Raw genomic sequence first — 55676 nt, 5'->3', positions numbered from 1 at the left:
CTGACATAGGCGCTCGACATCTGGGTCACCGCATCCGCCGGCGCTGCCGCCATCCCGGCTTCGTTCGCGTAGATCAAAAGCATATATCGCATGGTCTTCTCCATTTTCGACGGCCGCATCGTTGCGAGCCGACCGTATGTCGCGCGGCCTCGCGCGATTTCGACAAGCTCTGTGAGAATCTTTCGGCTCCGATCGCATATCGCGCAAGCGGCCATGCGTTGCGGCATCGCTCAGCCGTTCGTCTAATGGATATTATTGCGGGTTGGCATTTCCCGCCCGCTGTCTAAACTCGCCTCGGGTCGTGCGGTGGCAAATATTTCAGGGAGGAGATCACATGCTCAATTTCAGGACGAAGTTTATTGCCGCCGGCGCGCTGGCGCTGTCGTTGGGGCTTGGCGCGGTGTCGGCCAAGGCGCAGGAATTTATCAACGTGCTGACCGGCGGCACCTCGGGCGTCTATTATCCGCTCGGCGTCGCGCTGTCGGAAATCTACGGCAAGGGCATTGAGGGGGCCCGCACCCAGGTGCAGGCGACGAAAGCTTCGGTCGAGAACCTCAATTTGTTGCAGCAGGGCAAGGGCGAGATCGCCTTCGCGCTCGGCGACGCCGTCAAACTGGCCGCCGAGGGCAACACTGAAGCCGGCTTCCCGGGCAAGCTCGACAAGCTGCGCGGCATCGCCGCCATCTATCCCAACTACATCCAGATCGTTGCCAGCAAGGAGTCCGGCATCAAGACACTTGCCGATCTTAAGGGCAAGAGCCTGTCGGTCGGCGCGCCGGCCTCCGGCACCGAGCTCAACGCCCGCGCCATCTTTGCCGCCGCCGGGCTGAAATACGAGGATCTCGGACGGGTCGAGTATCTGCCCTTCGCCGAATCGGTCGAACTGATCAAGAACCGCCAACTCGACGCCACGCTGCAATCGGCCGGCCTCGGCGTCGCCTCGATCCGCGATCTCGCCACGTCGGTGCCGATCAACGTCGTCGCCGTACCGGCGCAGGACGTCGCCAAGATCGGCTCGCCCTATCTTGCGGTGACCATTCCCAAGGGCACCTATGAGGGCCAGACCGAGGACGTCGCGACCGCCGCCGTCGGCAATTTCCTCATCACCCATTCCGACGTCTCCGACGAGACCGGCTATCAGATGACCAAGCTGCTGTTCGAAAATCTCGACCAGCTCACTGCCGCCCACGCCGCCGCCAAGGCGATCGACATGGCCAAGGCGCTCGACGGCATGCCGGTTCCGCTGCATCCTGGCGCCGAGCGGTACTACAAGGAAAAGGGATTGGTGAAGTAGGTGCTCCCTCCCCCTCGAGGGGAGGGTGGCCCGTAGGGCCGGGAGGGGTCCTCGGCGACGCGCTCCATCATTCAGGCAAAGGTCGAGGCAGTTGAGATTACCCCACCCGTCCATCCGCCTTCGGCGGCTGTCCACCCTCCCCTCGAGGGGGAGGGATTGCGCCCCGCCAGGAACCCGCCAATGACCGACGCCCATCCCGAAACGCCGACCGTTCTTTCCCCCACCGCCGAAGCCCCGCTCGAAGGCCTGCCGCCGGGTTTCGGCGACGGCATCGCCGGCAAGGCCGCCTTTCTCATCGCCATCGCCTTCTCCGTCTTCCAGATCTACATCGCCGCCTATGGCAGCCTGCCGAGCCAGGTGGTGCGCGCCATGCATGTCGGCTTCTTGCTGCTGCTCGGCTTTGGCCTGATCGCCAACCTGCGCGCCACAAGTACACCGGCAAAAGCAGCATTCTGGACGCTGGGCCTGCTCGGCTTTGTCACCGGCGTCTACAATTGGGTGTTCTATGCCGATCTCATCCGGCGCTCCGGCTTCCTTACCACGCCGGACCTGATCGTCGGCACGGTGCTGGTCGTGCTGGTCTTCGAGGCCGCGCGGCGGCTGATGGGGCTGCCGCTTGCCCTGATCGCCTTGATCTTTCTCGCCTACGCTTTCTTCGGCAATCACCTGCCGCCGCCCTTCATCCATCGCGGCTATGATTTCGCACAGCTCATCGACACCTTCGCCTTTGGCACCGAAGGCATCTACGGCACGCCGGTCTACGTCTCGGCCGCCTATATCTTCATTTTCGTCGTCTTCGCCGCCTTTCTCGAACGCGCCGGCATGATCGCGCTGTTCAACGATTTCGCGCTTGGCCTGGTCGGCACGTGGCGCGGCGGGCCGGCCCAGGTCTGCGTTCTGTCCTCGGCGCTGATGGGTACGATTTCCGGCTCCGGTGTCGCCAATGTGGTGGCCAGCGGCCAGTTCACCATCCCGCTGATGAAGCGCTTCGGCTTCCGTTCGGCTTTCGCCGGCGCGGTCGAGGCGACCTCGTCGATGGGCGGCCAGATCATGCCGCCGGTGATGGGCGCGGTCGCCTTCATCATGGCCGAGACGCTGAACATCCCCTATGCCGAGGTGGTCAAGGCAGCGATCATCCCGGCGCTGCTCTATTTCGGTGCCTGCTTCTGGCAGGTGTACCTCGAAGCCGGCAAGGCCGGCCTGCAGGGCATGGCCAAGGCGGACCTGCCCAATCCGTGGCACGCGGTGAGAAGACATTGGCCGCTGGTGCTGCCGCTGGCCGCGCTCATCTATCTGCTGTTTGCCGGCTATACGCCGATCTTCGCCGGCACCATGGGGCTGGCGCTGACCATCGTGCTCATCCTCGGCACGCCGCTGGCGGCTTTGATCGGGCCGCTTGCCTTCCGCATCGTCTTTTGGCTGGCGCTAGGGCTTGCCGCCGCCTCTTTCATGAGGTTCGGCGTCAACATCCTGAGTTTTGTCATCGCCGGGCTGGTAATCGCCTGCGTCACCTTCAGGGGCGGACGCGAGACGCTGCAGATATGCATAGACTCGCTTGCCGAGGGAGCAAAGAACGCGTTGCCGGTCGGCATCGCCTGCGCCATCGTCGGCGTCGTCATCGGCACCTTGACGCTCACCGGCATCGCCTCGACCTTCATCGGCTGGATCATCTCCATCGGCGAGAACAATCTGTTCCTGTCGCTGCTGCTGACGATGCTCACCTGCCTGGTGCTCGGCATGGGCATACCGACGATCCCCAACTACATCATCACCTCGTCGCTCGCCGGGCCGGCGCTGCTGTCACTCGGCGTGCCGCTGGTGGTCAGCCATATGTTCGTCTTCTATTTCGGCATCATGGCCGACCTCACTCCGCCGGTGGCGCTGGCCGCCTTCGCCGCCGCGCCGATGGCCAAGGAGAGCGGCCTCAAGATCGGCATCCAGGCGACCAAGCTTGCCGTCGCCGGCTTCGTCGTGCCGTTCATGGCGGTCTATACCCCGGCGCTGATGCTGCAGGACCCGGGTCCGATCGCCGCCCAGTTCGGCTATCCCGTCGAGGTCGCCTATATCGTCGCCAAAGCGTGCATGGGTATTGCCCTGTGGGGCGCAGCCGCCGTCGGGTTCCTTTTCAGGCGCATGGCTTGGTGGGAACGCCTCGTCGCCTTCGCCGCCGGCGTGTTGCTGGTTGCCGCACTGCCTGTCACCGACGAAGCCGGCTGGGCACTCTCTGTCGCTTTGATCGGCTGGCACTGCTGGCGTGCGCGGCAGGCCACCGGCACCGCATGAGCCTCTGTATCCTCGCCGCCGGCAAGACTGTGACACTCACGGTGGCCGCCTTCACGCTCGCCTGGACGCATTCGATGGAAAAAACGCATTGGCAGGAGGACTGGAAGGTGACGCCTTCCGGCTTAGAGATCGCCGAGGCAGGGATCGAGGGCTCGGGCGCCGGCATGGAACCGCCGGATGGCTCGGTGCTGCGCGACGGTTGGTGGGTCTATAAACTCAATTTGGCCCCGCAGCGGCGCCTGGTGCTCGCGGCCTCCGGCGCGACGGGTGAAGGCTGGACGCTGTGCACGGTTCAGGGCTGCCGCGAACTGGGCAAGGCGGCAGGCGACACGACCGTACTGAAGCCATGCGAAGGTTAGAGCCAGCCGCGGTAGTGGACGATCGGCAAGGCGGGTGCGGCACCTCATCCTGCCGAGTTTGTCGGATGTCGAGTGCAGGGCACAGCCGCTGGCCGAAGATGCTTCATCGTTAGCCGCCAAATCCAGGCTCCGACTGAGCAAGCCGACGTTCTTCCTTGTGGAAAAATGCTTTGAAAAACAGAATATCGGAAGCCGAACTGATTGCCCGGGCGATCAACGCGGTTGCGAGCACGGCAAAGATCAGGCGAACGAAAAACACACTGGTGAAGTCTGCACCCAGAGCGACGACAACCAGCGTGTCCTCTATGAGGCTGTGGGCAAAGCCCATGAACACGCAAGCGAGGAAGATCTGGCGCGGCTCTACGCTGGTCGTGCGCGCCTCGCGGATCAGCAGTCCCGCGCCATAGGAAATTCCAAGAAGCAGACCGACCGCAGTGAACGGCACCGCTTGTGGCTGGATGCCGGCAAGGCGAAAGAGCGGCGCAAGCCCCTTGTTCAGCCAACCCAGGATGCCCGACATCTTGAGTAGCTCGATCAGCCAGCTCAGTGCGAGGAGAATGACGAGCATTGTTGCCAGGGTTTTGAGCATGCTTAGAAGAAAACTGCTCCAATCAGTGCCTTCGCTCATTGGTATCCACGCGGGCTTCAGCGGCTCAGACAGCCATCCGGTTGCTGCGAATATCCGGTGCAGGAGCATGGCGAGGATCAGTCCGCCGCCAATACGAAGTGCTGCAGTGGCCACGAAGCCTGGCCCAACCTTCTGAATGATGCGTTGTTCAATCGGAATGGCATGCGCAAACAGCAAAAGGGTTGAAAGAACGGTCATGTCGGCGGTGCTCAACGTCGAAACCGGCGCCAGCGTGAACACGGTCACCACCGCGCCCCAAATTCCCACCAGCAATCCCGTCAGCCAAGCAAGAGCGAGCTCGGGAGGCAGTCCAACCAGCGTCATGAGAGGCGCGAAGAATGGAGAGATCGTCCGGATGACACCAAGATCCTGCAGGATCTGTGTGACTATCGTGACCGGAACGATGATGCGGACCAATTCCCAATAGATTTCAAGTGTTTCCAGCGTCCTTCGACAGAGGGCGGCCTGCACTGCCATGGCGATATCTCCGTGACTGACGCCAAATGACTAGCGTGAGACGGTTCGCATTTGTGGTCAGAATTTGCGGACTTGTGCAATAGAATTGCAGACCGGAGGACGACGACGGAGGACCGGAATGGACCGGATCGACAGGAAGCTTCTCAAACTTTTGCAAAAAGACGCTTCGCGAACCAATGCCGACCTGGCGGCGGAGGTTGGGCTTTCGCCCTCCAGCTGCTTGCGCCGCATACGGCGGCTCAAGTCAGCCGGTGTCATCGACCGTGTTGTCGCGCTTCTTAATCCGGCCAAGGCCGGCAGGGGAATGAAGGCTATCGTCACGGTCGAGCTGGAGCGCCACGGCGAGCAACACATGCGCCGCTTCCTCGAGCTTGCCGCCTTGGAACCAGCGGTGATCCAGGCCTACAGCGTCAGCGGCTCGACCGACGCTGTCCTTATGCTGCGCCTGACAGATATGGAAGAGTTCGACGCCCTGTGCGAGCGGCTGTTTCGGGATCGGACCAATGTCGCGCGGTATTACACCATGTTTGTGATTCGAACCGCCAAGGAGACGACCGCAATCTCGCTCTAGATTTTCGGAGGCCAACTCGGCGGAAGGGATCTCGCAGTTGCTGGGCGGTGACGCGAGTCCCGGCTGCCTGGTGTAAAACGGCACTTAGCTTGCCGGCGGCGAGATCAAAGCCCCAGAATCCCGAAGCCCCGGAATTCAAAACCCTGGAATCTCAAAATTCTGGAATCTCAGACCCTTGGCGATGTCGCACGCCGCCTGTCGGCGAGCCCAGGACGCTCCGTGCGATAGGTGGTCGCACGGTGATCGGCGGCCGGCCTGCATATCCGGCTGTCGTGACGGCTTTCCATGGTCGTCATCAGTGCGTGCTGATGCCGAGCGTGTTGCCGCGGCGTGCGCAAGCGGGGCCTGGGCCGCGCATGTAATAGCGCTCCGGCCGATAGGTCGGCGCGACGAATTCGCGGATGGCGGCAGCGTAGCCGATGAGGTGCGTCAAGAAGTTCATTTCCCTGTCCCTGTCCCGAGTTCGGATGTCCCTTCCGAATTGCGTGGGATCATAGCGTCGAGGCGTGAATACTCGGTGAACACGATGTTAATCTTTGCTCAAAAAGGCCTTGGTTCGTGGCTGGAATGCGGCTGATTCGGGGTCTTTCCATGCAGTTCGTCGGCATTCTCGCTAGTGTGACTTTTGCATCACATATGTTTCGTTTGGATGTCGCTCCGACGCGCTTGTGTTTCAACTTGGCCGGTGCCGCGAATTTTCCCTGCTTACTCGGAAAGCCAGGAACCCGTCCGATAGAAGCACGTTGATGCTGAGAGCCGGACCAACCCGGCCCAGCGGCTTCCGAGCGGAACCGCCGCCGGAACCCCCAACACAGCAAGAACAATGGAAAGGCAAAGCCATGGGTTTCTTTTCGAAAGACATCAAGACGCTGGACGACCTCTTCGTCCACACGCTGCGCGACATCTATTACGCCGAGAAACAGATCGAGAAGTCACTGCCGAAGATGATCGACAAGGCGACCGACCCGCAGCTGAAAGCCGGCTTTGAAAAGCATCTCGGCCAGACCAAAGGCCATATCGATCGGGTCGAGAAGGTGTTCGAACTGCATGGCGTGAAGGCCAAGACGGTCAACTGCCCGGCCATCGACGGCATTCTCGAGGAAGCCGATGAAATCAGCGGCGACATCGACGACAAGGACGTTCTCGACGCTGCCCTGATCGCATCTGCGCAAGCGGTCGAGCATTATGAGATAACCCGTTACGGCACGCTGATCGCCTGGGCCAAGCAGCTTGGCCGCACCGACTGTGCCAATGTGCTGGCCAACAACATCAAGGAAGAGCAGGCGACCGACCGCAAGCTTACCGAGATCGCCGAAGCCAAGGTCAACCTTCAGGCCGCCGAGTAGCACTTTTGATCGAGGCAATGTCGGGCAACCCGGCCTTGCCTCACTTTCCGTACCTGGACGTCGACCGTATAGTGCGCCACGCCCCGCTCCAGGGATTGCGCGCGCGAGGACAAACCGGCGGAGGAAGTCGTGCAGGAAAGGCCGAAAGTATCCTCAGGCAAGGCCGACACCAAGGCAAAGCCTGCCGGGGGCAAGGGCGAGCAAACCACCTCTGTCAAATCCGCAGCGGCGGCGGACACCGTCGTAAAGCTTTCTCATCCTGACAAGCTTCTGTGGCCGCAGGAGAAAGTATCGAAGCAGGGCCTGCTCGACCATTACGCATCGGTCTGGCCGCGCATGCAGCAATTCGTCGTCAATCGGCCGCTCAGCCTGGTGCGCGCGCCGGACGGCGTCGACGGCCAACGCTTTTTCCAGAAGCATGCGTCGGCCGGCATGCACAAAAAAATCGCCAGGATGAAGGATCCGACCGACGGCGAGGAGATATTGTTCATCCGCGATTTCGACGGTGTCGCTGCCTTGGTCCAGTTCGGCGTGGTCGAGATCCATATCTGGGGCTGCACCATCGATGAACTGGACAAGCCGGACCAGATCATCTTCGATCTCGATCCCGACGAAGGCGTCGACGTAAAAGCGGTGCGCGCGGCGGCGCTTGAAATTCACGGCCGGCTCGATGCGCTGTCATTGCCGAATTTCGTCAAGACGTCGGGCGGCAAGGGCTACCATGTCGTCGTGCCGCTGAAACCGTCGGCGGATTGGGATGAGGCGAAGGACTTCGCCCATGATTTCGCCCGTGCCCTCGAGCAGGCCGCCCCTGATCGATATACGGCGACGCTGTCGAAGAAGGCGCGCACCGGCAAGATCTTCGTCGACTATCTGCGCAACGGACGCGGCTCGACCACGGTGGCGCCCTATTCGTCGCGTGCCAAGAAAGGCGCTACGGTATCGATGCCGGCGACCTGGGCGGAAATTGAAGCGGGGCTCGCGCCGAACGCATTTCCGATCGGCGACAAGACGACGCTGAAACAGTTGGCGAAAGCCGATCCCTGGGTGGATTTTTTCAAGCAGGGCAAGCCACTCAAGCGCGGGTAATTCACTGGCTTCGTCCCAGGCTGAGCGAACGCGAGAACAAGCGCCGGCGATCCTTCGCGCCCCCCTCTGTCCTGCCGGACATCTCCCCCACGAGTGGGGAGATTGGCCGTCATCCCCGCTTTCGCCAACCACTAACGCTGAAAAAAGCTGGACGGCGAAGCTGCCGATCTCCCCCTAGTGGGGAAGATGCCCGGTAGGCAGAGGCGCCGTCTCGCCGACGTCTTGCTCGCCAAGGGCGTCGCGAAACCAGCGCCGGCAACCATCAGGCCAGAAACACCTTCTCGAAGGCCTGCCTCCCCATCGGCGAGAAGATCACCGCGCGGCTGTCTTTCTCGTGCCGCGCCCATTTTTCCAAAAGGATCTTGTCGAGAATGGCCGCACCCAGCGTGCCGGCCAGATGCGAGCGCCGCACGCTCCAGTCGAGGCAAGCCCGGCACACCGGTCGCCGCGCCTTGCTCTCGACATCGATGCCGATCGCGGCGAAATGCGAGGCGGCCGACGGCCCGAGCCGGATCTCCTTGTCGTGGCGCAGGAGGACTTGTCGAGCGACAAGACGGTCGAGCATTGCCACGGCCTGCTCGCCGGCAAGGTGGTCGTAGCAGACCCGCGCCACGCGCATGGCGGCGTCGCGCGGGCCCGGCCGCACCCGCTGCGGTCCGACCGCAGCGGCCACGCCGGTGATCGCCTCGATCATGCCAGCCACCTGCGGCCCGGCGAGCCCGTAGTAGCGATGCCGCCCCTGGCTTGCCAGCGTCAGCAGCCCACCCTCCATCAGCTTCGACAGATGCGAGCTTGCGGTCGGCAGCGACACGCCGGCCTCGAGCGCCAGTTCGCTCGCCGTCAATGCCGTGCCACCCATCAGCGCGGTCAGCATGTTTGCCCGCGCCGGATCGCCGACCAGGCTGGCGATGCGGGCTATGTCGGGTCCTTCACGCATAGTTCGTTCCTCATCGAAGCATTAAAGTCAGATAACCACTATCCTCCGCTGAGATCAAGGAGACGACGATGACCGCAAGAACCGTTCCCTACACCGTGCTTGTCAGCCGCTTCGGCCGTCGGCCGTCTCCGTTCATGATATTGCGCCGGGTTCGTCTGCGGCTGCTGGCGCGGTGGTACGATCGCCATCTGCAACGCCTCGACCTCGCCGAGATTGACGAGCACCTTCTGCGCGATCTTGGCATGACGCCGGAAGACGTTCGCCGCGAATGCGCGAAGTACTTCTGGCAAGCGTGACCAGCGTGGAAATTGCCTAGCACACTAGAACCACAGAATGTTTCGACACCGCTCGAACTGTCGGCGCAAGAATGCATCCACCCGTCTAGGAGACAAAAGATGACCATCACCTGCTTCATCCGCTACGAGATCGACCCGTTCGGCAAGGCGGCGTTCGAGGAGTATGCCCGCAACTGGGGCCAGGCGATTCCGCGCTGCGGCGCCGATCTGATCGGCTATTTCGCGCCGCATGAGGGCTCGGCCACGACAGCCTACGCCGCCTACAACATCGACAGCCTGGCAGCCTACGAGGCCTATCGCACCAGGCTCGCCACCGATCCAGCAGGCAAGGCCAATTACGAATTCGCGCGGCGTGAGAAATTTATCCTCAGGGAAGATCGCATGTTCCTGAAGCTCGCTTCCGGGCCGCATGCCTCGTTGGTGAAATCATGATCGCTGTCATCTTCGAGGTCGAGCCGGCAGCGGGCAAGCGCGACGCCTACCTCGGACTAGCCGCCGACCTGCGTCCGTTGCTTGACGGCATCGACGGCTTCCTGTCGATCGAGCGCTTCCAGAGCCTTGTCGACCCGAACCGCATCCTGTCGCTGTCGTTCTGGCGTGACGAGGAAGCGGTGAAGGCCTGGCGCAACACGGAGGAACATAGGCGGGCGCAGAAGGCCGGCCGCGGCGGCATCTTTGCCGACTATCGTCTGCGCATCGCCCATGTCGTGCGCGACTATGGCCTGACCGAACGGGCCGAGGCGCCTGAGGACAGCCGGGCGGCGAACGGGTGAGTGGGGCGGCTCTTCCTTCTCCCCTTGTGGGAGAAGGTGTCGCCGAAGGCGACGGATGAGGGGTGTTCCAGCTTGGCAAGGACGGCACTCCAGGCAGCACCCCTCTTCCGTCTCGGCGCTGCGCGCCGATCCACCTTCTCCCACAAGGGGAGAAGGCAAGAGGGCTGCGAGCTAGGCATTCCCGATCAGCACGCCCGCCGCGAACACCAATCCGCCGCCTAGCACCACCTGAAAGGCGGCGCGCCAGAACGGCGTCTGCATATAACGGTTCTGCACAAAGGCGATCGCCCATAGTTCGAAGAACACCACCACCACCGCGAGAATTGTCGCGGTCCAGAAATACGGAATGAGGTAGGGCAAGGCGTGACCGAGACCGCCCAGCGCGGTCATGACGCCCGTGGTGATGCCGCGTTTGACCGGCGAGCCGCGGCCCGACAGCTTGCCGTCGTCGGAGGCGACCTCGGTGAAGCCCATCGAGATGCCGGCGCCGATCGAGGCGGCAAGCCCGACCAGGAAGGTCTGGAACGTGTCGTGCGTGGCGAAGGCGGCGGCGAAGATCGGCGCCAGCGTCGACACTGATCCGTCCATCAGCCCGGCCAGTCCCGGCTGCACATAGGTCAGGATGAACTGGCGCTGCTCGGCGGCTGCTTCCTCGGCCTTCGCCGCGCCCGGCACATGCTTTTGCTCCAGCCGCTGCGCCAGCGTCTCGTGGCCCTGTTCGGCCACCGCCAGATTATCGAGCAGCTTTCGTGTCGAGGCATCGCTGGTGCGTTTCGCCGCCTCGACGTAGAACAGGTAGGCCTGACGCTCCATCGACTCGGCTTGGCTGCGCACATGCTCGATGCCGAGCGGCCGGACCAGCCAGTCGGGCTTGCGCTCGTAATAGCCCTTTACATGCTCGCGCCGGATCAGCGGAATGCGCTCGCCGAAACGCTCGCGGTGAAGCTCGATCAGCGAGTCGCGATGGCCGTCCTCCTCCTCCGCCATTTCCTCGAACACTTTGGCCGAATGCGGAAACCTATCCGCCAGCCCGTCGGCATAGGCGCGATAGATACGCCCGTCATCCTCTTCGGAAGAGATGGCGAGCGCCAGGATCTCTTGCTCCGAGAGCGACTCGAAGGGACGGCGACCAATACCGAAAACACGGGAAAGCATGAGAGATCCGCCCTAGTTTAGAATAGTTCTAAACTAGGGTTTGGCGCAGCGTTGGTCAATCGCGCTCGTAGCCGGAGGTTCAAATTCATGGCTGCGGGCATCCTCCGCCAGCCCTTCATTATTGGCGAATGTTCACCTATATAGCTGGGGCTTAAGCCAAGAGAAAGGAATCCGGATGCCGGCAAAACAGCCCACCCATGCATTTGACCCAAAACCCGTTCTCGACCTGATCGCCAACATCGAGGCCGATCTGCAGCGCCTGAAGGGGCTGGTCGAGCAGCAGGCCGAAAAATTCGACCCGGCCAATCCGCACAACAAGGCCCCCGACGGCAAGCTGACCGAGGAGGGCGTCGAATGCTGCTACCGCCTGTTCGATGAGGGCAAGTCGCGCTATTCGGTTGCCCAGCAGATGAAGATATCCTTCGCCGCCGCCACCCATCGCTTCAACACCTGGCGCAAGATGGGTGGCGCCAAACGGCAACGGACGCTTTTGGGGTGAGGAGTGGTCGGGGAAAAGATATCCTGCCTTCGTCATCCTAGGGCGGAGCGAACGCGAAGCGGAGCGCAGACCCTAGGATGACGAAGTTGGGGAGGCTTCGGCCAATCGCAAATGTCGGGGCGCTGATGAAGGCACCACGCTCTTCTCGCAATCCACGAATTGTAACGGTCACATTTTTCCAGTGGTGCGCGGCCTGGTTTTCCGTGCACCATGGGCGGTCTCATTCTGCAGGACCTCACCATGACCACCCCTCCCGGCATCGCCGATATCCACCGCGCAGCAATGCGATTGTCCGGCTTGATCGTCGAAACGCCGCTGGTCGAATCGCCGGAACTGAACAAGCGTTTCGGCGCCAGGATCCTGTTCAAGCCGGAGACGCTGCAGCGTACCGGCTCGTTCAAGTTCCGCGGCGCCTACAACAAACTGTCGAGGCTCAGCGATGAGCAGCGCAGCCGCGGCGTCGTCGCCTTCTCGTCGGGCAACCATGCGCAAGGCGTCGCCGCGTCGGCGGCGATGTTTGGCGTCAGGGCGGTTATCGCCATGCCCACCGATGCACCGGCGATTAAGGTCGGTAATGTCAGGAAAATGGGCGCCGAAGTGGTTCCGTTCGATCGGTTTCGCGACGATCGCATGGCGGTGGTTCGCCCGTACATGGAACGGGGCATGGTCCTGGTGCCGCCATTCGACGATCCGGCCATCATCGCCGGCCAGGGAACGATCGGCCTCGAACTGATGGCGCAGGCGAAAGCGCTCGGGGTGAGCCTCGACGCGGTCGTCATCCCCTGCGGCGGTGGCGGACTGAGCAGCGGCATCTCCATCGCCATCAAGGACGCCTCGCCGGGCACAGCCGTCTGGGCGGTTGAACCCGAGCATTTCGACGACACCTGTCGTTCACTGGCCAGAGGTGCCCGGGTTCCGATCGAACCCGGCCACACTTCGATCTGCGACGCGCTCCTCACCACCGAGCCGGGCGCGATCACCTTCGAGATCAACCGCAGGAATCTCGCCGGCGGCATTGCCGTGTCCGACAGAGCGGCGGCACAGGCGATGCGCGACGCCATGGCCCATCTCAAGCTGGTGGTCGAGCCCGGCGGCTGCGTCGGGCTGGCCGCGCTGTCATCGGGCGAGATCGAGCTATCAGGCAAATGCGTCGCCGTGGTGCTGTCCGGCGGCAATGTCGATTTCGGCACCTATGCGGAGATCATGGCGGCGGCCTAGGTGGCGACCGAACCGGCACCACTCAAAGGCAGACACGGAATGAAACTGCTCTTCAGCCGTAATCCCAATCCTCGCCTGGCGGTCGCCGTGGCACGTTATCTCGACGCAAAGGTCGAGTTTGAGTTCGCATCGCCCTTCGCTCCTGGGCAGGCTGAGCGATATCGCCTGCTAAATCCCAACCTTTCATTGCCGATACTCGTAGGCTCGGGAAACAGCCTCTGGGAGGCTGACGCCATAGCCTGCCGGCTATCACGCGACGCGCATTCAGATTTCTGGCGCACCGGCGACGACGAACCCGAGCTGATCCGATGGCTCAGTTGGGGTAAAGAGAATTTTGCAAGAGCTTGCGATGTCGTGCATTTCGAACGCGGCACCAAGCAGCGCTATGGGATTGGCCCGATCGATCAGCACCGGGTTGAGGAGGCGCTGAGAGACTTTCGCACGGCCGCTGCAATCCTTGAGGCCGCGCTTTCCGAGCGAGACTGGCTGGTCGAAAACTCGGTTTCCTATGCCGACTTTCGAATGGCGACGTTTCTGCCTTTCAACGATGTCGCCAGATTGCCGCTCGACGATTATCCTGCGGTCAGTCGCTGGTATCGCCAACTTGAAGAGATCGACGCCTGGCGCGATCCTTTCCAAGGGCTGGATGCGCCTGAGTTGCCGCCGGTCCGGGGAAGCCCGCATGAACCTCGATCCGAATGATCAGGCATCCAAGCTGACATCTCGGCCATTTGCGTGAGCTACTCGAGTTGGATCCTAATCCAGCGTCCGGCGGAACCGCACCAGCGCCACGCCGGCAAACAGCGCCACGAACACCACCAGCCAGCCGATTTCGGTTGCGACCGCCGGCAGGTCGGCGCCCTTCAGCATCACCGCGCGGATGATGCGCAGGAAATGCGTCAGCGGCAGGATCTCGCCGAAGATCTGCGCCCAGCCCGGCATGCCGCGATAGGGGAACATGAAGCCCGACAACAGGATCGACGGCAGGAAGAAGAAGAAGGTGAGTTGCAGTGCCTGCATCTGCGTGCGCGCCATCGTCGAGATGGTGTAGCCGAGCAGCACCAGCGCCAGCACGAAGACCAGAACCGCGGCGAGCAGCAGCGACAACGACCCGGTGAAGGGAACCCCAAACAGCAGCTTGGCCGCTGCCAGCACCACCACCACTTGCACGGCGCCGACCACCAGATAGGGCAGCACCTTGCCCAGCATGATTTCGAGCGGGCTGGACGGCATCGCCAGAAGGTTTTCCATCGTGCCGCGCTCGGTCTCGCGCGTCAGCGCGATCGAGGTCATCATCACCATCGTCATCTGCAGGATGACGCCGAGCAGGCCGGGCACGATGTTGTATTGCGAGATGCCTTCCGGATTGTAGCGTCGGTGCACCACCACTTCGAGCTGGCCTCGGGCAGCTTCGGCAGCCGTCTCCTGCATGCCGCGCGCCCTGAGCAGCGCCTGGTTGGCGACGGTGCCGAGCGTCGAAATCGCGCCGCTGGCGACGGCGGGGTCGGTCGCATCAGCCTCGATCAGGATTTGCGGCTGGTCGCCGCGCTCGACCCGCCGGGCAAAATCGGTGGGAATGGTGACGACGAAGGCGACGTCGCCACGCGCCATCAGGAATTCCGCCTCGGCGGCACTTTGCGCGACATGGTCGAAGCGGTAGTAGCCGGTGGTCTGCAGCGCCGAAACCATGGCTCGCGTATAGGGATCGCTGCTCATCGCCACCAGGGCTGCCGGCAGGCTCTTCGGATCGTTGTTGATGGCATAGCCAAACAGCACCAACTGCATCAGCGGCACGCCCAGCATCATGGCGAAGGTGATGCGGTCGCGCCGCATCTGGATGAACTCCTTGATCAGCAAGGCACCGAGCCTGGCGAAGGAAAAGACGCTGTTTATCCCGTTTTTCATCCCATATTGTCCTTCGAGCCGGACATGAACTGGATGAACACATCCTCCAGGCTGGTCTCGCCCGGCGTCACCGTGACGCCGTTGTGGTCTTTCTCGACATCGGAGAGGGCCGCCTGAAGCGCCGCCTTGTCGGAACCGACGACATGCAGCGTCGCGCCGAACGGCGCCACCTGGTCGACACCGGACCGGCCGCTGAGTGCGGCAGCGACCTGGTCAAGCCGCGGACCCTGCACCACGAAGGTCGTCAGCCCGGCATTGCTGACCACCTCGTTGACCGTGCCGGTGGCCAGCATCCTGCCGTAGGAGATGTAGCCGATGCGGTGGCAGCGCTCTGCCTCGTCCATGTAATGCGTGGAGACCAGCACGGTCAGCCCGCCGCTGGCCAGCCGATGGATCTCGTCCCAGAATTCACGCCGCGCCTTCGGATCGACGCCCGCCGTCGGCTCGTCGAGCAGCAGCAATCTGGGCTTGTGCATGATGCAGGCGGCCAGTGCCAGCCGCTGCTTCCAGCCACCGGACAGCGTGCCGGCCAACTGGTCCTTGCGCGAGGTGAGGCCAAGATCCTCCAGCGTCCTGGCGACATGCTCGTTGAGCGGCTTCAGCCCATAGAGCCGCGCGACGAATTCCAGATTTTCGGCGATGGTCAAATCCTCGTAGAACGAGAATTTCTGCGTCATATAGCCGACTTCGCGCTTGATCCTCAGACTGTCGGTGCGGATGTCGAAGCCGAGCACCGTGCCTTCGCCCTCATCCGGCGTCAGCAGGCCGCACATGATGCGGATGGTCGTCGTCTTGCCAGAGCCGTTGGGGCCGAGGAAGCCGACGATCTCGCCCTCGGCCACCGTCATCGTCACATGGTCGACGACGGTCTTGTCACCAAAACGCTTGACCAGGCCGTGGACGTCGATGACGTTCATTTGCCGATATCCGCCAGTTCGACATCGACGATCTGCCCCGGTCGCAGCGCACCGGCGTCGCCCTCCGGCCGCGCCTCGACCAGATAGACCAGCTTCTGCCGGGTCTCGAGCGAGTAGATCACCGGCGGTGTGAATTCCGGGTCCGGCGACACGTAGCTGACGCGAGCCTTCACGTCCGGCCCGCAGCCGTCGCAATGGACGTTGAGCAGCATGCCGACTTCCACCGACGAGAACGCGCTTTCCGGCACATAGACGCTGAGCTTCACTGCGCCGTCCGGCAGAATCGAAATGACCGGCGCGGTCGGCCCGGCGGTGTCGCCGGGATAGCGGATCACATCGTTGATGCGGCCGGGCGAAGGCGCCGCCAGCACACGCTTCGCCAGCCGCCAGCGCGCTTGCTCCAGCGCCGATTGCGCCTGCTTGACCTGATTGTCGGCGGCCTTGATCGTCTCGGACCGCGCCGGCAGACCGCCGACTGCAAGATTGGCTTGCGCCTGGCCGAGCTGCGCGTTGGCAATTTCCAGCGTCGCGGAAGCCGTATCGTAATCGGCCTGGGTGCCGGTGCCGCGTTTGAACAAATCGCTGGCGCGGGTGTATCTGCGTTTGGCGTCGGCGGCTTGTGCCTTGGCCATGTCGACCTGCGCCTTGAGCACCTCAATCTCTTCCGGCCGCTTGCCGACCTGCAGGTCGGCAAGTTGCGCCTGGGCCTGGGCAAGGGCCGCTTCGGCTTGCGCGACGGCTATTTTTGCGTCGGCGCTTTCCAGCGTCACCACCGGCGCGCCCGGCGTGACGCGGTCGCCGCGCTTGACCGAAATCGTCTCGACCTGCGCCACCTCGATCGGCGCGAGCAGCACATAGTCGCCCTCGACATAGCCGACGGCGAGCGGCGGCGCCGGTGCGCAGGCACTGAAAAGCAGGGCGGCGAGCGGCAGCGAGCAGAGAAAACTCATGACCTACGATCCTTCCGGTCGGTTAAATGACGCCGAGCCAAAATCGCGCTGAGATTATCCGTCACTGCTGCCGCGATCTTGGTGGCCTCGGCATCGCCGATCGCGCGCCAGCCCATGCGGCGCATAACCGCCTCGCGGCCGATGCGGAAATAGACGACCTGGCCGATCAGCGTGAACACGGTGAGTCGGGTAGCCTCGCTTTCGGCCGCCTCGCCCGTCGCCTGCTCCCAGATCAGGCAGAGCCGGCGATGCGTCGGCTCGAACACGCCGTCATAGATGCGGTCGAGTGCCGCCGTCGGATGCGACAGCTCACGCAGGACGAACTGCACGATCTCGCCGGCCTCCGGCCTTGCCACAATGAAAGCAACCATCCGCTCCAACGCGGTGAACAGTTGCGCCCGCGCCGCGTCAGGGTTGTCTGGCGCCAGCGGATTGCCGATCGCCTGGCCGGCAATGGTCTGGATGGTGTCGACGATATAATCGGCCGCTGCGTTGCGAAGCCCTTCCTTGCCGCCGAAATGATAGGCGATCGAGCCGATATTGGCCCTGGCCTCAGCCGCGATCTCGCGCGTCGAGGTGCCGTCGAAACCCTGGCGTCCGAACAGCTTCAGCGCTGCGCGAACAAGTGCCGCACGCGTCATGTCGGCGGGGGATGCCTCGCGGCGCGGAATTTTGGCGTTTGTCGGTTTGCTCATGATCCACAATTTAATCAATCGAATGATTAAAGTCAAGCTCTGCCGATCTCCACCGGCCGATCTCCACCTTGCCATCGTCAGCCGCACGCGCTTTAGTGCGGAGCCATGGTCAAGGAAATCGAGCGCAAGTTCCTGGTCTCCGGCGATGGCTGGCGGGATTTGGTCGAAGCGGACATCCGCATTCGCCAGTTCTATCTCGTTGCCGCGCCCGACCGCTCGGTCCGCGTGCGCATCAGCGACGGCGCCTCGGCAAAGCTGACGCTCAAATTCGGCAGCAAGGCCCGCGAACGCGACGAATTCGAATATCCAATCGCTCTGGCGGATGCGGAAGAGATGCTGGCCTTCGCCATCGGTCGTGTCATCGAGAAGACACGCCACCATGTTAGGCATCGCGGCCATCTCTATGAAGTCGATGTCTTCGGCGGGATGCTTAGCGGTCTGGTGGTCGCCGAGCTTGAGACGCCGCAGGACGTGCAGGGCGAAATGCTGCCAGATTGGCTCGGCCGCGAAGTCACCGGCGAGCACAGGTTCTACAACGCGTCGCTCGCCCTCGAGGGAATTCCGGAGATCGCCGCATGAGCTACCGCATCGATCCGCGCCTGCCGTTGACCGGCGAGGTCAGGCGCATCCTCGCTGAGGAGATCGGCAAGGCGCTCGTCCATCTGGACGCGGCGCGTGACAGGCCGGAGCAGGCGCTGCACAAATGCCGCAGGCGGCTGAAGAAGATACGTGCCTTGCTGCGCCTGGTCCGCCCCGGAGACGAAATATTTTGCAGTACCGAGAACCATTGCTACCGAGAGGTGGCTGCCCTGCTTGCCGAACCGCGCGAGGCGACCGCGCTGATTGAAACCATCGACCGGCTGGCAAAAAACTTTCCCGAGCAAAGCGCTGGTGGCGGTCTCGATGCCGTTCGCGACACGCTGGTGGCGCGCCAGCACGAATTGCATGATGGAGCTGGCCTCGGCGCCGCGATAGCTGCCGCGACTGCCGCTTGCGAGGACGGCATCAGCCGAATCGATAAATTAGCCTTGCCCGACCAGCCCGAACAGGCCGCCGACGTGCTTGCCGAAGGCGCCCGCGTCACTCTGCGTCGCGCCAAAAAGGCGCTGGACAAGGCAGGCTCTCGCGGTGATGCCGACGATTTCCACGATCTGCGCAAGGCGGCAAAGACTCACGGAATGCATCTGTCGCTGCTTGGAAGGCTGTGGCCGACGCCGATCAAGGCCCGGCGCAAGGCGGTCGACGAACTCGGCGAAAGACTGGGCGAACTGCATGATGTGTTCGTCTTGCGCACGCTTCTCGATGCCGGCGAGCGGCCGCTCGGCTCTCCTCAGGAAACGCGACTGCTGAGCAAGCTGCTGAGGCGCTCGGAGAAAAGCCTGAAAAAGACCTGTCTCGCGGCGGCAGCCGATCTGTTCGGCGACAGGCCCAGGCGCTCGACAAAAAAACTCGCGCGCAAGGCACGCACCGATCTTGCCGCCGCACCGCACGAAGACACCAGCGCGCCCGGCGCCGCTGCCTGACCGGTGCTTGCGTTGGTATCCGTCCGACATCGCTGACGATGAGGAGAGGTTTAGACCTCGCCCGGCGCGGCATTCTTCAACTGCGCTCGCGCGTCCCTGATCGAGGCGGCGTATGTCACCAGCGGCCGTTTGACGCCGTGGTTGATCAGCATGCGGCGGGTCTGCGGCGAAGCACCTGATATGATGAAGCGCACGCCGGCGCGCCTCGCCTTGTGGGCAGCGCTCTCGATGACGTTGGCCGCCGTTGAATCGAAGAACGGCACTGCCGAGCAGTCGAGGATGAAGTTCTTGCGCTGGTCGGCGATGCGGTCCAGCACCGTGGCGACGGTCGAGGCGGCGCCGAAGAAGAAGGCGCCGGAAATCCGGTAGACGACGGTGTCGGCATCGCTGGCTTCGCTGGAATCGTATGCGCTGGCGGCGCCGGTTCTGTCGGCGACATCGTCCTGCACCAGTCCCTGATCAGGCTCGACCGCAATGCTCTTGGCCATGCGGTCGATGAACAAGATCGAGCCCAGCGCGAAGCCGACGACGATGCCTTCGGTGAGATCGCGGAAGATGACGATCAGGAATGTCGCCATCAGCACCAGCGCGTCGCCGCGCGAGGCACGCAGCAGCGTGGCAAAGGCCTGCTTCTCGAACATGTTCCAGCACACCACCGCCAGAACGCCGGCAAGCGCTGCAAGCGGGATGTAGCTGGCCAGCGGCGCCGCCACCAGCATCAGGGCAAGCAGGAGGGCAGAGTGGATCATGCCCGAAACCGGTCCATGCGCGCCGGCCCGCACATTGGTCGCCGTGCGGGCTATGGTGCCGGTGGTGCAGATGCCGCCGAACAGGGCGGACGCGATGTTGGCAAAACCTTGCGCCACCAGTTCGCAGTTGGAGCGGTGCCGCCTTCCTGTCATGCCGTCGGCGACCACCGCTGATAGCAGCGATTCGATCGCGCCGAGCAGCGCAAAGGCTAAGGCGTCCGGCAGGACGTCGATCATCCTGTCGAAGCTGATCGGCGGAAAGGCCGGCATTTGCAGGCTGCGCGGGATGCCGCCGAAGCGCGTGCCGATCGTTTCGGCAGGCAGCGAAAACAGCGCCACGACAAGCGACGCCAGACCGATGGCGATCAGCATGGCTGGCCATTTCGGCCGCCACCGCTTCATCAGGGCAATGGCGACGATGGTCAGCAGAGCGACGAAGGTGGCGGCGAGATTGATCGTGCCGGCCGCCTCGCCGATCGCCATCAGCTTCGGCACCAACGGTCCAGGTTCTTTGCCGGCGAGTTTCAGCCCGAACAGCTCGACGATCTGGCCGGAGAAGATGATGATGGCGATGCCGGCGGTGAAGCCGACGGTCACTGGATAGGGAATGAACTTGATGTAGGTGCCAAGCCTGAGATAGCCGATGACGAGCAGCAAGACGCCGGCCATCATCGTCGCCAGCAGCAGGCCGTCGACGCCGACCCGTGCCACGGTTGCCGCCATCAGCACGATAAAGGCGCCCGCCGGCCCGCCGATCTGGAAACGGCTGCCGCCCAGCGCCGAGACGAGGAACCCGCCAATGATGGAAGTGTAGAGCCCGCGCTCCGGCGACACGCCCGATGCGATCGCGATCGCCATCGACAGCGGCAGCGCCACGATGGCCACGGTCAGTCCGGCGATGGCATCGGCCCTGAAGTGCTCTGATGTGTAGCCTTCGCGCAGCACCGTCGCCAGCTTCGGCGTGAACAGTTCGGAAAATGTCGGCTGCGCCGGTTGATGAATTGCCCGCCGGGTTCGATCCATGGACTGCCTTCCGCTCCTGATCCGTGCCGCCCAATCAGCGGTTTTGGTGCATGCGTAAAACCAAGCAGGCGGCGGGATCGTCGGCAGGACTGTCGGCGGTCCCCGTCGCGCGACTATTTCGGCTCAGGCTGGCGGGTTCTGCGGCACGACCGGCTTGAGGCGTACCCCCCTGCCGCCGCGCTCGCTGGCCTGGTTCTCGCCGATCAGCTCCACGCCGACCTCGTCGAGGGCCTGGATGACCTTCATCAGCGTATCGACCACGCCCCTGACCACGCCGTCGCTCGCTTCCATGCGCTGAATGGTTGGAAGCGAAACCCCGGCGCGCTCGGCGAGCGTCTTCTGATCGATGCCGGCCAGCGCCCTTGCGGCGCGCATCTGCGCGGCAGTGATCATCGGCTAAAAACCCCGTCTGAATGCATTCCCATGTATAATACCGTCATTGTGATGGTTCAAGCATCATGATGCACATGTCAGACATGCACACGTCCTGGTTGCATCCTGGGCGAGCCTGCGCCTGCTGGACCAGCAAGCCCCAGCCGCCGCAACATTGAGGAGATTAGGCGAATCGTCGTTCGGAACGGGGCGGTTCAGGCGCCGGCGGTCTGCCCGCGCCATCGCTGGAACGCCCATGCGGCCAGCCAGCACAGCATCGCCCAGGCGAAGCCGGCGCACCAGCCGGCCAGCACGTCCGATGGCCAATGAACGCCGAGATAGACGCGGCTGATGCCGACCAGCAGTGTTGTCAGCACGGCAAGTGCCAGCACATAGATCCTGGTCGTTCGCCCAGGCAGGAAACGCGACGCCATGCTGCCCAGCGTCAAATATGTCACCGCCGACAGCATCGCATGGCCGCTTGGAAACGAAAGCGTCGCCACGTCGGCAAGATGCGAGACCAGGTCGGGGCGCGGCCGATCGATTCCGAGCTTCAGCACGCTCGACAGGGCCTGCCCGCCAGCCACTGCGACGAAGACCAGAAACGCTGCTCCCGGCTTGTGGATCAGCAGCAGATAGACGATCACTGCCACAGTGATCAGCCCGAGCACGATGGCGCTGCCGAGGCTGGTGATATCACGCATCGTCCCTTCCAACCATGGCGGTCCGATCGGATTGTCGGGCTGTCCCGCTTCACGGAAGGCGAGCATGATTTCCGTGTCGAAGGCGTGCGGCGTGGTGTCTCGCGCCACCTCCATCAATTCCTCGAACCCCCACAGTCCGCCGGCGATGACCAGTCCGGCCAAAAGCACCGGGAACTCGATCCAGTTGAGCAGCTTGTTTGCGGTATTCTTCATCGGCCATCGTCCTACAGCGCCGCACGTCCTTTTGGACGCGCAAAGGACGCTGTAGCACTTTGATTTTTGCGCATGATCCTTTCGGAAAATCGATTCCGATTTTTCGGGATCATGCGCAGTTACAGTTTTTGCAGATAGGGTCCGAGCGTGATCAGCGCCACCGCTGCGACGGCGAGCACGATGCCGGTGGCCTGCAACGAATTGACGCGCTCGCCGAAGAACACCAGTGCCACCACGTTCACCGACACCAGTTGGATCACCGCCGACAGGCTGAACGACACCGACATGCCGAACTCACGGATCAGCCGCAGCATGATCAGATTGCCCGCTGAATAGAGCGCCAGAGTCAGAACGATCTTGCCGAGGCTCGGCGCCAGCCCCCATTGCTTGGCCGCCGTCGCCGCCAGCAGGAAGATCACCGTCGAAATGCCGAGCTGCCCCAGTCCCCAGAAACTCACGTTTTTGTTCCTCCCGAAGCAGTGCTTCCGCGCCTGTCGCAGATCTTGTTTCGGAAGCGTCGGTCGCGGTCAAGCGGCCTGATCAAAGACATGAGATCGGGGCTGGAAATTGGCCGGCAACGTCATCAAACTGTGATCTGCTGGCGATACGCGGTCAGTCAAGCAACACGCTCCAGCCATCCCAAAGAGCCAGAGGCAAGCCCCCATGACTGAACATCGCCCCGACGCCCATTTCCGCACCAGCCTGCTCGAGGAAAACGATGGGCCAGGAACCAATCCCACCGACAACCAGACGATGGGCGAAATCATCGCCGCGCGATTCTCGCGCCGTGGTTTTCTGCAGGGATCGCTCGCCGCAACCGCCATCGCCGCCACCGTCAGCCCGCTCGCGCTGATCCTCGCCGACGATGCCCGCGCCGGCGGCGGCTCGGTCTTCAGTTTCGACGAGGTTGAGGCAGGCGTCGACGACAAGCACCATGTCGCCGCCGGTTACGACGCCGACGTGCTGTTGCGCTGGGGCGATCCGCTGTTTGCCGATTCGCCGGATTTCGATCCGACAAAACAGTCGGCGGCGGCGCAGGAAAGGCAGTTTGGCTACAACAACGACTATGTCGGCTTTATCCCGATCGACGGCTCAGCCGAGCATGGCCTGCTGGTGGTCAACCACGAGTACACCAATCCGCATCTGATGTTCCCGGGCCTTGTCACCATCGTCGATGGCGAGGCCAAGCAGGCCCCGCTGAGCAAGGAACAGGTCGACATCGAGATAGCCGCGCATGGGGGCACCATCGTCGAAATTCGCAAGGTATCAGGCAAATGGCAGGTGGTGCGCGACAGCAAGCTCAATCGCCGCATCACCGCCAACACCGAAATGGCGCTGTCCGGCCCCGTCGCCGGCCATGACCGGGTCAAGACCAGTGCCGATCCGACCGGCACCAAGGTCTTCGGCAGCGTCAACAATTGTGCCGGCGGTGTCACGCCCTGGGGCACCTACATCATGGCCGAGGAAAACATACACGGGTATTTCTCGGGCGAGCTGCAGGAAGGCCACAAGGAAGCCGCCAACTACAAGCGCATGGGGATTCCCGAAGGCGCCTACGAATGGGCTGCGCATTACGACCGCTTCGACATCGGCAAGGAGCCCAACGAGCCGAATCGCTTCGGCTGGGTCGTTGAGGTCGATGTCAACGATCCGACCTCGGTGCCGCGGAAGCGCACTGCCATGGGCCGTTTCAAGCATGAGGGCGCCGAATCGGTCGTCGCCAAGGATGGCCGTGTGGTGTTCTACCAAGGTGACGACGAGCGTTTCGATTATGTCTACAAATTCGTCACGGCCGGCAAGTTCAACGCCGAGGACCGCGCCGCCAACATGGATCTTCTCGACGACGGCACGCTCTACGTCGCCAAATTCGCCGAGGACGGTACACTGGAATGGCTGCCGCTGGTTCACGGCCAGGGTCCGTTGACCGCCGAGAACGGCTTTGCCAGCCAGGCCGACGTGCTGATCGGGACAAGGCTTGCCGCCGATCTTCTCGGCGCCACCAAGATGGACCGCCCCGAGGATATTCAGCCCAACCCGACGACCGGCAAGGTCTACGTCATGCTGACCAACAATTCGAAGCGCAAGACGGAGCAGGTCGACGCCGCCAACCCGCGCGCCGAAAACGCTTTCGGCCACATCATCGAGATTGTCGAGGATGGTGGCGATTTCACTGCCACCAAGGGCAAGTGGGAAATCATGTTGAAATGCGGCGATCCCTCGGTGGCCGAAGTCGGCGCCACCTTCTCGACCGCGACGACCGCCAATGGCTGGTTCGGCATGCCGGACAATTGCGCCATCGATGCGGCCGGCCGGCTCTGGGTCTCGACCGATGGCCAGGGCCCGAAGGCGACCGGCCGCACCGATGGCCTGTGGGCGGTCGATACCGAAGGCGAGGCGCGGGCGACATCGAAGCTGTTCTTCCGCGTGCCGATCGGCGCCGAACTCTGCGGCCCGCTGTTCACGCCCGACGACCAGACCGCCTTCGTCGCGGTCCAGCATCCGGCCGATGGCGGCGAGGACTGGGAGGCTTTTGGCCGTCCCTCCTATTATGAGGACCCATCGACCCGCTGGCCCGACTTCAAGCCCGACATGCCGGTGCGTCCGTCGGTCGTCGCCATCACCAAACAGGGCGGTGGCAAGATCGCTGTCTGATTCGCCGCAAGCGCTGGCAGCGCCAAGGAAGGATTTCGTCGATACGAAATCCTTCCTTTCATTCGGCGCGCTGAACCACGGCCACGTTCATCATGCTTCTCAACCTGAAGCCAATGGACTCGTATAATCCTATGGCCGTGGTGTTGCTGGCATAGGCGTGGAGATAGGGAATTTCGCCGCGCGCCGCTATCTGGTTTGCCACGAACAGCGACAGCAGCTTGCCCAGGCCACCGCCCCGAAATTCCGGATGTGAGCACACCCCGCTAAGTTCGGTATAGCCGGGTTGCTTCATGCGTTCGCCGGCCATTGCCGCAAGTCGGCCCTCGATCTTCACGCCCCAAAAATCGCCGAGGCTCAAGGCTTCGAGCGTGAATGGGCCAGGCTTGGTGACCGATGCCAAGGCGAGCATCTCAGCTGCATCGTCTCGCGTCAGACGTTGCACGCGCTTGTCGGAGACCATCTGCAATGGCCGCTCGGCAATCATCTGAACCCCGGGCGCGGTCGAAGTCGCCGAAAGTTCCGCGGGCAGAGCAATGGCGTCCGCCTGAAGCAGGATCGCACTCTCGCCTGGCGACACAAGTTTTCCGAGCGCCTGCAGGCTTTCCGCATCGTCCGCGGCACTGGCGGCGAAGGGAGCGATCGAGGGCCGATACCGCATGGCGAGATCGTCACCCTGCGCGAAGGCCTGGTGTCGCGTCCGAAGCGCACTCCACACGGGACGGTCAAGCAGGTGTTTCATCGCGCGGCACCTTCCGGCTTCTTTACACGACGGTCGAGCGGCGCCGCGGCGAGGCCTTCCTCGATGGCGGCCAGCTGATCAAGAAGTGGCCCGGAAAGATCCGCGCACAGATCCGCGACGGCATCCTCGATGCGCGGCCAGACGTCGTGCTTTGCGACCTCGACCAGCCGCTCGCCGTGCAGGGTGAGGCAGACAATCCTGCGCCGCTGGTCATCATCCGATGGACTGACCTCGACCAGTCCCAATGCGGCCAGAAGCGACACGCTCCGCGTAACCCCTGGCTGCGCGACCCCGAGGGATTGCGCCAGTTCCCCGACTGGCAGCGGGCCCAGCCTGTCGAGCGCAGCGAGCAGCGGGTATTGACTCGACTGAACCGGCACATCGAGGCAGTCGAGCAGGCGCTGCGTATCCGCCTGCAATTGCTCGCCAATACGCTTCAGCCTGCTGCCCAGGCACAGGAAGCCAAGGGATCTTATGACGTCTTCCATAACCGGCCTCCCAGTCAATAACATGATATATAACATTATATGGAAATCAAGCGCCGCCTTCGCATGACTGCCTTTGAGGCGTCGTCACCAGATTTGGTCGTCTTAGGTCGGGAACATCGCTCGGATGCTGGCGCTACGTCGCTTGGGGCAGGCCGTTCGGTCAGGTCCGCAGCCGGTAGCCTGTTCTGAAGATCCACGCGACGATCGCTATGCAGATAAGCAGGAAAACGAAGGTCATGCCGAGGCTGATGCCGATCGAGACGTCGGACTTGCCGTAAAAACTCCAGCGAAAGCCGCTGACCAGATAGAGGACAGGGTTGAACAGCGTCACGGTGCGCCAGGTGCCGGGCAGCATGTCGATCGAATAGAAGCTGCCGCCAAGGAAGGTAAGCGGCGTGATGATCAGCAGCGGCACCAGCTGCAGCTGCTCGAAGCTTCTCGCCCAGATGCCGATGATGAAACCGAACAGGCTGAAGGTCACCGACGTCAGCACCAGGAAGGAGAGCATCCAGAACGGATGCTCGATGGTCAGCGGCACGAACAGCGACGCGGTCCCCAGGATGATCAGGCCGAGTATGATCGACTTGGTCGCCGCACCCCCGACATAGGCGATGATGATCTCCAGATAGGACACCGGCGCCGACAGCAATTCGTAGATCGAGCCGACGAATTTCGGGAAATAGATGGCGAAGGAGGCGTTGGAGATCGACTGCGTCAGCAGCGACAGCATGATCAGCCCCGGCACGATAAAGGCGCCGTAGCTGATACCGTCGATCTCGGTGATGCGCGAGCCGATGGCCGAGCCGAAGACGACGAAATACAGCGATGTCGAGATGACCGGCGAGACGATGCTCTGCAGCACGGTCCGGAAAGCGCGCGCCATCTCCATCTTGTAGATCGCCCAGACTGCTCGCAGGTTCATGCGTCCCTCCTAACCAGATTGACGAAGATCTCCTCGAGCGAGCTGTTTTGCGTGTCGATATCGCGAAACTGGATGCCGGCCGTCTCAAGCTCGCGCAGCAGCGAGGCGACGCCCGGCCGCTCGCTCTGGTTGTCATAGGTGTAGGTCAGTCGATCACCGTCCGGCGAAAGCTCCAGCGCGTAGCGCGACAAATTCTCGGGTATGGTGGCGAGCGGGCTGCGCAATTCCAGCAAAAGCCGCTTGCGGCCGAGCGTGCGCATCAGTTGCACCTTGTCCTCAACCAGCACGATCTCGCCGCGATTGATGACGCCGACGCGGTCGGCCATCGCCTCGGCCTCCTCGATGTAGTGCGTGGTCAGGATGATGGTGACGCCATCCTCGCGCAGCCGGCGCACCATCGCCCACATGTCCTGACGCAGCTCGACGTCGACGCCGGCTGTCGGCTCGTCGAGGAACAGCACCCTCGGTTCGTGCGACAGCGCCTTGGCGATCATCAGCCGCCGCTTCATGCCGCCGGACAGGGTGATCGCCTTGGCGTCCTTCTTGTCCCACAACGACAGGTCGCGCAGCACTTTCTCGATGAAGGCGTGGTTGGCCGGCTTGCCGAACAGGCCGCGGCTGTAGTTGACCGTCGCCCACACGCTCTCGAACGCGTCGATGGTCAGTTCCTGCGGCACCAGCCCGATCAGGCTGCGTGCGGCGCGATAATCCCGGCCGATGTCGTGGCCGTCCACGCTGACCGTGCCCGACGAGCGGTTGACAATGCCGCAGACGATCGAGATCAGCGTCGTCTTGCCGGCGCCGTTCGGCCCGAGCAGCGCAAAAATCTCGCCGCGCTCGATATCGAGGTTGATCTCCTTCAGCGCTTTGAAACCGGTGGCGTAAGTCTTGGTGACCCCGGAAATGGAAATGATCGATGGCATGGTTGAAAACGGCTGCTTGAAAGGAGGTCTGTTGATTTTAGTCCGCTGAATGTCGGTGCGCGCAGCCGGAAGTCAATGGCACTCCTGACAGTTCTGAACATCGGCGCATCCACCGCTGCCGCAGTCCTGCGGCGTTCCGCCTCGCGTGACGCCACGCCGCTTTGACCGCTTGGCGCATCCGGCCTATCTTCCCTGCCATAGCAGCAGCCGGAGCCCACCATGGACCCGCTCATCCTTTCGCGCATCCAGTTCGGCGCGAACATCTCGTTCCATATCCTGTTTCCGGCTATCACCATCGCGCTTGGCTGGATGCTGCTGTTCTTCAAGCTTCGCTACAATGCCACCGGCGATACCGCCTGGATGCGCGCCTATTTCACCTGGGTGAAGGTGTTCGCGCTGTCCTTTGCCATGGGCGTGGTCTCGGGCGTCACCATGAGCTTCCAGTTCGGCACCAACTGGCCGGGCTACATGGAGACCGTCGGCAACATCGCCGGGCCGCTGCTCGCCTATGAGATACTCACCGCCTTCTTCCTCGAGGCGGCGTTCCTCGGCATCATGCTGTTCGGCTTCCGCCGCGTCTCCAACCGCATCCATACGCTGGCAACCGTGCTGGTGGCCGGCGGCACCACCCTGTCCGCCTTCTGGATCATCGCGCTCAATTCATGGATGCAGACGCCGGTCGGCTTCGAGATGCGCGACGGCGTAGCCCACGCTACCGACTGGTGGGCGATCGTCTTCAACCCGTCCATGCCCTACCGGCTCGTCCACATGCTGCTGGCCTCCGGCCTGACGGTTTCGTTCCTGATCGCCGGCCTGTCGGCGCTGCGCTATCTCAATGGCGACCGTTCGGAATCGATGTGGAAGGCCTTGCGAACCGGTGTCTTTACCGCGGCGATCCTGATCCCCATCCAGATCTTCGCCGGCGACCAGCATGGCCTCAACACGCTCGAGCATCAGCCGCAGAAGATCGCCGCCATGGAGGCCAACTGGAACACCGGCCCCCACGTGCCGCTGGTCCTTTTCGCGCTTCCCGACGAGGCGGCAAGGGAGAACAGATACGAGCTCACCATCCCCGATGGCGCCAGCCTCATCCTCAGGCACAGTGCCAGCGGCGTCGTGCCGGGGCTGAACGACTATGCCGGCAACCACCCGCCGGTGTTCCCGGTGTTCTGGGCTTTTCGCATCATGGTCGGTACCGGCGTCCTGATGCTCGTCGTCTCCTGGTCGGCCGCCTTTTTCCTCAAGCGGCGCCACAGCCTGCCGAGACCGCTGGCGCTGGTGATGGTGCCGATGGCGCTGTCCGGCTGGCTGGCGACACTGGCTGGCTGGTACACCACCGAGATCGGCCGCCAACCGTGGCTGGTCACCGGCGTGCTGAAAACTGTCGATGCCGTCGGCCCGGTCGCCGGCAGCCATGTCGCGCTGTCGCTTGCGGTCTATCTCATCCTCTATGCGCTGCTTCTGATCGCCTATCTCGGCGTGCTGGTTTATCTGGCGCTGAAGGCGGCGAAGGACGGCGATGCCTCGCCGCTGCCGGGCGTTCTCGACGCGCCGCTGTCGCAGCCGGCGGCGAAATAGGAGAACGGCGATGATGCTTGACTGGCCGACATTGCTCCCCCTCATTTTCGCCGGCCTGATGGGCCTTGCCATCCTGATCTACGTCATCCTCGACGGCTTTGATCTCGGTATCGGCATCCTGTTCGCAGCCGCCGAGGACGCCGAGCAGGACACGATGATCGCCGCAATAGGCCCGTTCTGGGACGCCAACGAGACCTGGTTGGTGCTGGCCGTCGGCCTGCTGCTGGTCGCCTTCCCGCTGGCCCACGGCACCATCCTCACCGCGCTCTACATTCCGGTCTTCCTGCTGCTGGTCGGCCTGATCCTGCGCGGCGTCGCCTTCGATTTCCGGGCCAAGGTGCCGGCCGGTCGCAAGCATCGCTGGAACCGCATCTTCTTCCTGGGCTCGGTCATCGCCTCGCTGGCGCAGGGCTACATGCTGGGAATCTATGTGCTGGGCCTTGATGTCGGCCTCGGCGGCATGGCCTTCGGCGCGCTGGTGGCGCTCTGCCTTGCCGCCGCCTATGCGGCGATGGGCGCGGCCTGGGTCATCTACAAGACGGAAGGCGAATTGCAGAAGAAGGCGGTGCTATGGCTGCGCCGGGCGTTGGTGCTGACTGCGCTCGGCATGGTCGCCGTCTCGCTGGCCACGCCGCTCGCCAGTCCGCGCATCTTCGACAAATGGTTCGTTTGGCCGGCCATGCTCTATCTGTCGCCGCTGCCGGTCCTGTCGGCGGTGTTGTTCGCGTGGCTGTGGCGGCAGACCTTCCATCTGCCTAAGCCGAACGACCGCCATGCGCTGACGCCGTTCCTGACGCTGGCCGCCATCTTCACGCTGGGTTTTGCCGGGCTCGCCTGGTCATTCTATCCCTTCGTCGTGCCCGACAGGCTGACCATCTGGCAGGCGGCGTCCGCGCCGGAAAGCCTCGCCATCATCCTGGTCGGCACGGTGGTGGTGCTGCCGATCATCATTTTCTATTCGTTCTATGCCTACCGCGTCTTCGGCGGCAAGGCGACGGACCTGACCTACGACTGACAGTTAAATCGCCGAACTGCACAACATTTAGGCAGTCTGCCTGTCGATCGGTATTCGGTCGCGAAGGAAGCCTTCCAGCCGCACCGGGAAAGTCTGATTCACAGCGATTTCGATGGTTTGGCATGTCTGTTGCTTTGCCCTGGCGACCAATTGGTTTGTCAGTCAAAGGGAAAGATAATGAACCGTCGCAATGTCTGCATGCTGGCCTTCGCCGCCGCCGTTGGAATGGCCATGGCTTCGTCTCCGCAGGCGCGGGCTGACGCCTTGAGCGACATCGCGGCGCGGGGCACCGTCCGCATCGCCGTTCCACAGGATTTCCCGCCCTTCGGCAGTGTCGGCGCCGACATGACGCCGCAAGGCTACGACGTGGACATCGCCAATCTGATTGGCGAAAAGCTCGGCGCCAAGGTCGAGATCGTCCCGGTCACCAGCGCCAACCGCATTCCCTATCTCCAGACCAACAAGGTCGACCTGGTCATCTCAAGCCTCGGCAAGAATCCCGATCGCGAGAAGGTCATCGACTTTTCCGAAGCCTATGCTCCCTTCTACAATGGCGTGTTCGCTCCGGCAGATGTCGCGGTCGCCAAAGCGGCAGACCTCGCCGGCAAGACCGTTGGCGTTACCCGTGGCGCGATCGAAGATCTCGAACTGACCAAGGTCGTGCCCGCGAGCGTCGAGATCAAGCGCTACGAGGACAATAACGGCACTATTTCCGCTTTCCTTTCGGGCCAGGTCGAGGTGATCGCGACCGGGAATGTCGTCGCCGCCGCCATCCTCGAAAAGAACCCGCCCAAGCGGCCGGAACTCAAATTCCTGATCAAGAACTCGCCTTGCTACATCGGCATGAACAAGGAGCAGCCGGCGTTGATGGCCAAGATCAACGGCATCATCGCCGCCGCCAGGTCCGACGGCGCGCTCAACGCGATTTCGCAAAAATGGCTGAAGGTGGACCTGCCGGCTGACTTGTGATCGCCGCCCCGCGTGTGGTTGAGGTCGGAAGGGTGGCTGAGGTCGGATAGCAGGCCATGACCTATCAGTTCGATTTCGGCTGGCTGATCGATTCTCTGCCGGTGCTGCTCAAGGGCATCCGGATCACCGTGCAGCTTATCCTGGTCGGCGCGGTGTTCGGCGTGGCATTGGGCATTGCCTGTGCCTGGGTGCGGGCGCTGGGGCCGAAATGGCTAAAACCAGTCGTCGCGACCTATGTCGAGCTGATCCGCAACACGCCCTTCCTCATCCAGCTGTTCTTCATCTTCTTCGGCCTGCCGTCGCTTGGCATCAGGATGTCGGAACTGAGCGCCGCCAACCTCGCCATGATCGTCAATCTCGGCGCCTACAGCTGCGAGATCATCCGCGCCGGTATCCAGGCCACGCCACGCGGCCAGTTCGAAGCCGGCGCCAGCCTCGCCATGACCCCGTTCCAGACCTTCTGGTACGTGGTTCTGGTCCCGGCGCTGCAGCGCATATGGCCTGCGCTGTCGTCGCAGATCGTCATCGTCATGCTGGGTTCGGCCGTCGTTTCGCAGATCGCCGCCGAGGACCTGACCTTCGCCGCCAATTTCATCCAGTCGCGCAATTTCAGGGCGTTCGAAACCTACTTCGTTTCCACCTTGATCTACCTGGCGCTCGCAATCCTGCTGCGCCAGCTGCTGGCCGGCCTGGGCTGGATGCTGTTTCCGAGGAAGGCGTCGCGATGAGACAGGCGCCATGACCGAGTTCAGCTTCTGGGACATCCTGCGCAACCTGCTTCTGGCCGCCCGCTGGACCGTCGTCCTCTCGCTGGTCTCCTTTGTCGGCGGCGGCATGGTCGGTGCGGCCCTGCTTTTCCTGCGCATCGGCGGCCGGCACTGGCTGCGGCTTCTGTCACGCGGCTACATCCAGCTGTTCCAGGGCACGCCGCTCCTGATGCAGCTATTTCTGGCTTTCTTCGGTCTTGGCCTGTTCGGCATCGACGTTCCCGCTTGGCTTGCCGCCTGTGTCGCGCTCATTCTGTGGACCGCCGCCTTCCTTGCCGAAATCTGGCGTGGGTGCGTCGAGAGCATTGCCAAGGGCCAATGGGAGGCGTCCGCCAGCCTCGGCATGGGTTATCTCCAGCAGATGCGTTACGTCATCCTGCCGCAGGCGCTAAAAGTGGCGGTGCCGCCGACCGTCGGCTTTTCGGTGCAGGTGGTGAAGGGCACCGCGCTCACGTCGATCATCGGCTTCGTCGAGCTGTCGAAGGCCGGTTCGATCGTCACCAACGCGACGTTCCAGCCGTTCACCGTTTATGGCCTGGTTGCGCTCATCTATTTTGCCTTGTGCTGGCCGCTGTCGAAATCCAGCCAGCTCCTGGAAAGGAAGCTCAATGTCGCTCATCGCAATCACTGAGGTGAAGAAGCGCTTCGGCGACAACGAGGTGCTGAAGGGGATTTCCATCGACGTCGCGCCGGGCGAGGTCGTCGCCATCATCGGCAAGAGCGGTTCGGGCAAGTCGACGCTGCTGCGCTGCATCAACGGGCTGGAGACCATCGATGAAGGCTCGATCGTCGTCGCCGGCGCCCAGTTCCTGCCCGACGAGGTGCATCTCAAGGCGCTGCGCCTGAAGGTCGGCATGATCTTTCAGCAATTCAATCTGTTCCCGCATCTCACCGCCGGCGGCAACGTCATGTTGTCGCAGATGGTGGTGAAGAAGACGCCGAAAAAGGACGCCGAAGCGGTCGCGCGAAAAATGCTCGACCGCGTCGGTCTCGCCCACAAGTTCGATGCGCTGCCGGACGAATTGTCCGGCGGCCAGCAGCAGCGCGTGGCGATCGCCCGAGCGCTCGCCATGCAGCCGATCGCGCTGCTATGCGACGAGATCACCTCGGCGCTCGATCCCGAACTCGTCGCCGAGGTGCTGGCCGTCGTCAAGGAATTGGCGGCGGAAGGCATGACGCTGGTGATGGTCACCCACGAGATGCGCTTTGCCCGCGACGTCTGCTCGCGCGTCGTCTTCATGCATCAAGGCCGCGTCCACGAGATCGGCGCCCCCGAGGACGTTTTTTCCAATCCCAGGACGCCGGAGCTCCGGCAGTTTCTGGGCGTGCAATAGCGGGCATTGTTGCCCGCGCGCTGTCCTGGCGCGTCGCAAAAGATCAGCTCTTGTTGGCGGCCATCACCAGCACCGGCTTGTCGCTGTAGAGGTCCGGGAATAACGTTTTCAAATTCTCGATCTTGGGCAGGTCGTTGTAGACGATGTAGGGATAGGTCGGGTTCAGCGTCAAAAAGTCCTGGTGGTAGTCCTCGGCCGGATAGAATTTTTTCCCCGTCTCCAGCGTGGTCACGATCGGCTCCGGAAACAGCTTGGCCTTGTCGAGCTGCGCGATATAGCTCTCGGCGATCTTCTTCTGCGCATCGTTTTCGGCAAAGATCGTCGAACGGTATTGCGGGCCGCGGTCCGGTCCCTGGTAGTTCAGCTGCGTCGGGTTGTGCGCGACCGAGAAATACACCTGCAGCAACTGGCCGTAAGTGACTTTGGACGGCTCGTAGATGATCTCGACGGCTTCGGCATGCCCGGTCCGGCCGGTGCCGACCGTCTCGTAGTCGGCGGTGTCCTTGTCGCCGCCGGCATAGCCGGAGACGGCGCTGGTCACGCCCTTGACGTGCTGGAACACGCCTTGCACGCCCCAGAAGCAGCCGCCGGCGAAGATCGCCCTGGCGGTGCCGGCGGCCGGTTTTTCGTCCATAGCCGGTGGCGGGATCACCACCGCCTCCTCGGCCGAGATCGCCGGCGTCTGCCACAAGCCGGCGCCGGCCGCCGCGAGCATCAGCGCTGCAAGCGCGCCCCAGGCGAATTTGGTCAATCGTTTCGCGGCGGTTTTTTCAATGCCGGTCATCTCTGATCTCCCTGCATGAGTTTTCGACTATACGACAGATAGGTTCGTCGCGGTCTCACATTGCCGTGCGGGCGTCGGTCGGACCCCGTCCGGACGCGGCCTACTTGGCCGTCCCCATTGCGTCGCAGGTCTTGGTCGCCTCGTCCTTCTTCATCGCGTCGGTTTCCATGGCAGCCTTGTCCATGCAGTCCTTCAGCTTTTCGGCCGCCATCGGATCCGCGGGCTTCATCGCGTCGGTCGCCATCGCATTGGCCGGCTTCATCGCATCTTCGGCGCGCGCAATGCCGCCGGCAAAAAGCGCCGTCGAGCAAAGCGCGAAGGCAAGCGCCGGCAAGGTCAGGCGGGTGAAATTGGTCATGAATGGGACTCCCAAGGTTGGTGGCGCGCCGGAATGGCGATCACATCAGCTGTTCGCCGTTGCCTCGCCCTTCGTTACAGCCATCACCGCTTCGTGATCGCCGCCTCCGCCCGTTCTCGAATTGGCCTCCAGATAAGAACGCCGCCCGGTGGCGGGCGACGTTGAGCATGCATTTCTTCGATTAAGGTCGAGCGTTAACGCCGTTTCCCGTCCAGCGCTATTGCGTAAGCACCGTTTGCGAAGGCCGTTGATTGAAGTCGCACTTGCCGGTCACGGTGTAGAAGAAGTCGGCGTTGGATACCGGAGCCGGCACGGGATTTCCGCCGTCCTCCCAGGCCTGCTGGCTGGATTGGCCGCACGGCACCGCGGTGAAGATGTCCACCTTTTCGCCGTTCGCGACCTCGACGCCGTCGATGTACAACCGGTTCGATGTGCTCGGGTCATTCGACTTGAGCTTGGGTGGCTGAGCCGACGGCACATCCATCTGCAGGTAAAGGCTGTCCATCAGGCTGACATCAATCACCGCGCCGGCGCCGTTCGCGGGGTACATGGTGTTGGTGCAGGTGGTCAGGTATTTCTTGTTGCCGCTAACCTGTGTGATCGCCCCGGTTGGCAGGTTATTGAAATTCTGCACCGTCTTGGTCGTGCATTTTTGTTCCTGGACCTTCGTCTCCGTCGCCCCATTGACCGTATACACTGTCGACGTGCCGTAGCCTTTCGGATCACCAAAATTGTTGTAGACATAGGTGATCTTCATCAACGGGTTAGCCACCGTCGCACCGAACTTCGTCCCGTAGAGCGTCATTACCTTGCCCCAGTGGCCCGACACCTTTTGGACGTTGAACGTGGTCTGCACCAGCGCCGGCCTCTTGCGCACGGCCGACGCGACGCCGATCTGCACCGTGTCGATGCGGGCAATCTGCATGAAGTTCGTCGGCATGGCAAAGCTGGCCGAAGCATTGATGCTGGCGGTGCCGTCGGCGGCGACGACGAAGCCGTCGAGCTTGGCGGTGCCTTGCCCGCTATTGGCCGCAAACGACTCCTGCAGTTTTACCTGACGGTCCGCCAATGACGTGCTGGTCGGCAGCGTCGTGATCGCCAGGGTCGCGGCATCGAGCGCATTCTGCATCGAGCCCTTGGTCGCAATGGCCGCGTTATAGTCGACCGAAAGGCCCAGAGCGGCACACATCGGGATAAGTATGATGGCGAGTATCGGCGCCAAGGAGCCGCTCTCGGAACTGAGAAAGTGGCTTCCGGACAGTGGCATTTCGCGTTCCCCAAACGGTAACAGGTCGTGGCCTACCACGCAGGACGCGAACTATGCCCTACTCTGATGGAGCAAAGTTTAACGACGTGCGCCGCCGGCGGCTCATGCGGCGCCCGGCCGCTTGCCCGGGCAAGCTGCCCCTGCTAAAGCGCCGACATGACCACGCCGATCAAGAACATCCGCAATTTCTCCATCGTCGCCCATATCGACCATGGCAAATCCACGCTTGCCGACCGGCTGATCCAGCTGACCGGCGGGCTGGAGCTGCGCGACATGAAGGAGCAGGTGCTGGACTCGATGGATATCGAGCGTGAGCGCGGCATCACCATCAAGGCGCAGACCGTGCGGCTGAAGTACCGCGCCAACAATGGTGAGGACTATATCCTCAACCTAATCGACACGCCCGGCCATGTCGACTTCGCCTACGAAGTGTCGCGGTCGCTGGCCGCCTGCGAAGGCTCGCTGCTGGTCGTCGATGCCTCGCAAGGCGTCGAGGCGCAGACGCTGGCCAATGTCTACCAGGCCATCGACAACAATCACGAAATCGTCGTGGTGCTGAACAAGGTCGACCTGCCGGCCGCCGAGCCCGAGCGCATCCGCGAGCAGGTTGAGGAGGTGATCGGCATCGACGCCTCCAACGCCGTGCTGATCTCGGCCAAAACAGGGCTCGGCATTCCCGATGTGCTGGAGGCGATCGTCAACGATTTGCCGCCGCCGCGCGAGGGCGACATTGCTGCTCCGTTGAAGGCGATGCTGGTCGACAGCTGGTACGACGCTTATCTCGGCGTCATCGTGCTGGTCCGCGTCATCGACGGCGTGCTGAAGAAGGGCCAGACCATTCGCATGATGGGCACCGGCGCCAAATACCTGGTCGAGCGCACCGGCGTCTTCACCCCGGCCCGCATCAATGTCGACGAACTCGGCCCCGGCGAGTTCGGTTTCTTCACCGGCTCGATCAAGGAAGTCGCCGACACCCGCGTCGGCGACACCATCACCGAGGACAGGCGCCAGACAGCAAAAGCCCTGCCCGGCTTCAAGCCGGCGCAGCCGGTGGTGTTCTGCGGCCTTTTCCCGGTCGACGCCGCCGATTTCGAGGATCTGCGCGCCGCCGTCGGCAAGCTGCGCCTCAACGACGCTTCTTTCTCCTTTGAAATGGAAACCAGCGCCGCGCTCGGTTTCGGCTATCGCTGCGGGTTCCTCGGCTTGCTGCATCTGGAAATCATCCAGGAGCGGCTGGAGCGCGAGTTCAATCTCGACCTCATCGCCACAGCGCCGTCGGTCGTCTACCGGCTGCTGTTGAACGACGGCACGACCAAGGAATTGCACAACCCGGCCGACATGCCCGACGTGGTCAAGATATCGGCCATCGAAGAGCCGTGGATCCGCGCCACCATCCTCACCCCGGACGAATATCTCGGCGGCATCCTAAAACTCTGCCAGGACCGGCGCGGCATCCAGGCCGATCTGTCCTATGTCGGCAAGCGCGCCATGCTGACCTACGACCTGCCGCTCAACGAGGTCGTCTTCGACTTTTACGACCGGCTGAAGTCTATCTCCAAGGGCTACGCCTCCTTCGACTATCATTTGACCGACTATCGCGAGGGCGACCTGGTTAAAATGTCGATCCTGGTCAATGAGGAGCCGGTCGACGCGCTGTCGATGCTGGTCCACCGCACGGCGGCGGAAAAGCGTGGCCGGCTGATGTGCGAGAAGCTGAAGGAGCTGATCCCGCACCATCTGTTCAAGATCCCGATCCAGGCGGCGATCGGCGGCAAGGTCATCGCCCGCGAAACCATCTCGGCGCTGCGCAAGGACGTCACCGCCAAATGCTACGGCGGCGACGTCTCGCGCAAGCGCAAGCTGCTCGACAAGCAGAAAGAGGGCAAGAAGCGGATGCGCCAGTTCGGCAAGGTGGACATCCCACAGGAGGCGTTTATCCAGGCCTTGAAGATGGGCGATTGAGGGGTGACGCTGGAATCTCCCCCCTCGAGGCAGGGCTGTCCGGGGAAAGTTATTCATAAATGAAGGCCATCTGATTGGGAGAGGCTCGGTCCCTTGGTCGGCTTGGATTGACCGGTGGCGGCTTATCGATGGTGTGCAGTTTCCGCCGCCCGAACAAGTATTGAGCGACCAGTTCTGTGAACCTCAAGATAGGAATAGTGACGCGGCGGGTGCGCGCGACAATGCGCAGCAGCGCAAAGGCGATCATTGCGGCAAAGAGTTGCAGGCGGATTGCATTGCCGTTGTTGCCGAGGAACTTGCGGATCTTGAGGTGCTGCTTGATCCATCGGAACAGAAGCTCGATGTGCCAGCGGCCTTTGTAAAGCCGTCCAATCTCGACGGCAGAGCGCTCCAGATCGTTGGTCAAAAGCGTGATGGTGTCGCCCGTTTCGCGCTGAACGCGCAGGCGACGCAGCCGCATCGGCAGCTTGCAAGCAGCCTTGCTGACCAAGCTTACCTCACTGTCTTCCACAACCAGGAAGCCGTCGCCCTGCGGCTCGGCTATAGGGCGATCACGCAGCAGCGCCAGCCTCATGTTGGATTTGGGCCGCGTCACGAAGATCGATCCGGCTTCGGCGATCGCCGTCCACCAGCCATAATGGCAGTAGCCCTTGTCGAACACGTAGGTCGCTCCAGCTTCGATCGTGATCTGGCGACCGACCTGGGCGTCGTTGACGTTGGCGTCGGTGATGTCGAGGATGCGCGGACAGTCGGTCTTCGGGTCATAGACGACATGCACCTTCATGCCGCGGATGCGCCCGTTCGACTTGGCCCAATCGCACAGTTTGCCGAGCGGAATGGGGGTCGAGTCGATCAGCCGCAGCATCGCTTCGCCCTCGCGCCGCATTTGCCTGTCGAGCAGGTTCGCCACCAGACCGAACGCCTCGGCAAAGATGGCGACCGGACGCCGTCTGTTGGCATCCGACAAGGTCGAACGCATCAACGGACCGCTGCCCAGGTGATAATGATGCTGGCTGTTGGCGTTCCAGCCGGCTTCCAGGCCACGCAAGCTGCTGCTGCCGCAGAACTGGGCATAGATCAGCGCCACCAGATGATCCCAGCTTCTGAACGATTTGTCGTACGCATCCCCGTCGTGGCGATCCACAATTGCTTGGAATTGACGCCGATCGATGGGTTCAAGAAGCTGCCCGAAGATGCTAGGTGCAAAGCGCATGCCCCGTTCCTTTTCTGAGTCTCGACAACCAGAGAAAAGACGGACAAACCCCGTTTTACGGGGCATGCACATGTGGCATTTCGATTCACTCAAAACTTTCCCCGGACAGCCCTGCCCTCGAGGGGGAGATGGCCGGGAGGCCAGAGGGGGTTGTCTCGCGTGGGGCGCCATCCTCGTCTGTCCACAATAGGGAGCCGTGTCAGGACGTACCGACCCCCTCTGTCGCCTTCGGCGACATCTCCCCCTCAAGGGGGAGATCATGCGCCCTTGGCCCAGCGCTCGCTCCTTTATCGGCCGGCCGGTATCGGCTAAGGGCGGGGAGCAAAATCCCGGATCCGCCAATGACCGCCAAATCCTCCCCTCTGTTTCTCGGCATCGACACCGGCGGCACCTATACCGATGCCGTGCTGTGGTCGGAAGCCGGCGGCCCTCGTGGAAAAGTGCTGGCCAAGGCCAAGGCGCTGACCACCCGCCATGATCTGGCGGTCGGCATTTCGGGCGCGGTCGATGCTGTGCTGGAAAAATCCGCCACCGATCCGGCAGCGATAAAACTGGTGTCGATGTCGACGACGCTTGCCACCAACGCGCTGGTCGAGGGACAGGGCGGCCGCGTGGCGCTGGTGATGATCGGCTTTGCCGAGGGCGACCTTGCCCGCGACGGGCTGAAGGCCGCACTTGGCACCGACCCCGTCGTATTCTGCTCAGGCGGCCACGACGTCCACGGCAATGCGGCAAAACTCGACCTGTCCGGGCTGGAGGCCGCGCTGCCGGAACTCGGCGCCTCGGTGTCCGGCTTTGCCGTCTGCGCCTATTTCGCCACCCGCAACCCGGCGCATGAGCTCGCCGCTCGCGACCTCATCCGCGAAAAGACCGGCCTGCCGGTCACCGCCAGCCACGAGCTGTCGGCCAAGCTCGGCGGCCCGCGCCGGGCGCTGACGACGCTGCTCAACGCCAGGCTGATCTCGATGATCGACCGGCTGGTGGCGGCGACCGAAGGATTTCTTGCCGCGCGCGGCATCTCCGCCCCACTGATGGTGGTGCGCGGCGACGGCGCGCTGGTTTCGGCCGCCTTCGCCCGCCAGCGGCCGATCGAGACGATTCTTTCAGGCCCGGCCGCCAGCCTTGTCGGCGCTCGCCACATGACCGGCCTCGACGATGCAGTCGTCTCCGACATCGGCGGCACCACCACCGACGTTGCCGTGCTCGACCAGGGCCGTCCCAGGCTCGATCCGGAAGGCGCCACCGTCGGCGGCTTCCGCACCATGGTCGAGGCGGTGGCCATGCGCACCTTTGGGCTCGGCGGCGATTCCGAAGTGACGCTGGAGGACGGCGCGCTCAACCCAAGAATCCTGCTCGGGCCGCGCCGCCTGGTGCCGCTTGCGCTGGCCGGCATGATGCATGGCGAAGCGCTCACATTAGAGCTCGAACGCCAGCTGCGGGCGGCCAATCCCGCCCGCATGGATGGTCGCCTGGCGGTCAGGACCGGCGTGCCGGAGCGGCTGGCGGCCGGCCTCACCGGCGCCGAGGCCAAGCTTTATGAGCTGATCGGCTCGACCCCGCTCGCCGTCGACCGGCTTTTGACCTCGAACGCCCAGAACGCCACTTTGAATCGGCTGGTGTCGCGCGGGCTGGTGCATGTTGCCGGCTTCACGCCGTCGGACGCCGCCCATGTGCTGGGCAAGCAGGCCAACTGGGATGCCGCCACGGCCCGTTTGGGCGCCGAACTGTTCGCCCGCAAGCGCGACGGCCGCGGGCAGGCGATCGCTGCTTCGCCGGAGGCGATCTCGGAACGGGTGCTGACCGCGCTGACCCGGCTGTCGGCGGAAGTCATCCTCGAAACCGCCTTTGCCGAGGACGGGCTGGATGGCGCGGCGACCGTCGCGCACGCGCTGGTCCAGCGCGCTGTCGATTCCCATCCCGGCATCGCCCGGTTGAGCGTCGCGCTCGACCGCCCGGTCATCGGCCTCGGCGCCTCGGCGCCGCTGCATTATGCCGGGCTCCCACCGCTGGTCGGCAACGGCTGCGTGGTCCCCGAGGATACGGACGTTGCCAATGCGCTCGGCGCCGTCGTCGGCCAGGTCAGGGTTTCGGCGGAGGCGCGGGTCAGCCAGCCCAAGGAGGGGCTGTTTCGAGTCGCCTCGGGCGAAACCGTGCGGGATTTTCTAGACGAGGCGGCAGCGATCGCGGCGGCGGAAACCGACGTGCGCGCCATTGCCGCCGGGCGGGCCAGGGACGCCGGCACCGACAGCGCCGAGATCGAGGTCGCCAGCGAATTCCGCGTCTCGACCGTCGAGGGCCAGCGTATGTTCATCGAGGCGCATGTGGTGGCAGTGGCGTCGGGCAGGCCAAGGATCGCGGTGTAGGGCGGTTAATCTCCCCCCTCGAGGGGGAGATGTCGCCGAAGGCGACAGAGGGGGTCGCCGCGCATGAAGCGCCAACCTTGATCTGCCGCAGGAGGCCGAGCCCGGTCGAACCGACCCCCTCTGGCCTGCCGGCCATCTCCCCCTCGAGGGGGGAGATCGACAGGTTCGCCGGCATCGAAAATACCTACCTTCACCCTAAGCTGAATTGACCCTGCCACCCTGACATGTCAAACGCCCGGCCAAAGCCTTTCGTCTGGAGAAGCCCCGATGACCGATCGCGTCGAAATCGCCGGATTGCGGATTGCCCGCGAGCTTTATGATTTCGTCGTGAACGAGGCGCTGCGTGGCACTGGCATTGCCGCCGACGCCTTCTGGACCGGCTTCTCGACCATTGTTCACGATCTTTCGCCGAAGAACCGGGCTCTGCTCGCAAAGCGCGACGCGCTGCAAGGCCAGATCGACCACTGGTATCGCCAAAATGGCGCGCCCAGCGACATGGAAGCCTACAAGGATTTCCTGAGGGAAATCGGCTATCTCGTGCCGGAAGGGCCGGCCTTCTCCGTCGCGACGGAGAATGTCGACCCCGAGATTTCGGTGGTTGCCGGGCCGCAATTGGTGGTGCCGGTGATGAACGCGCGTTACGCGCTGAATGCCGCCAATGCGCGCTGGGGCTCGCTCTATGATGCGCTCTACGGCACCGACGCCATTCCAGAGACCGACGGCAACGAGAAGGGCGGGAGGTTCAATCCCGTGCGCGGCGCCAAGGTCATTGCCTGGGCGAAAGGTTTTCTCGACGAGTCGGTCCCGCTGACGACGGGCAAATGGGCTGGGGTGAACGGGCTTTCAGTTGCCAACGGCATGCTGCGGCTGGGCGAGGGCGCCGGCGCCAGCACGCTCGCCGATCCCAAACAGTTTGCCGGCTATCGCGGCGACGCCGATAATCCCGAAGCCGTCCTGCTCACCAGGAATGGCCTGCATATCGAGATTGTGATCGACCGCAGCAACCAGATCGGCAAGACCGATCCGGCCGGCATTGCCGACGTCGTGCTGGAATCGGCGCTGACCACAATTCAGGACTGCGAGGATTCGGTCGCGGCGGTCGATGCGCAGGACAAGGTTTTGGTCTACCGCAACTGGCTCGGCCTGATGAAGGGCGATCTTGCCGAGGAGATCACCAAGGCCGGCAGCACGTTTACGCGAAAACTCAATCCCGACCGGTTGTACACCGCGCCTGATGGGGGCGTGCTGTCCCTGCCCGGCCGCTCGCTGATGCTGATCCGCAACGTCGGCCACCTCATGACCAACCCGGCGATAACGGACCGCGACGGCAACGAGGTGCCGGAAGGAATCATGGATGCGGCGATGACGGCGCTGATCGCGCTGCACGATGTCGGCCCGAATGGTCGGCGCGCCAATTCCCGCACGGGCTCGATGTATGTCGTAAAGCCCAAGATGCACGGGCCGGAAGAAGTCGCTTTCGCCGTCGATATATTCGACCGGGTCGAGGCGCTGCTCGGCATGGCGAAAAACACCATCAAGATCGGCATCATGGACGAGGAGCGGCGCACCACGGTCAACCTCAAGGAGGCTATCCGCGCCGCCAAAGATCGCGTCGTCTTCATCAACACCGGTTTCCTCGACCGCACCGGCGACGAGATCCACACCTCGATGGAAGCCGGCCCGATGATCCGCAAGGGTGACATGAAGCAGGCCGCCTGGATTGCCGCCTACGAGGCCTGGAATGTCGACACCGGGCTGGAATGCGGGCTGGCCGGCCACGCCCAGATCGGCAAGGGCATGTGGGCGATGCCCGATCTGATGGCGGCGATGCTGGCGGAAAAGATCGCCCATCCCAGGGCCGGCGCCAACACCGCCTGGGTGCCGTCGCCGACAGCGGCGACGCTGCACGCCACCCATTACCACAAGGTCGACGTCCACGCCGTGCAGGCGGCGCTGAAGAGCCGCCCCAAGGCAAAGCTCGACGACATCTTGTCGGTGCCGGTAGCGGTGCGGCCGAACTGGTCGCCGGAGGAGGTCCAGAACGAGCTCGACAACAACGCGCAAGGCATTCTGGGCTATGTCGTCCGTTGGATCGACCAGGGCGTCGGCTGCTCGAAAGTGCCTGACATCAATGACGTTGGCCTGATGGAGGACCGCGCCACGCTGCGCATCTCCTCGCAGCACATCGCCAACTGGCTGCATCACGGCGTGTGCACCTCAGACCAGGTGATGGAGACGATGAAGCGCATGGCCGGCGTCGTCGACCGCCAGAACGAAGGCGATCCGCTCTACCGGCCGATGTCTCCCGACTTCGACAAGTCGATCGCCTTCCTCGCCGCCTGCGACCTGGTCTTCAAGGGCCGGGTCCAGCCCAACGGCTACACCGAGCCGGTGCTGCACGCGCGGCGGCTCGAACTGAAGGCGAAGGAACGGGCTGGATAGCAAGCCCGCGTTGCAAGGTGCTGGTCTCACTCCGCGTTTCCAGGGTAGTAAGATGTTGCGCCTATCCGTGCTCAGGCCGATGGCGCGTTGCAGCCCGTCCCGGAGCATCTGGCATGCCGGATGTTCAACGCAGAGAAATGCGCGGGATTGATGGAGCAGAATTGTAGCATGAATCACCCGATGGATATTAGTCACCGCTAAAACATCATTGTTCAGGTGCATGCGATCTGCTACAATTTTACCACCGACAAACGGCTCTGGGAGGCCGTGCGTCCGACATCATGCATAAGATCAAATCAAAAACCGGAGAACGGCCATGAAACGGCTTCTGACGGTCGCTGCCCTTTTGGCGGCGGGCAGTTTGTTTGCGATGCAAGGCGCAGCCGCCGATGACGCTGCGCTGATCAAGAGCGCTGAATCCGCCGCACCCCCCGCTGTATCAAGCGGCGCTGCGATCCACGCTATGGATGAGAAGGGTGCAATGCGCACATTGCGCGAGGGCACGAACGGCTTCTGGTGCATGCCGGACAACCCGGCCACGCCCGGTCCGGATCCAATGTGTGGCGATGCCAACTCGATGGAATGGGCGATGGCGTGGATGGGAAAAAAGGAACCGCCCAAGGGCAAGGTCGGCTTCATGTATATGCTGGCCGGTGGCACCGACGGCAGCAACACCGATCCTTATGCGACGAAGCCTGAGGAAGGCAACAATTGGGTGGAGACCGGACCGCACGTGATGATCGTCAACGCAACGGACATGATGCAGGGCTATCCGACTGACCCCAAACCTGACACGTCCAGGCCATATGTGATGTGGGCGGGCACTCCCTACGCACATCTCATGATCCCGGTTAAGTAGCTGCCGCCGAGATGACTGGCCACAACGATCGGGCCGCGTAGCATCAGACTGTCGAGTTCCTGCGGGCTGGACCGCTTCCGGCCCGCAGGTGAGGGGCAGGCCGAGCGTCTCCTCGGCGACCCCTCCCGGCCGCTTCGCGGCCACCCTCCCCTCAAGGGGGAGGGGAAGGTCACGCCGCCTGCGCCATCCGCTCCGAACTCATGCGGTACGAAATCGCCTCGGCCAGATGGATGCGGCCGACCGTCTCGCTGGCCTCGAGATCGGCCAGCGTCCGCGCCACCTTCAGCACCCGGTGATAGGCCCGCGCCGAAAAGCCGAGCTTTTCGCTGGCATCCCTGAGCAGCGACAGGCCTGATGCATCCGGCATCGCGATCTCCTCGATGACCGAGGGTGAGCAGTGCGCGTTGGTGGTGGCGGAGGTCGCGCCGAGCCGCTCGAAACGCTCGCGCTGGATCGTTCGGGCGCGGGCCACGCGCAGCGCCACATCGGCACTTTTCTCCGCCCGGTCCGGCCGGATCAGATCGCTGGCCGAGACCGCCGGCACCTCGATCCGGAGATCGATGCGGTCGAGCAGCGGGCCGGATATGCGCGCCTGGTAGTCGGTGCGGCAGCGGTCGCCGCGCAGGCAGCGATAGCCCGGCTCGCCGGCCATGCCGCAGCGGCACGGGTTCATCGCCGCGACCAGCTGGATGCGCGCCGGATAGGTGACGCGATGATTGGCGCGGGCGATCATGCAGTCGCCGGTCTCCAGCGGCTGGCGCAGCGCGTCGAGCGCCTGCGGCGAGAATTCGGGAAATTCGTCGAGGAACAGCACGCCGTGATGAGCAAGCGACGCCTCGCCCGGCCGCACGCGCAGGCCGCCGCCGACCAGCGCCGCCATCGAGGCCGAATGGTGCGGCGCGCGGAACGGCCGGCGGTCGGTCAGCTTGCCTTCGCCAAGCTCGCCGGCCACCGAGGCGATCATCGAGACTTCGAGCAATTCCCTCGGCGCCAGCGGCGGCAGGATCGACGGCAGCCGCTGCGCCAGCATCGATTTTCCCGATCCCGGCGGACCGATCATCAGCATGTTATGGCCGCCTGCCGCCGCCACTTCGAGTGCCCGCTTTGCGGTCTCTTGGCCCTTGATGTCGGCAAGATCCGGCAGGTCGCGCGCCGAGACATGGATACCGGCCTCCGGCCGCGACAGCACCTGCGTGCCGCGAAAATGATTGGCGATGGCGATCAGGCTGCGCGGCGCCAGAATGTCGAAATCCTTGCCGGCCCAGGCCGCTTCCGGCCCGCAGGCGAAAGGGCAGATCAGGCCCTTGCCTTCGGCATTGGCGCCGATCGCCGCCGGCAGCGCGCCGGCCACCGCGGCAATGGTGCCGTCGAGCGACAGCTCGCCAAGCACGACATAGCCGGCCAGCATGTCGCCTGGAATGGCGCCAAGCGCCGCCATCAGGCCAAGCGCGATCGGCAAATCGTAATGGCTGCCTTCCTTTGGGAGGTCGGCGGGCGCCAGATTGACGGTAACCTTCTTCGACGGCATCGACAGGCCCGATGCGTGCAGCGCCGCCTGCACCCGCTCCCGGCTTTCGGCGACCGCCTTGTCGCCGAGGCCGACGATGTGCATGTTGACCTTGCCGGGCGCGATCATCACCTGCACGTCGACCGGCACGGCCTCGATGCCCTGGAAAGCGACCGTGCGGACCCGCGCAACCATTTTTCTGCCCCCGGACATGGGCTCGCCCGAAGCCCATGCGATCATGCCGCGAACGGCGTCATCTGAGACAACCACAGATTATGAGCAAAGGCAAGAACATTACGGGAACAATCGAACGTGTGCTTTGATGGCGTTATCGGCTACGGATCGGAAAACCGCCGTTCCGCCAGCATCGGCGCTACTTGCGCTTGTCCTCGACCGCATCCCAGAACAGGCTGGCAATGTCGGCGCCGCCGAAGCGTTTTACCTCGCGCACGCCGGTCGGTGACGTCACGTTGATCTCGGTCATGTAGTCGCCGATCACGTCGATGCCGACGAGGATGAAGCCGCGCTCTTTCAGCGATGGGCCGATGCGGGCGCAGATCTCACGTTCGCGCTCCGTCAGTTCGGTTTTTTCGGCGCGGCCGCCGACATGCATATTGGAGCGCGAATCATGCTCGGCCGGCACCCGGTTGATGGCGCCGACAGGCTCGCCGTCGATCAGGATGATGCGCTTGTCGCCGGCGCGCACCTCCTTCAGATAGCGCTGCACGATGTAGGGCTCGCGGAACATCTGGCTGAACATTTCGAGCAGCGAGGCGAGGTTGCGATCGGCCTCATGCAGGTGGAAGATGCCGGCGCCGCCATTGCCGTAGAGCGGCTTGACGATGATGTCGCCGAACTCCTTGCGGAAGGCGGCAACCTCCTGGCTGTCCTTGGTGATCAGCGTTTCCGGCATCAGGTCGGGAAATTCGGTGACGAAGATCTTTTCCGGGCTGTTGCGCACCCAGGCCGGGTCGTTGACCACCAGCGTCCCGGGATGGATGCGCTCGAGTATGTGCGTCGTGGTGATATAGTTCATGTCGAACGGTGGATCCTGCCTGAGCAGGACGACGTCCATCTCCGACAGGTCGGTGCGCACTTTCTCGCCGAGCGAATAGTGATTGCCCTTCTCGTCGCGGACCTGCATTTCCTCGACGCCGGCAAACACCTTGCCGTCGCGCAGCGACAGCCGGTCGGGCGTATAATGGAACAGCTGGTGGCCGCGTCGCTGCGCTTCCAGCGACAGCGCAAACGACGTGTCGCCGGCAATCGAGACGGTGGAGATGTGGTCCATCTGGACGGCGATTTTCAGAGGCATGGCGGATCTCCGGCGGATCGGATGGGCTGCTTGCCTGTACAGCTTCGCCCGTCATCTGCCAATCGCGACATTTTGAGGATTGCCTCCTGCGGCGCCTTGCGCGCAAGGCGATCGGATCCCATTTCCCTGCCGGACATAGCCGGCCCGCGGCATAGCGGGGGCGTGATCGTCTTTTTGTCTGACATAAGCCTCGGGATTCGGTTTTTCGCACTTGCTCCCCCGACCGGGCTGGCTAGGATGCGCGCCGACTGAGCCTACAGCGCCGCGCGTCCTTTTGGACGCGCAAAGGACGCTGTAGCACTTTGATTTTGCGCATGATCCTCTCCGAAAATCGAAACCGATTTTCGGGGTCATGCGCAGGGAGAAAAAAAATGATGCCATCGGCGCGCTTTGCCGACCTTGAAGGTGCTTCGGTGCTGATCACCGGCGGCGGCTCCGGGATCGGCGCTGCGCTGACGGATGGTTTTGCCCGCCAGGGAGCAAAGGTCGCCTTCATCGACATCGCCGACGGCCCGAGCCTGGCGCTGGCCGACCGCATCGAGACGGATCTCGGTCGCCGGCCTCTCTATCTCAAGACAGACATACGCGACATCGAGGCGCTGCGGGCTTCGGTAGCCAAGGCTGCCGAAGCGCATGGCGACGTCACCGTGCTGGTCAACAATGCAGCACTTGATGATCGCCACGCGGTGGAAGATGTCACCGTGGAGTTCTGGGACAACAACCAGGCGGTCAACCTGCGTCCGCATTTCTTCTCCGCACAGGCGGTGGCGCCGGGCATGAAGCGCGCCGGCGGCGGCTCGATCATCAACTTCACGTCGACGTCGTTCCTGATCAATCACCCCGACATGCCGGCCTATACCGCCGCCAAGGCGGGGATTGTCGGCCTGACCAAGGGGCTTGCCGGCAAGCTCGGCGCCGACGGCATTCGCGTCAATGCGATCGCACCCGGCTGGGTGATCACCGAGCGGCAGAAGCAGCTCTGGGTCACCGAACAGGCGCTCGCCGCCCACGTGGCCAAGCAATGCATCAAGCAGGTGATGCAGCCGGAAGACGTCGTCGGCACGGTGCTGTTCCTGGCGTCGGACGCTTCGCGCATGCTGACCGCGCAGATGCTGATCGTCGACGGGGGCTTCCTGTGAGCCCAGGATCGCCGAGCAAGGCGCCGGCCGTCGCCGCCGTCGACTGGGGCACCACCCGTCTCAGGGTCTGGCTGGTCAATGAGGCCGGAAACGTCCTTGCCGAGCGTCGCGGCGACGACGGGCTGATCACCGCGCAGGCGGCCGGGTTTTCGACCATCCTCGAAGGACATCTGGCGGCGATGGGCGCGCCGGAAGCGATGCCCGTCATCATCTGCGGCATGGCCGGCTCGCGCCAGGGCTGGCTGGAGGCGCCCTATGTCGCTGTGCCGGCGCCGATTGGTGCCATCTTTGCCGGTGCTGCGCGCGTCCCCGGCCAGCGCCGCGACATCCGTATCGTGCCTGGCCTTGCCCAGCGCCAGGCCGACGCGCCGGACGTCATGCGCGGCGAGGAAACGCAGCTTGCCGGCGCCGGTTTGCCGGCAAAAGGTCGCCATCTCGTCTGCATGCCCGGCACCCACTCGAAATGGGTGCTGGTCGAGGACGGCGCGGTTGCCGGTTTTGGCACCTGGCCGACCGGCGAGCTGTTTTCGGTGCTGGCGGCGCATTCGATCCTGCGCCATTCGCTGGGCGAGCAGCCCAAGCCGGTTGCACCAGGCAATCCGTTTTTCCAGCGCTGGTGCGAGATCGCGCTGGCCGAGGGCGGCGATGTCACATCGAGGCTGTTCTCGATCCGCGCTGCGGGCCTTTTGCAGGACCTGAAACCCGACGATGCCGCTGCTTGCCTGTCCGGCCTGCTGATCGGCGGCGAGATCGCCTCGGCCAGCCGCCGCTATGGGAAAGGCGGGTCGGTCGTGCTGGTCGCTTCCGGCGGGCTCGGCGCGCTCTACACTGAGGCGCTCGGTCTTGCCGGACTTGCGTTGAGAGCCGTCGATGCCGACGAGGCGGTGCGTGCCGGCCTGGTCGAGGCGGCACGCAAAAATGGCATGATTGCCCAGACATGATCGACAACAGCGGAGTTGCCGCATGACCGAGACCGTATCGTTTCCGAAGCTCGGGCGCGGGCTTGTCGCGATCCTGCGCGGCCTCAAGCCGGACGAGGCGGTGGCCGTCGGCCGGGCGATCTTCGAGGCCGGCATCGAAGCGATCGAAGTGCCGCTCAATTCGCCGGACCCGTTTGTCTCCATCGCGAGGATTGTTGAGGCGCTGCCGGCGACGGCATTGGTCGGCGCCGGGACTGTGTTGACCGCAGCCGATGTCGACGGACTGAACAAGGCTGGCGGGCGGCTGCTGGTCAGCCCCCACATCGATGCGGAGGTCATAGGCCGGGCGATGCACTACGCCATGGTGACGATGCCCGGCGTGCTCACGCCGACCGAAGCTTTCCAAGCCATCCGGCTCGGCGCCTCGGCGCTGAAATTCTTCCCGGCCAGCGTGCTCGGTGCGGCCGGGATCGCGGCGATGCGCGCCGTTTTGCCGGCTGAGACGCTGGTCGGCGCGGTCGGCGGCGTGTCGGAGAAGGACTTTGCCGGCTACAAGGCGGCCGGCGTCAGCGTCTTCGGCCTCGGCTCCAGCCTGTTCAAGCCCGGTATGAGCGTCGACGAGGTGGCAACGCGGGCCCGCGCTGCCACAGTAGCCTGGGACGCAGCGTTTGGAGCCGCGCCATGAGCGAAGCCATCGTTTCGGTTTTTTCCGACCATGTCTGTCAACTCGGCGAAGGCCCGAGCTATGACCCCGCCACCGATACGCTCTACTGGTTCGACATCGTCAACGGCCAGCTTCTGGAAAAGCCCCTGTCCGGCGGTGCCGTCAAGATCCACGAGCTTGGCCAGATGGCCAGCGCGATCGCCATCGTCGACGACAAAAGACAGATGATCGCCACCGAAACCGGTCTGCATGTCCGCGACGTGGCGACCGGCAAGATGACGCTGCATACGGCCATCGAAGCCGACAATCCGACGACTCGCTCGAACGATTCGCGCGTCCACCCCTGCGGCGCCTTTTGGGTCGGCACGATGGGCAAGGGCGAGGCAAAGGCAGCTGGCTCGATCTACTGGTTCTTCAGGGGTGAATTGCGCCGGCTCTATTCAGACATAACGGTGTCGAACTCGATCTGTTTTTCCGAAGATGGAACCGTTGCCCATTACACCGATACCAGCACCGGCCTGTTGATGCGCGTCGGCTGCGATCCGGCGACCGGCCTGCCGGCTGGCGAGCCAAAAATCTTCGTCGATCACCGCAAGGCCAAGGGCTATATCGACGGTTCGGTGCTCGATCGCGACGGTGTCCTGTGGAACGCCTGCTGGGGCGGCAGCGTCGTTGAAGCCTACGGACCTGACGGCAAGCTCATCCGTTCGGTCGCGATGCCGGTGACGCAGCCGTCCTGCCCGGCCTTTGTCGGCAGGAATGCCGACCGGCTGGCGGTCACCTCCGCCTGGTCGGGCAAGGATGAGAAACAGCGCCTGCTGGATCCGCAAGCCGGCATGACGTTTCTGCTCGACATTCCGGTCAACGGCCGCTTCGAGCCGCGCGTGCTGATCGCCTAAACCATTATTCCGAACCTCCGGTTCGAAAAGATCACGTTCAAACAGGAAGATCGCGCCAGCACTGTCGCGCAGGCGCCCGTCTGACGTCGATTCCGCGAAAGCCTGATACATTCGCCGTGCGATGGTAGGCAATCGCGCTGCCAGGACCCGTTCATCTCCAGGAATCGTGCATGTCATGTCAAGCCGAAGGCCGAAGCTGATCCTTGTCTACGAGCCGGAAAATGCCTGCTTCGAGCGGCTGGTTGCCGATGGCCACGTGCCGGGGCGCGCTGCCGAAATCGTCTCCTATCTGGCGCAATCGACCGACATCGCCCCTGAATTCGACGCGCTTGCCGCAGCCTGCCAGACGCGCGGCCTGTCCTTCGCGCCGGTGGCGCTCGACGATGCCGCAAATGTGCTTGCCGGTGAGGATCCGAAGACGACGCTGGTGTGGACGCTGACCGACGGCATCGCCTATTTCCGCGGCGGTGCGGCGCCGGCGCTGGCAAGGCTGAACGGCCTGAAGCTGCTCGGCGCCGATGATGCCCTGTTTGCGCTCTGCCAGGACAAGTTTCGCTCCGGCGCCGTGCTCGGCGCACTCGGCCTGCCGGTGCCGCAATCCGGTTTGGCACGCGACGGCAGCTGGCTGGTCGAGCCACCGGCTTCGCCAGCCGGCTGGTTCGTCAAGCCGAACCGGCTCGGCGCCAAGATCGGCATCTGGCCGGATTCGCACAGCAGAGATCTCGGCCACGCGCTTGAGCTTAGCCGGCGCGTCTTCGCTGCCTATCGCGACGATGTCGTCGTGCAGCCCTACGTCACCGGGCGCAATGCGCGCGCCAGTTTTCTCGGTTTGAAGCCGGACACTGGTGTCGAAGCGCTCGGCATCGTCTTTGTTGATTCGGGCGGTGATTTCCAGACTATGGAGGACAGCCTGGCGCTCTACGGCGACACCGGCGAGGCTGCCAGGGCGGCGGGAACATATGCCGAGCCGGTGCTGCTGCCGGTTGCCGCCAGCCAGCCGCGAGCCGATGCAAGGATCCGACGGATCGCGCAAAGCCTGATCGCCGGGCTCGGCTTGCGCGATGTGTTTTCCGTCGATTTCCGGGTCGAAGCCGACAATAGCATCCATCTCATCGAGTTCGAGGTCTGCCCGGGCCTCCCCTGTTTCGATTTCCGCGCCTATTGCCGCACACAATGGGAGATGGGCCTCGCCGATGCGATGGCTGCGACCGCCGCGAACCGTTTTTTCGCCTCGCCAACGAGATGAGCAGCGCCAGCATACGCAGCCGCGCCGGCGGCCAGAACCATGCCTCGAAAAATGGCTTGCGTTCCGACATCTCACTTAATAGGGTGTTAAGTGAGGAGGCACTCGGTGAAAGTCGACCCTGCGACATCCCCGGAGCTAGCCGCGCTGGCGGCCACGGAAGCCGGCAAGGCCAAGCATGTCGGTGGCCGGATCAAGGCCATTCGCACGGCCCGACGCATTTCGCTTCGCCAGCTGGCCGATATGGTCGGCACGACGGCAAGCTTCATCAGCCAGCTCGAGCGCAATCTGAGCGGCGCCAGCGCCAGTACCCTGATGCGGATCGCGGCGGCCTTGGATCTCGGCATCAACGACCTGTTCGAGCAGACCGAAGGTGGGTTCCACAAGGTGCTTACCAGAGCCGACCGCCCCCTGTTGCCGATCAGCCACGGTTGCCGAAAGACGTTGCTGTCGCGGCGGCCGATCCATGAATTCGAGGTTTATTCGGGGGAGTTCGACGTCGGCGGCTCGACCGGCGATGACGCTTACACGCATGGCGGCAAGCACGAGATGTTCGTCGTACTGAAGGGCACAGTCGAGCTGACGCTGGCAGACGAGCGCTTCGTCATGAACGAAGGCGACAGCATCGAATACGCCACCTCGACGCCGCATCGTACAGAGAATATCGGCAATACGCCGGCGCAGGTGCTGTGGATCATCGCGCCCCCGACCAGTGGTGCGGCGGAACTCAATCGATACACGCCCGGACAAGGCTCGCAGCCGGGCGGACCGAACTAATGCGGGTGCACCTAAATGGGAGATAAGACATGAAGACCAGGATCGGACAGGTGGCCGCGCTCGGGCTGCTGATGATCACCACAGCAGCGCTTGCGCAGAGCAAGCCGGTGGCGGGCGAGGTGGCCGAGGGCTCGCTCAAGGGCAAGACGCTCACCTTCGTCTCGTATGGAGGCATTTATCAGGATGGTCAGATCGCCGCGCTGAAAGAGTTCGTCGACAAATCAGGCGTGACGCTGCTCAGCGACGGGCCAACCGAAATCTCGAAACTGCAGGCGCAGGTCGAGTCCGGCAATGTCACCTGGGACGTTGTCGATACCGGCGATTTCCCGCCCTACGTCTATTGCGGCAAGCTGTTCCAGAAGCTGGACTTCTCAAAGATCGATACGTCCAACATTCCGGAGGGCCAGACCAGCGAATGCAGCGTGCCGGCCATGAACTATGGCGTGGTGCTGATGTACAACACCGAAAAGTACAAGGATAACCCGCCCAAGAGCTGGAAGGATTTCTTCGACATCGAGAAATTCCCGGGCTCGCGCGCCCTGGAGGGCAGCGGCGATCTGTCCGGTGGAATGATCGAGCAGGCGCTGCTCGCCGCCGGCGGGTCGGTCGAAAACATGACGGTGGCCGATATCGACAAAGCAATCGAGAAGGTGAAGTCACTCGGCCCGGACACGATCTTCTGGAAGACCGGCGCCGATTCCCAGCAGCTCGCCGAATCCGGCGAAGCCGACATGATCGCGATGTGGACCGGACGTGCCATGACCGCGGTCAAGAACGGCGCGAAGTACACACCGGCGTGGCAGGACTGGCTGGTGGTCATGGACCAGATGACCATTCCGATGGGCGTCAAGGACCCCGACGCGGCGCATGCGCTGATCAACGCCTATCTCGGCAAGAGCGCGCAGGAGACGCTTGCAAAAAGCTGAAGCTTGGCTATCAGCAGAACATCAAGTTCTGGGTGGAGAACTTCGAGGTGGCGAACGAAAAGTGGAACGCTTTGATGGCCGGCAATTAGGTCCGCCGCCGTGGCAACGAGAGCAATCGACAGCCGGGACACTGTTCCGGCTGTCGCGGCAGACGGCCGGCGGCGCTGGTTTCGTGGACAGGCTTTCTGGCTCGTCGCGCCGGCGCTGCTGCTGCTCGTCATCTGCCTGGGCCTGCCGCTCGCCATTGTCACCTTGCGCAGCTTTTCCGAGCCGCAATGGGGATGGCAGAACTATGCCTGGTTCTTCGGCACACCGGTCAATCTGGCCGTGCTGCAGCGGACCTTCGCGATCTCCGCCTGGGTGACGCTGGTATCTCTCATCGCCGGCTATCCCTATGCCTATGTGATGACCGCGGTCGGACCCAAGATGCGGCTCATCCTCATCCTGTGCGTGCTGGTGCCGTTCTGGGTGAGCGGCGTCGTGCGCACTCTGGCATGGGTCATTCTGCTGCAGGACTCCGGCGTGATCAACTCCGTCATCAGGGCAGTCGGCCTGAGCCCGGTCAAGCTGATCCGCACGCAGACAGGCGTGGTGATCGGCATGGCGCAGGTGCTGTTGCCGTTCATGATCCTGCCGCTCTATTCGGTGATGAAGACGATCGACCTGCGGCTCATGCAGGCGGCACGGAGCCTCGGCGCGAGCCCGGCGCGCGCCTTTGCCCAGGTTTATCTGCCGCTCTCGCTCCCGGGCGTCTACGCGGGCGCCATCATCGTCTTCATTCTTGCGCTCGGATTCTACATCACCCCCGCGCTGCTCGGCGGTCCGCGTTCGACCATGCTCTCGACATTGATCCAGAACCAGGTGCTCAGCCTGCTCAATTGGGGTCGCGGCGGCACTATGGGCGTGGTGCTGTTGATCGCGACCTTCGTCCTGCTCGCGCTTGCAGCACCGCTGTCGCGCCAACCGCACAAGACGGGCTCGAGACGCTGATGAAACAGCCCGGTCGAATCCTGCTCGGTCTGTACTGCCTGCTGGTCGCGGTCTGGCTGGTCGCACCGACAATCGTCGTCGTGCCGATGTCGTTCAACGACAAGAAGTCGCTGGCCTTTCCGCCATCCGGCTTTTCCTGGCAGTGGTACCAGAACTTTTTCACCAACCCCGAATGGTCGGCGAGCCTGGTCGGCTCGCTCAAGGTTGCCGTCGTCACGGCGGTGTTCGCCACCGTCATCGGCACGCTGGCGGCATTCGGCCTCGATCGCATGAAAAGCCGGGTCAGCGGCGTGCTGCGCGCGCTGCTGATCACGCCAATGGTCGTGCCGGGGGTGGTGCTCGCCGTCGGAATCTACGCGGTCTATCTCGATACGCGGTTGGTCGGCACCATGACCGGCTTCGTGCTGGCCCACACGATGCTCGCGGTTCCTTTCGTCATCATCGCGGTCTCCGCCAGCCTGGAAGTCTTCGACAAACGGCTGGAGACGGCTGCGGCCAGCCTCGGCGCGACCCGGCTGACGGCGTTCAGGACGGTGACCTTGCCGCTGATCGCGCCGGGCATCCTGTCGGGGCTGCTGTTTGCCTTCGTAACCTCATTCGACGAGATCATCGTCGCGCTGTTCATCACCAGCCCGTATCTGAAGACACTGCCGGTCCAGATATTCTCGAGCATCACCCGGGACGC

The 55676-nt window shown here is 63.3% G+C and carries 55 protein-coding genes and 2 pseudogenes (2 of these 57 only partly in view); 34 read left to right on the top strand and 23 right to left on the bottom strand.

The window, feature by feature from the left end; genetic code table 11:
• A protein-coding gene (locus JG739_RS03235; RefSeq protein WP_202365215.1) for a YciI family protein crosses the window boundary here: on the bottom strand, nt 1-92 show its 5' portion. The gene continues 262 nt to the left of window position 1, outside the view; 92 of the gene's 354 nt are visible here — the first part of the coding sequence; it begins with the start codon at nt 90-92; its stop codon lies beyond the left edge, outside the window.
• Nucleotides 93-334: 242 nt separating this feature from the next.
• On the opposite strand from JG739_RS03235, the gene JG739_RS03230 reads away from it, so the two are divergent.
• The 3 genes from JG739_RS03230 (at nt 335) to JG739_RS03220 (ending at nt 3936) form a co-directional block, all read left to right on the top strand.
• Nucleotides 335-1294: a TAXI family TRAP transporter solute-binding subunit gene (locus JG739_RS03230; protein ID WP_202365214.1), complete on the top strand. Its 960-nt coding sequence runs from the start codon at nt 335-337 to the stop codon at nt 1292-1294.
• Between the two features lie 180 nt (nt 1295-1474).
• Nucleotides 1475-3577 carry a TRAP transporter permease gene (locus JG739_RS03225; RefSeq protein ID WP_202365213.1) on the top strand — a complete coding sequence of 701 codons (2103 nt, stop codon included), beginning with the start codon at nt 1475-1477 and terminating at the stop codon, nt 3575-3577.
• On the top strand, nt 3574-3936 hold the full coding sequence (locus tag JG739_RS03220; RefSeq protein WP_202365212.1) for a DUF1850 domain-containing protein: 363 nt from the start codon (nt 3574-3576) through the stop codon (nt 3934-3936). Before JG739_RS03225 ends, JG739_RS03220 begins: the two co-directional genes overlap by 4 nt.
• 109 nt (nt 3937-4045) lie before the next feature.
• On the opposite strand, the gene JG739_RS03215 is transcribed toward JG739_RS03220, so the two are convergent.
• Entirely contained in the window at nt 4046-5041 is a 996-nt protein-coding gene (locus JG739_RS03215; protein WP_202365211.1) for a nucleoside recognition domain-containing protein, read from the bottom strand.
• 118 nt (nt 5042-5159) lie between these two features.
• Here JG739_RS03215 and JG739_RS03210 point away from each other — a divergent pair, with 118 nt between their 5' ends.
• On the top strand, nt 5160-5612 hold the full coding sequence (locus JG739_RS03210; RefSeq protein WP_202365210.1) for an Lrp/AsnC family transcriptional regulator: 453 nt from the start codon (nt 5160-5162) through the stop codon (nt 5610-5612).
• 295 nt (nt 5613-5907) lie between these two features.
• Here JG739_RS03210 and JG739_RS03205 read toward each other — a convergent pair whose 3' ends face one another.
• Nucleotides 5908-6054: a hypothetical protein gene (locus JG739_RS03205; protein ID WP_202365209.1), complete on the bottom strand. Its 147-nt coding sequence runs from the start codon at nt 6052-6054 to the stop codon at nt 5908-5910.
• A 397-nt stretch (nt 6055-6451) separates the two neighbouring features.
• On the opposite strand from JG739_RS03205, the gene JG739_RS03200 reads away from it, so the two are divergent.
• Both JG739_RS03200 and ligD read left to right on the top strand, forming a co-directional pair.
• The gene (locus tag JG739_RS03200; protein ID WP_202365208.1) at nt 6452-6958 is read left to right on the top strand and encodes a YciE/YciF ferroxidase family protein; all 507 of its coding nucleotides are present in this window, start codon (nt 6452-6454) and stop codon (nt 6956-6958) included.
• Nucleotides 6959-7003: 45 nt separating this feature from the next.
• Nucleotides 7004-8047, top strand: a pseudogene (gene ligD, locus JG739_RS03195) (DNA ligase D); the annotation flags it as partial.
• 262 nt (nt 8048-8309) lie between these two features.
• On the opposite strand, the gene JG739_RS03190 reads toward ligD, so the two are convergent.
• The gene (locus JG739_RS03190) at nt 8310-8984 is read right to left on the bottom strand and encodes an ArsR/SmtB family transcription factor (RefSeq protein ID WP_202365207.1); all 675 of its coding nucleotides are present in this window, start codon (nt 8982-8984) and stop codon (nt 8310-8312) included.
• 68 nt (nt 8985-9052) lie between these two features.
• On the opposite strand from JG739_RS03190, the gene JG739_RS03185 reads away from it, so the two are divergent.
• The 3 genes from JG739_RS03185 to JG739_RS03175 all read left to right on the top strand — a co-directional run bounded on the left by JG739_RS03185 (nt 9053) and on the right by JG739_RS03175 (nt 10053).
• Nucleotides 9053-9280 carry a DUF1127 domain-containing protein gene (locus tag JG739_RS03185; RefSeq protein ID WP_202365206.1) on the top strand — a complete coding sequence of 76 codons (228 nt, stop codon included), beginning with the start codon at nt 9053-9055 and terminating at the stop codon, nt 9278-9280.
• Nucleotides 9281-9379: 99 nt separating this feature from the next.
• Nucleotides 9380-9712: an NIPSNAP family protein gene (locus tag JG739_RS03180; protein WP_202365205.1), complete on the top strand. Its 333-nt coding sequence runs from the start codon at nt 9380-9382 to the stop codon at nt 9710-9712.
• Nucleotides 9709-10053 carry an antibiotic biosynthesis monooxygenase family protein gene (locus tag JG739_RS03175; protein ID WP_202365204.1) on the top strand — a complete coding sequence of 115 codons (345 nt, stop codon included), beginning with the start codon at nt 9709-9711 and terminating at the stop codon, nt 10051-10053. Before JG739_RS03180 ends, JG739_RS03175 begins: the two co-directional genes overlap by 4 nt.
• Before the next feature lie 171 nt (nt 10054-10224).
• On the opposite strand, the gene mbfA is transcribed toward JG739_RS03175, so the two are convergent.
• Complete coding sequence (gene mbfA, locus JG739_RS03170) at nt 10225-11208, bottom strand: iron exporter MbfA (protein ID WP_202365203.1); 984 nt, start codon at nt 11206-11208, stop codon at nt 10225-10227.
• A gap of 175 nt (nt 11209-11383) precedes the next feature.
• On the opposite strand from mbfA, the gene JG739_RS03165 reads away from it, so the two are divergent.
• The 3 genes from JG739_RS03165 (at nt 11384) to JG739_RS03155 (ending at nt 13627) form a co-directional block, all read left to right on the top strand.
• Nucleotides 11384-11707: a hypothetical protein gene (locus tag JG739_RS03165; RefSeq protein WP_202365202.1), complete on the top strand. Its 324-nt coding sequence runs from the start codon at nt 11384-11386 to the stop codon at nt 11705-11707.
• A gap of 240 nt (nt 11708-11947) precedes the next feature.
• Nucleotides 11948-12925 (top strand): threonine ammonia-lyase, encoded by a 978-nt coding sequence (locus tag JG739_RS03160; protein ID WP_202365201.1) that lies wholly within the window; start codon nt 11948-11950, stop codon nt 12923-12925.
• A 39-nt stretch (nt 12926-12964) separates the two neighbouring features.
• Nucleotides 12965-13627 carry a glutathione S-transferase family protein gene (locus tag JG739_RS03155; RefSeq protein ID WP_202367321.1) on the top strand — a complete coding sequence of 221 codons (663 nt, stop codon included), beginning with the start codon at nt 12965-12967 and terminating at the stop codon, nt 13625-13627.
• A 54-nt stretch (nt 13628-13681) separates the two neighbouring features.
• On the opposite strand, the gene JG739_RS03150 is transcribed toward JG739_RS03155, so the two are convergent.
• Genes JG739_RS03150 through JG739_RS03135 form a run of 4 tightly spaced genes read right to left on the bottom strand, consistent with a single transcriptional unit; the run spans nt 13682 to nt 17392 of the window.
• Nucleotides 13682-14818, bottom strand: coding sequence for an ABC transporter permease (locus tag JG739_RS03150; protein ID WP_202367320.1), 1137 nt, complete (start codon nt 14816-14818; stop codon nt 13682-13684).
• 8 nt (nt 14819-14826) lie between these two features.
• Complete coding sequence (locus JG739_RS03145; RefSeq protein ID WP_202365200.1) at nt 14827-15747, bottom strand: ABC transporter ATP-binding protein; 921 nt, start codon at nt 15745-15747, stop codon at nt 14827-14829.
• Nucleotides 15744-16697 carry an HlyD family secretion protein gene (locus JG739_RS03140; protein ID WP_202365199.1) on the bottom strand — a complete coding sequence of 318 codons (954 nt, stop codon included), beginning with the start codon at nt 16695-16697 and terminating at the stop codon, nt 15744-15746. The genes JG739_RS03145 and JG739_RS03140 overlap by 4 nt, the downstream gene beginning before the upstream one ends.
• Nucleotides 16694-17392, bottom strand: coding sequence for a CerR family C-terminal domain-containing protein (locus JG739_RS03135; protein ID WP_202365198.1), 699 nt, complete (start codon nt 17390-17392; stop codon nt 16694-16696). Before JG739_RS03135 ends, JG739_RS03140 begins: the two co-directional genes overlap by 4 nt.
• A 105-nt stretch (nt 17393-17497) precedes the next feature.
• On the opposite strand from JG739_RS03135, the gene JG739_RS03130 reads away from it, so the two are divergent.
• Complete coding sequence (locus JG739_RS03130) at nt 17498-17971, top strand: CYTH domain-containing protein (RefSeq protein ID WP_202365197.1); 474 nt, start codon at nt 17498-17500, stop codon at nt 17969-17971.
• Nucleotides 17968-18915, top strand: coding sequence for a CHAD domain-containing protein (locus JG739_RS03125; RefSeq protein WP_202365196.1), 948 nt, complete (start codon nt 17968-17970; stop codon nt 18913-18915). The genes JG739_RS03130 and JG739_RS03125 overlap by 4 nt, the downstream gene beginning before the upstream one ends.
• Before the next feature lie 50 nt (nt 18916-18965).
• Here JG739_RS03125 and JG739_RS03120 read toward each other — a convergent pair whose 3' ends face one another.
• From JG739_RS03120 to JG739_RS03105, 4 genes are all read right to left on the bottom strand, one after another.
• The gene (locus JG739_RS03120) at nt 18966-20687 is read right to left on the bottom strand and encodes a SulP family inorganic anion transporter (protein WP_202365195.1); all 1722 of its coding nucleotides are present in this window, start codon (nt 20685-20687) and stop codon (nt 18966-18968) included.
• A gap of 123 nt (nt 20688-20810) precedes the next feature.
• A complete protein-coding gene (locus JG739_RS03115) occupies nt 20811-21080 on the bottom strand; it encodes a helix-turn-helix domain-containing protein (RefSeq protein ID WP_202365194.1) in 270 nt (89 codons plus the stop codon).
• A gap of 194 nt (nt 21081-21274) precedes the next feature.
• Nucleotides 21275-21976, bottom strand: a complete 702-nt coding sequence (locus tag JG739_RS03110) for a phosphatase PAP2 family protein (RefSeq protein WP_202365193.1) — start codon at nt 21974-21976, stop codon at nt 21275-21277.
• Between the two features lie 119 nt (nt 21977-22095).
• Nucleotides 22096-22434 carry a hypothetical protein gene (locus tag JG739_RS03105; RefSeq protein ID WP_027154722.1) on the bottom strand — a complete coding sequence of 113 codons (339 nt, stop codon included), beginning with the start codon at nt 22432-22434 and terminating at the stop codon, nt 22096-22098.
• A gap of 205 nt (nt 22435-22639) precedes the next feature.
• On the opposite strand from JG739_RS03105, the gene JG739_RS03100 reads away from it, so the two are divergent.
• Nucleotides 22640-24628 (top strand): PhoX family protein, encoded by a 1989-nt coding sequence (locus tag JG739_RS03100; RefSeq protein ID WP_202365192.1) that lies wholly within the window; start codon nt 22640-22642, stop codon nt 24626-24628.
• 58 nt (nt 24629-24686) lie between these two features.
• Here the strand turns inward: JG739_RS03100 and JG739_RS03095 are convergent, their stop codons facing one another.
• The 4 genes from JG739_RS03095 to JG739_RS03080 all read right to left on the bottom strand — a co-directional run bounded on the left by JG739_RS03095 (nt 24687) and on the right by JG739_RS03080 (nt 27700).
• Nucleotides 24687-25367: a GNAT family N-acetyltransferase gene (locus JG739_RS03095; protein ID WP_202365191.1), complete on the bottom strand. Its 681-nt coding sequence runs from the start codon at nt 25365-25367 to the stop codon at nt 24687-24689.
• Nucleotides 25364-25855, bottom strand: coding sequence for a MarR family winged helix-turn-helix transcriptional regulator (locus tag JG739_RS03090; RefSeq protein WP_202365190.1), 492 nt, complete (start codon nt 25853-25855; stop codon nt 25364-25366). Before JG739_RS03090 ends, JG739_RS03095 begins: the two co-directional genes overlap by 4 nt.
• A gap of 160 nt (nt 25856-26015) precedes the next feature.
• Complete coding sequence (locus tag JG739_RS03085; RefSeq protein WP_202365189.1) at nt 26016-26777, bottom strand: ABC transporter permease; 762 nt, start codon at nt 26775-26777, stop codon at nt 26016-26018.
• On the bottom strand, nt 26774-27700 hold the full coding sequence (locus JG739_RS03080; protein ID WP_202365188.1) for an ABC transporter ATP-binding protein: 927 nt from the start codon (nt 27698-27700) through the stop codon (nt 26774-26776). The genes JG739_RS03085 and JG739_RS03080 overlap by 4 nt, the downstream gene beginning before the upstream one ends.
• A gap of 219 nt (nt 27701-27919) precedes the next feature.
• Here JG739_RS03080 and JG739_RS03075 point away from each other — a divergent pair, with 219 nt between their 5' ends.
• The 6 genes from JG739_RS03075 to JG739_RS03050 all read left to right on the top strand — a co-directional run bounded on the left by JG739_RS03075 (nt 27920) and on the right by JG739_RS03050 (nt 33363).
• Nucleotides 27920-29278, top strand: a complete 1359-nt coding sequence (locus JG739_RS03075; RefSeq protein ID WP_202365187.1) for a cytochrome ubiquinol oxidase subunit I — start codon at nt 27920-27922, stop codon at nt 29276-29278.
• Nucleotides 29279-29288: 10 nt separating this feature from the next.
• Nucleotides 29289-30293: a cytochrome d ubiquinol oxidase subunit II gene (locus tag JG739_RS03070; RefSeq protein ID WP_202365186.1), complete on the top strand. Its 1005-nt coding sequence runs from the start codon at nt 29289-29291 to the stop codon at nt 30291-30293.
• 198 nt (nt 30294-30491) lie between these two features.
• Complete coding sequence (locus JG739_RS03065) at nt 30492-31262, top strand: transporter substrate-binding domain-containing protein (RefSeq protein WP_202367319.1); 771 nt, start codon at nt 30492-30494, stop codon at nt 31260-31262.
• 56 nt (nt 31263-31318) lie between these two features.
• On the top strand, nt 31319-31990 hold the full coding sequence (locus JG739_RS03060; RefSeq protein WP_202365185.1) for an amino acid ABC transporter permease: 672 nt from the start codon (nt 31319-31321) through the stop codon (nt 31988-31990).
• A gap of 10 nt (nt 31991-32000) precedes the next feature.
• A complete protein-coding gene (locus JG739_RS03055; RefSeq protein WP_202365184.1) occupies nt 32001-32660 on the top strand; it encodes an amino acid ABC transporter permease in 660 nt (219 codons plus the stop codon).
• Complete coding sequence (locus tag JG739_RS03050) at nt 32638-33363, top strand: amino acid ABC transporter ATP-binding protein (RefSeq protein WP_027154711.1); 726 nt, start codon at nt 32638-32640, stop codon at nt 33361-33363. The genes JG739_RS03055 and JG739_RS03050 overlap by 23 nt, the downstream gene beginning before the upstream one ends.
• Before the next feature lie 43 nt (nt 33364-33406).
• Here JG739_RS03050 and msrA read toward each other — a convergent pair whose 3' ends face one another.
• The 3 genes from msrA to JG739_RS03035 all read right to left on the bottom strand — a co-directional run bounded on the left by msrA (nt 33407) and on the right by JG739_RS03035 (nt 35727).
• Complete coding sequence (gene msrA / locus JG739_RS03045; RefSeq protein WP_202365183.1) at nt 33407-34147, bottom strand: peptide-methionine (S)-S-oxide reductase MsrA; 741 nt, start codon at nt 34145-34147, stop codon at nt 33407-33409.
• Between the two features lie 100 nt (nt 34148-34247).
• A complete protein-coding gene (locus JG739_RS03040; RefSeq protein ID WP_202365182.1) occupies nt 34248-34505 on the bottom strand; it encodes a hypothetical protein in 258 nt (85 codons plus the stop codon).
• A 217-nt stretch (nt 34506-34722) separates the two neighbouring features.
• Nucleotides 34723-35727 carry a TadE/TadG family type IV pilus assembly protein gene (locus JG739_RS03035; protein ID WP_342216432.1) on the bottom strand — a complete coding sequence of 335 codons (1005 nt, stop codon included), beginning with the start codon at nt 35725-35727 and terminating at the stop codon, nt 34723-34725.
• Between the two features lie 201 nt (nt 35728-35928).
• Here JG739_RS03035 and lepA point away from each other — a divergent pair, with 201 nt between their 5' ends.
• Complete coding sequence (gene lepA / locus JG739_RS03030; RefSeq protein WP_202365181.1) at nt 35929-37734, top strand: translation elongation factor 4; 1806 nt, start codon at nt 35929-35931, stop codon at nt 37732-37734.
• A gap of 49 nt (nt 37735-37783) precedes the next feature.
• Here lepA and JG739_RS03025 read toward each other — a convergent pair whose 3' ends face one another.
• Entirely contained in the window at nt 37784-38947 is a 1164-nt protein-coding gene (locus JG739_RS03025) for an IS4 family transposase (protein WP_202362951.1), read from the bottom strand.
• A 341-nt stretch (nt 38948-39288) separates the two neighbouring features.
• Between JG739_RS03025 and JG739_RS03020 the strand changes: the two genes are divergently transcribed.
• From JG739_RS03020 to JG739_RS03010, 3 genes are all read left to right on the top strand, one after another.
• Entirely contained in the window at nt 39289-41310 is a 2022-nt protein-coding gene (locus tag JG739_RS03020; protein ID WP_202365180.1) for a hydantoinase/oxoprolinase family protein, read from the top strand.
• A gap of 267 nt (nt 41311-41577) precedes the next feature.
• Nucleotides 41578-43752 carry a malate synthase G gene (locus JG739_RS03015; protein ID WP_202365179.1) on the top strand — a complete coding sequence of 725 codons (2175 nt, stop codon included), beginning with the start codon at nt 41578-41580 and terminating at the stop codon, nt 43750-43752.
• Nucleotides 43753-44068: 316 nt separating this feature from the next.
• A complete protein-coding gene (locus JG739_RS03010) occupies nt 44069-44611 on the top strand; it encodes a hypothetical protein (RefSeq protein WP_202365178.1) in 543 nt (180 codons plus the stop codon).
• A 169-nt stretch (nt 44612-44780) separates the two neighbouring features.
• Here the strand turns inward: JG739_RS03010 and JG739_RS03005 are convergent, their stop codons facing one another.
• Nucleotides 44781-46313, bottom strand: coding sequence for a YifB family Mg chelatase-like AAA ATPase (locus JG739_RS03005; protein WP_202365177.1), 1533 nt, complete (start codon nt 46311-46313; stop codon nt 44781-44783).
• A gap of 178 nt (nt 46314-46491) precedes the next feature.
• The gene (gene gshB, locus JG739_RS03000; RefSeq protein ID WP_202365176.1) at nt 46492-47433 is read right to left on the bottom strand and encodes a glutathione synthase; all 942 of its coding nucleotides are present in this window, start codon (nt 47431-47433) and stop codon (nt 46492-46494) included.
• A gap of 371 nt (nt 47434-47804) precedes the next feature.
• Between gshB and JG739_RS02995 the strand changes: the two genes are divergently transcribed.
• From JG739_RS02995 to JG739_RS02955, 9 genes and pseudogenes are all read left to right on the top strand, one after another.
• Nucleotides 47805-48572: an SDR family NAD(P)-dependent oxidoreductase gene (locus JG739_RS02995; protein WP_202365175.1), complete on the top strand. Its 768-nt coding sequence runs from the start codon at nt 47805-47807 to the stop codon at nt 48570-48572.
• Nucleotides 48569-49513: a 2-dehydro-3-deoxygalactonokinase gene (locus JG739_RS02990; protein ID WP_244749675.1), complete on the top strand. Its 945-nt coding sequence runs from the start codon at nt 48569-48571 to the stop codon at nt 49511-49513. Before JG739_RS02995 ends, JG739_RS02990 begins: the two co-directional genes overlap by 4 nt.
• A gap of 22 nt (nt 49514-49535) precedes the next feature.
• The gene (locus JG739_RS02985) at nt 49536-50177 is read left to right on the top strand and encodes a 2-dehydro-3-deoxy-6-phosphogalactonate aldolase (protein ID WP_202365173.1); all 642 of its coding nucleotides are present in this window, start codon (nt 49536-49538) and stop codon (nt 50175-50177) included.
• A complete protein-coding gene (locus JG739_RS02980) occupies nt 50174-51055 on the top strand; it encodes an SMP-30/gluconolactonase/LRE family protein (RefSeq protein ID WP_202365172.1) in 882 nt (293 codons plus the stop codon). Before JG739_RS02985 ends, JG739_RS02980 begins: the two co-directional genes overlap by 4 nt.
• Nucleotides 51056-51230: 175 nt before the next feature.
• Entirely contained in the window at nt 51231-52301 is a 1071-nt protein-coding gene (locus JG739_RS02975) for a D-alanine:D-lactate ligase-like protein (RefSeq protein WP_202365171.1), read from the top strand.
• A gap of 105 nt (nt 52302-52406) precedes the next feature.
• On the top strand, nt 52407-53075 hold the full coding sequence (locus JG739_RS02970; protein ID WP_202365170.1) for a helix-turn-helix domain-containing protein: 669 nt from the start codon (nt 52407-52409) through the stop codon (nt 53073-53075).
• Nucleotides 53076-53104: 29 nt separating this feature from the next.
• Nucleotides 53105-54090 (top strand): annotated as a pseudogene (locus JG739_RS02965) (extracellular solute-binding protein).
• A 10-nt stretch (nt 54091-54100) separates the two neighbouring features.
• Nucleotides 54101-54991, top strand: coding sequence for an ABC transporter permease (locus JG739_RS02960; protein ID WP_244749674.1), 891 nt, complete (start codon nt 54101-54103; stop codon nt 54989-54991).
• Nucleotides 54991-55676 carry the 5' portion of an ABC transporter permease gene (locus tag JG739_RS02955; RefSeq protein WP_202365169.1) on the top strand. It continues 100 nt past the right edge of the window, so only the first 686 of its 786 coding nucleotides appear in the window; its start codon is at nt 54991-54993; the stop codon falls past the right edge of the window. Before JG739_RS02960 ends, JG739_RS02955 begins: the two co-directional genes overlap by 1 nt.

The organism is Mesorhizobium sp. L-2-11 (assembly GCF_016756595.1).
Lineage (GTDB): Bacteria > Pseudomonadota > Alphaproteobacteria > Rhizobiales > Rhizobiaceae > Mesorhizobium.
This window is presented reverse-complemented; position numbering and strand designations above follow the sequence as displayed.

Bases quoted from the DNA above. Each gene is read 5' to 3' on its own strand.
- JG739_RS03230 (WP_202365214.1), top strand. From the start codon at position 335: ATGCTCAATTTCAGGACGAAGTTTATTGCCGCCGGCGCGCTGGCGCTG.
- JG739_RS03225 (WP_202365213.1), top strand. From the start codon at position 1,475: ATGACCGACGCCCATCCCGAAACGCCGACCGTTCTTTCCCCCACCGCC.
- JG739_RS03220 (WP_202365212.1), top strand. From the start codon at position 3,574: ATGAGCCTCTGTATCCTCGCCGCCGGCAAGACTGTGACACTCACGGTG.
- JG739_RS03215 (WP_202365211.1), bottom strand. From the start codon at position 5,041: ATGGCAGTGCAGGCCGCCCTCTGTCGAAGGACGCTGGAAACACTTGAA.
- JG739_RS03210 (WP_202365210.1), top strand. From the start codon at position 5,160: ATGGACCGGATCGACAGGAAGCTTCTCAAACTTTTGCAAAAAGACGCT.
- JG739_RS03205 (WP_202365209.1), bottom strand. From the start codon at position 6,054: ATGAACTTCTTGACGCACCTCATCGGCTACGCTGCCGCCATCCGCGAA.
- JG739_RS03200 (WP_202365208.1), top strand. From the start codon at position 6,452: ATGGGTTTCTTTTCGAAAGACATCAAGACGCTGGACGACCTCTTCGTC.
- JG739_RS03190 (WP_202365207.1), bottom strand. From the start codon at position 8,984: ATGCGTGAAGGACCCGACATAGCCCGCATCGCCAGCCTGGTCGGCGAT.
- JG739_RS03185 (WP_202365206.1), top strand. From the start codon at position 9,053: ATGACCGCAAGAACCGTTCCCTACACCGTGCTTGTCAGCCGCTTCGGC.
- JG739_RS03180 (WP_202365205.1), top strand. From the start codon at position 9,380: ATGACCATCACCTGCTTCATCCGCTACGAGATCGACCCGTTCGGCAAG.
- JG739_RS03175 (WP_202365204.1), top strand. From the start codon at position 9,709: ATGATCGCTGTCATCTTCGAGGTCGAGCCGGCAGCGGGCAAGCGCGAC.
- mbfA (WP_202365203.1), bottom strand. From the start codon at position 11,208: ATGCTTTCCCGTGTTTTCGGTATTGGTCGCCGTCCCTTCGAGTCGCTC.
- JG739_RS03165 (WP_202365202.1), top strand. From the start codon at position 11,384: ATGCCGGCAAAACAGCCCACCCATGCATTTGACCCAAAACCCGTTCTC.
- JG739_RS03160 (WP_202365201.1), top strand. From the start codon at position 11,948: ATGACCACCCCTCCCGGCATCGCCGATATCCACCGCGCAGCAATGCGA.
- JG739_RS03155 (WP_202367321.1), top strand. From the start codon at position 12,965: ATGAAACTGCTCTTCAGCCGTAATCCCAATCCTCGCCTGGCGGTCGCC.
- JG739_RS03145 (WP_202365200.1), bottom strand. From the start codon at position 15,747: ATGAACGTCATCGACGTCCACGGCCTGGTCAAGCGTTTTGGTGACAAG.
- JG739_RS03140 (WP_202365199.1), bottom strand. From the start codon at position 16,697: ATGAGTTTTCTCTGCTCGCTGCCGCTCGCCGCCCTGCTTTTCAGTGCC.
- JG739_RS03135 (WP_202365198.1), bottom strand. From the start codon at position 17,392: ATGAGCAAACCGACAAACGCCAAAATTCCGCGCCGCGAGGCATCCCCC.
- JG739_RS03130 (WP_202365197.1), top strand. From the start codon at position 17,498: ATGGTCAAGGAAATCGAGCGCAAGTTCCTGGTCTCCGGCGATGGCTGG.
- JG739_RS03125 (WP_202365196.1), top strand. From the start codon at position 17,968: ATGAGCTACCGCATCGATCCGCGCCTGCCGTTGACCGGCGAGGTCAGG.
- JG739_RS03120 (WP_202365195.1), bottom strand. From the start codon at position 20,687: ATGGATCGAACCCGGCGGGCAATTCATCAACCGGCGCAGCCGACATTT.
- JG739_RS03115 (WP_202365194.1), bottom strand. From the start codon at position 21,080: ATGATCACTGCCGCGCAGATGCGCGCCGCAAGGGCGCTGGCCGGCATC.
- JG739_RS03110 (WP_202365193.1), bottom strand. From the start codon at position 21,976: ATGAAGAATACCGCAAACAAGCTGCTCAACTGGATCGAGTTCCCGGTG.
- JG739_RS03100 (WP_202365192.1), top strand. From the start codon at position 22,640: ATGACTGAACATCGCCCCGACGCCCATTTCCGCACCAGCCTGCTCGAG.
- JG739_RS03095 (WP_202365191.1), bottom strand. From the start codon at position 25,367: ATGAAACACCTGCTTGACCGTCCCGTGTGGAGTGCGCTTCGGACGCGA.
- JG739_RS03090 (WP_202365190.1), bottom strand. From the start codon at position 25,855: ATGGAAGACGTCATAAGATCCCTTGGCTTCCTGTGCCTGGGCAGCAGG.
- JG739_RS03085 (WP_202365189.1), bottom strand. From the start codon at position 26,777: ATGAACCTGCGAGCAGTCTGGGCGATCTACAAGATGGAGATGGCGCGC.
- JG739_RS03080 (WP_202365188.1), bottom strand. From the start codon at position 27,700: ATGCCATCGATCATTTCCATTTCCGGGGTCACCAAGACTTACGCCACC.
- JG739_RS03075 (WP_202365187.1), top strand. From the start codon at position 27,920: ATGGACCCGCTCATCCTTTCGCGCATCCAGTTCGGCGCGAACATCTCG.
- JG739_RS03070 (WP_202365186.1), top strand. From the start codon at position 29,289: ATGATGCTTGACTGGCCGACATTGCTCCCCCTCATTTTCGCCGGCCTG.
- JG739_RS03065 (WP_202367319.1), top strand. From the start codon at position 30,492: ATGCTGGCCTTCGCCGCCGCCGTTGGAATGGCCATGGCTTCGTCTCCG.
- JG739_RS03060 (WP_202365185.1), top strand. From the start codon at position 31,319: ATGACCTATCAGTTCGATTTCGGCTGGCTGATCGATTCTCTGCCGGTG.
- JG739_RS03055 (WP_202365184.1), top strand. From the start codon at position 32,001: ATGACCGAGTTCAGCTTCTGGGACATCCTGCGCAACCTGCTTCTGGCC.
- JG739_RS03050 (WP_027154711.1), top strand. From the start codon at position 32,638: ATGTCGCTCATCGCAATCACTGAGGTGAAGAAGCGCTTCGGCGACAAC.
- msrA (WP_202365183.1), bottom strand. From the start codon at position 34,147: ATGACCGGCATTGAAAAAACCGCCGCGAAACGATTGACCAAATTCGCC.
- JG739_RS03040 (WP_202365182.1), bottom strand. From the start codon at position 34,505: ATGACCAATTTCACCCGCCTGACCTTGCCGGCGCTTGCCTTCGCGCTT.
- lepA (WP_202365181.1), top strand. From the start codon at position 35,929: ATGACCACGCCGATCAAGAACATCCGCAATTTCTCCATCGTCGCCCAT.
- JG739_RS03025 (WP_202362951.1), bottom strand. From the start codon at position 38,947: ATGCGCTTTGCACCTAGCATCTTCGGGCAGCTTCTTGAACCCATCGAT.
- JG739_RS03020 (WP_202365180.1), top strand. From the start codon at position 39,289: ATGACCGCCAAATCCTCCCCTCTGTTTCTCGGCATCGACACCGGCGGC.
- JG739_RS03015 (WP_202365179.1), top strand. From the start codon at position 41,578: ATGACCGATCGCGTCGAAATCGCCGGATTGCGGATTGCCCGCGAGCTT.
- JG739_RS03010 (WP_202365178.1), top strand. From the start codon at position 44,069: ATGAAACGGCTTCTGACGGTCGCTGCCCTTTTGGCGGCGGGCAGTTTG.
- JG739_RS03005 (WP_202365177.1), bottom strand. From the start codon at position 46,313: ATGGTTGCGCGGGTCCGCACGGTCGCTTTCCAGGGCATCGAGGCCGTG.
- gshB (WP_202365176.1), bottom strand. From the start codon at position 47,433: ATGCCTCTGAAAATCGCCGTCCAGATGGACCACATCTCCACCGTCTCG.
- JG739_RS02995 (WP_202365175.1), top strand. From the start codon at position 47,805: ATGATGCCATCGGCGCGCTTTGCCGACCTTGAAGGTGCTTCGGTGCTG.
- JG739_RS02985 (WP_202365173.1), top strand. From the start codon at position 49,536: ATGACCGAGACCGTATCGTTTCCGAAGCTCGGGCGCGGGCTTGTCGCG.
- JG739_RS02980 (WP_202365172.1), top strand. From the start codon at position 50,174: ATGAGCGAAGCCATCGTTTCGGTTTTTTCCGACCATGTCTGTCAACTC.
- JG739_RS02975 (WP_202365171.1), top strand. From the start codon at position 51,231: ATGTCAAGCCGAAGGCCGAAGCTGATCCTTGTCTACGAGCCGGAAAAT.